The sequence below is a fragment of the Sphingobacterium sp. genome (genome assembly GCF_039596235.1).
In the GTDB taxonomy this organism is placed as follows: domain Bacteria; phylum Bacteroidota; class Bacteroidia; order Sphingobacteriales; family Sphingobacteriaceae; genus Sphingobacterium.
Map to the genome: position 1 here is coordinate 57672 of NZ_JBCNKE010000002.1, position 56704 is coordinate 114375.

Below are 56704 nucleotides of genomic sequence, written 5' to 3' on the forward strand. Positions count from 1 at the left end.
GACCGTTACCTGAAGACGAAGGAAAAAACAACGACAACTTCCGTGCACGTCGTTATGTCGCAAAATATACGATCAACCCAGCGATTGCACATGGTATCTCAAAATACGTAGGTTCTATCGAACCGGGTAAAATCGCGGATATGGTTATCTGGCGTCCAGCCTTGTTTGGTGCTAAACCGGAAATGATTATTAAAGGTGGCATGATCATCGCGTCCAAAATGGGAGATGCAAATGCATCCATTCCTACACCACAGCCTATTATCTTACGTACAATGTTCGGTGGCTTGGGAAAAGCTGTGCATAATACCTGTTTCAACTTTGTTTCCAAAATTTCGTTCGAAAACGGTATCAAAGAGGAATACGGCTTAGCAAAAGGCTTGCTTCCTGTAGAAAACTGTAGAAATATCTCCAAAAAAGATATGATCCACAACGATGCTACACCCGAAATTATCGTTAATCCGGAGAACTATGAAGTAAGTCTGGATGGAGAAATTTTGCGGTCACAGCCGATTGATACCGTTTCTTTAGGACAGTTGTATTTCTTGTTTTAAGCTGAATGACTACCACGGGCTTGATCTTGTGTCGGGCCATTATAAATGAAAAACACATGATTAAAACGGTCATGAGCCAAAAGTAGCGCTGATGGTCAATGGGCAAAGTAAGGCTCATGATCGTTTTATTGCCCTTAAAAACAATGATATAGCAATGAAAAATTTAAAAACATTTTTGGGATGTTGTCTAGCAATAGCATGCTTTTCGATACAATCGGCTTCTGCTCAAAAAGGCGGAATCATGCTATATGGTTCGCTCAATTACCATGAAACCACCGCTGGACACCAATTTAGTGCAGCACCGGTAGGCGTAGGCTATTTTTTTAATGACAATATGAATGTGGGGATAAATTATGGGTTCAACAATGCCTATACGAAGGCGCTTGACTTTACAGATCATTCTCATGAAGTTGGTCCATTCTACAGCAACACCTGGCCTTTAGGTGAACATTTTATGTTGATCGGGCAGGTAGACGCGCATTACATCTGGGGCGACCAGCATGTTGTTAATGCATCCGGGGGCATGGCGGATGGAAGCTACAACGGTTTCCTGTTCAGAGTGTACCCGTTGGTGGGGATTAACCTGGGAAAAGGCTGGGCTTTGAAAGCAAAAGTCGCGGAGCTCTCCTACAAGAAGAAGCATGGCAAGGATGCTGTTATTGCAGATGATCATGAAGTGATTACAGGAATCAATGGCTCAACTGTAGGATTGGGATTGTCGAAAAATCTATTTTTTTAAGAAGTAAAATGATTATCACAGAAATCACAAGGAATGTCAAGCGCGAGCAGACCAATAAGCGTCATGATCTGCTCTCGATTGAATGGTATGAATCCACCAAACGTATACAACGTCTTCGTACAGCGGAGGGAATGGATATCGCTGTAAAATTATTGGGCAATACTTCCTGCTTGCAGGACGGTGATATCTTGTATGAAGATGAAGAAAAAATAGTGGTCGTTACCATCAGGCCTTGTGAAGTGATTAAAGTGATGGCAATTGATTTCCTTCAGATTGCTTTTGTCAGCAGTGAAATCGGGAACAAGCATTTGCCTCTATTCGTAGAGGCAAATGAATTGCTGATGCCCTACGAACGCTCCATGTACGAGTGGTTGACCAAAAATGGATTTGACCCAATATGTTGTAAACATCAACTGCTGAATCCACTCCATGCAAACGTAGACCCTAAGCATCACCAAAAGTTGAAATTTTCAACAAAAAATATTCCGCTGTTCATTCAAGAGCAAGAGGATACTGATACAGCGCCAGCCGTTGAATCAACAAATAATGAATAAATAATATATGTCAATGAAAAATACTTTTCTGGGCAAGTTGCTCCATCTCGCAGATCCGACGCTGCCGATCGGTGGATTTACCCATTCAAATGGGCTGGAAACCTATGTGCAGCAAGGCTTGGTCTGTGATAAAGCAACTACTGACAACTATGTCCGCCATAATTTATGGTACAATCTAAAGTATAACGATGCTGCCCTGATGAAATTGGCCTACGAAGCCACCACATCCCAGGATTTAAATGCATTGATCGCTTTGGACCAGGAGTGTACAGCATTGAAGAGTCCAAAAGAGATCCGGGAAGCCAGTAAAAAACTGGGCGTACGCATTTACAAAATATTTAGCCGTTATCAACAACAGGATTTTGTTATTGCCTGGGGCAAATTGATTCAGAAAAAGGAAGTAGATAGCCACTATTGTTTGATGTATGGTATGCTGGCTTCGCTATTGGAAATTCCTTTGGAAGAAGCATTACATGGCTTTTATTACAATGCAGCCATCACCATGGTAACGAATGCCGTGAAACTCGTGCCGCTCGGACAGCTCGATGGTCAGGATGTTCTTTTTGGCCTGCACGATGATATAATTGAGCTCTGTCACGAGACTTTAGCCGTTGAACGAAATTTAGTGGGGCTGTGCAATATCGGATTTGATATCCGCTGCATGCAACACGAACGATTATATTCTCGAGTTTATATCTCTTAAAATCAAATACAATGGAAAATAGAAAATATGTTAAGATCGGTGTCGGTGGTCCTGTGGGCTCCGGCAAAACAGCCTTATTGGAAAGATTGAGCAGACGTCTGATGAATGAATTGGATCTGGCGGTTATTACAAATGATATCTACACCAAAGAAGATGCGGAATATATGGCAAAAAATAGCTTATTACCCCGCGAACGTATTATCGGTGTTGAAACAGGTGGTTGTCCACATACCGCCATACGTGAAGACGCGAGTATGAATCTGGAAGCGGTAGACGAACTGGCTAGCCGTTTTCCCGATTTGGAACTTATTTTGATCGAAAGCGGGGGCGATAACCTGACTTCAACCTATAGCCCGGATCTGGCAGATATCACCATTTTCGTCATTGATGTCGCTGAAGGCGAAAAAATGCCGCGCAAAGGTGGTCCGGCGATTACACGTTCGGATCTGTTATTGATCAACAAGAAAGATTTGGCGCCTTATGTGGGGGCGAGCTTGGAGGTCATGGAACATGATGCCCGTATGATGCGCAAAGGTGCGCCATTTTTGTTCTCCAATTTGAAAACGGGCGACGGTCTGGAAGAGATTGTAGGCTGGATCAAGAAATATGCATTGCTTCAAGATATTGAAGAACCTAATTTACTTCGTTAATGATGATTTGTTCTTTAGCCGTCAAAATAGCACATCGTGAAGGGAAGTCCTTTATGAAGGATGCTTATGTCACTCAACCTTTTCGCATTGTCCCTGTCGGTCAATATCAAAAAGATAATGCGGCTTATTTGATGATCATGAGTTCCTCACCGGGATTATTGGATGGTGATGATCATCAGATCAAAATCGAAGTTGCGCCAGGGGCGAAGTTGCAGTTGCAGACGCAGGCTTATCAGCGTCTGTTTCACATGAAGGGGCATTCCTCCCAAACGATGCAGGTGACTTTGGGTGAAGGTTCCGTGTTTTCCTATGTCCCGCATCCAGTGGTGCCACAGCATTCCTCTCATTTTTTGAGCCACAACATTATCCACCTTGCTTCCAATTGTCATCTACTACTGAGTGAAATCGTGACCTGTGGGAGGAAAATGTCGGGGGAAGAATTTCAGTACAATCATTTTCAGAACCTGACGGAATGTTATGTGAATAGTCGACTGGTTGTAAAAGATAATGTGCTATTACAACCGGACCGTATGCCCATTCAGGGACTGGGCATTCTGGAAGGTTATACCCATCAAGGGACGCTGATTTACCTGAATAGTGCCGGGGTCAGTCCGGAAGAATGGATCGAAGCATTCTATGCGAAATATGGGGAAACCAAGGATGTTGCCTTTGGTATCAGTGCTTTGCAACATGACGGTTTTATCGTGCGTGTGCTGGGTTATGGTGCTGAGCAACTTTATCTTCTTTTTAAAGAGATGCAGCATGCTTTATGGGAAAAATTATTCCTGAATTAAATAACGGGGCTGAATACAATTTTTAAATAACAAATTATTCTAATGAAAAATAACATCCTGGCTTTTGTTAAAGCTGTTTTTAAGGGATTTGGACAGATTATGTTACAGGGTAACATCTGGACTGGAGTCTTGTTTATTGGGGCTATTATTTATGATTCCGCGCTCATGGGGTTTGCCGGGATACTGGCGAACATTGTCGGGGTAATCACAGCGAAATTGATGAAGTTTGACGAGGACCATATCAATGATGGGCTCTTTGGATTTAATGCCACATTATATGGGATTGCACTGGTCTTTTATTTTCAGGCTAATATCTGGGTATGGGCCTCCTTGATTATCGGTTCTGCATTGACCACGATTTTAATGGGCTTTGCACTGAAGAAAAATATTCCTGTATTCACCTTTCCTTTTATCATGATCACCTGGATTGCCTTATATGTATTGAGTATTCCAGAATTGGCTTTACGGACCGTTCCAGAGCACTTTGTGGATATTGAGGAAATGGACGACTTCCTAATCGAGGGGCATGCCTTCGGTCAGGTTATTTTTCAGGGTAGCTTAATTGCGGGATTGATCTTTTTCATTGGCGTTTTTATCAGTAAGCCAATCGCTGCGTTATATGCTTCTGCCGCTGTAATTATTAGCGTTTATATATCGCATCACGGACATGAATCAACCGATATGACCAACAACGGCATCTTTAGTTTCAATGCGGTTTTATGTGGAATTGCTTTGAGTGGGCAACGCGTCAGAGATGGTATCTATGTACTCATTGCAGTTATTATCGCAACCTATTTTGACCATTTCCTGATCCACAATGGTTGGACGACGCTGACATTTCCTTTTGTGGTCGCGATGTGGGCAATGGAGCCTGTCAAACGATTGGACAATTGGTTGGTAGCTAAATTTTCCGCGGCAGCGGAGACTTCTTAGTCTTTTTTTTACTAAAATTTTATCTGATGTTGAAATTTCGTTTTATAAATCTATTCCCAATAATGCTCTTATTGGGAATTCATATAAGCACCGTATATGGGCAGGTAAGTCCGCCAGGGCTTGGTAAAGCCAAAACGGCCTCCTGGTCGGTGTTGGGCCTGCGACGCAAGTTGGACAGTGCCGGAACAAAGGAGGCACTGACCTATATCGGCCTGGGAACCAAAAGCACACCCGAGGACTCCAATCCTTTTCATAAGCAGGCCATCTGGGTATTGAATCATGAAGTCTATCACAAATTTGCACCGAATCAGCAATATAGCTATGCGCTTAGCTACAGGCGCCAAAATGTATATGATGAAAAAGCACCCTTCCACAATGAAGGAGTGGAACAGGAATTCCGATTGTATGGACGTTATGCGTATACGCTTAAGCTGGCTGAATGCTGGAAATGGAAAAATACACTGCGGCAGGAGTTCCGGAAATTTTTTACGGCAGACTTTCACAAAGCAGAAGAGAATTTTCAGTTTCGAACCCGGTTGAAATCACAGTTGAATTTTAAAATATCCGATAAGAATAAGCAGGAACTGGCACTGAGCGCTGAAGGGCTTTTTGCGATCAGTAAACTGAATGAACCGGATGCCTGGTCCAGCTTTGGTTACAAGGAAACGCGTTTGGGCTTTTACTACATGACAGATATTCCAAAGACAGCATTACGATTGGATGTTGGCTATATGAATGATCTGATCAAGGGCTACGATCAGGTGGATTTTGGTGTGCATTATCTGGCTGTCGACCTCATCTGGAACCTGCCTTACCATAAACATTAGTCTGCCATAAACTTATGTTTTCGATAATCACTGGGTGAATACCCGGTGATTTTTTTAAATAGTCTCGTGAAATAGGAGGGTGACTGGAACTTCAATTCGAAGGCTATCCCCGCAATATCCCTCGTGGCATCCTGCAGAAGGATCTGGCTATGCAAGATGCTGATTTCAGTAATCCATTGCTTAGGTGGCTTATTGGTTGCTTCCTTCACACATTTGTTGAGGTAGTTTTCGGAGATATGCAATAGATTGGCGTAAAACAAGACATTTTTATGGTCAATATGGAACTTTTGGACATATTCCCGAAAGCGAAATGCGATATCCAGTTGTCTGCTCATCGGTGCCTTGGTTTCAATATCCGATTTGATAACCTTCAATAAGATGCACTGCATCATCGAGATGCATACCTCCATGACACGACCTTCGGTAAAAAGCTCTTCCTCCAAAAGAATCAGCATTTGCTGAATCCAATTGGCAACATGCGGTTTTAACGTCGTGAAGGGATGGGAATTGAAAAATTTGATGTCATTGATGCCAAGTTCGATATCAGTGACAATTTCATTTTCATAAACGACAAAAAAACCTTCAACATCCTCCGATATTGCTAATGTTGCGGTGATATTACCTTGCTTGATATTGATGACCTGATTTTCAGTCAGCGTATAGGAGGCTGATTCCAGGTGTTGTGTCAGGGAACCTTTCGTGACGAAAATTAGAAAATTGAATGTAGTACGATAAGGAATGACCGGCATTAAAATGCTCCGGAGATAATTTTCAATTCGATAGACCTGAATTTTATTTTCGTTAAATAGATTATGTTCAGAAACATCAGGTAAGAATAACTTTTTATACTCGTAATTGTTGATGATCTTAATCGAATTTTTCATCTTTAAATAATTATAAATTACCTGTCTACGCTCAAGTGGATCAATGAACTCCCTGCACTTGCCATTTGTTTTACAATCCTAAACAAGCTAATTCCCATGGGCTTGGATCGTAAAAGAATTAGTAACGGTAGATCATACAAATATAATCAATTCTTTGCTAAACAACACTTAAAACAGTATCCTCCATGAAACGTTTTAATCGGATTTGTAGTATCCGATCGCGATTGAAAATTTAGCAGAAAACGCTGCCCAATTATCGGTTGGACAGCAATCGTCGATCGTTATAAGTTATACTTTTTTGCTTTGATCAAATTTTTCCCGGTTAAAATCTGCAGATTTTCCTTTTGGAATGGACAGCGAAGTCCATTGCTCATCCTGGCACATTTTTCCGATGTAAACAATCTGGCCAACGTGATAGGGGTAGTGGGCAAGTTGGCGGTGGATGGCTGCCAATACGGTATGTCCTTCTCCGCGGATAAAGACTGTTTTCGTCAGGTCTTGCTCATTTAAAGACTCAAGTGCTTGAAATAAACAGTCCCAGCCTTCGTTCCACAGTCTGAGCAACTGTGCCCTGCTCATCTCGGTAGGCTCGAATTCCATATCGCGGTTTCTTCCCTCTTTTTCACCGTCAGAATGTAGAAAGTTCGTCCAACGCGAAAGCATATTCCCATGGAGGTGTTTCACAATGAGCGCAATACTGTTGCTCGAGGGATTGAATTGCAAGGACAATTGCTCATCCGTCAATTGAGCGAAAGTCTTGTCTCCCAAAGATTTGAATTCCCGAAATTGCTTGAGGCTACTTGCTAAAAAATTATCCATTGGATTGTGTGTTATGTGTGCTTGTGTTTCTTAATACAAGATACAAAAATATCAGCTAATTTCTGCTGAACAGGTTGTTGAAGAGGGGGAGCCAATCCAGTTTCTGGTTGATGAGGAGAAAAAGGAGAAAAAAGGTGGCACAGGGGAAGGTGCCACCTTTAGCTAACTAAACATTAAACATATAAACAGTCTTTTTTAAAGACCTAAACTAAAATTAGATAACAATTCGGCCACTTGTCGATTTGTCAACTTGGACATTTCGTGGCTTATTTTTTAAGGATATCTTTGCCGAGGTAGAAACTTTACCGCGCAGATTATCCTTAACACTTAGGGTTACACCTGAGGATGTGCTGGCATTCACCTCCGCATTGTTTGTTGTAAAGGAAGCCATGTCCACTGATGCGGAGGAATTGATACTTAAGTCCAAATTCGTCGCACTTCCAGCAATTTCTTGTTTTGAAGAACTTGTTGAATTCACCGTCAGATTCTTTGCACTTACGTCGGTCGTTAATTTGCTTGAGGAACTTGTCGACAGCGCAATATCGTCGGCAATTAATTTTTTAAGCGAAATGCGGGCAGACGAAGAGACACTTACAGCTATTTTGCTGGCTTTTATCGTTTCGTTGCTGTAGATAGATCCACTCGAAGAAGCAGAAAAACTTGTCGGAATTTTACTCGAATATACCGTTACACGGTTGTTCCTCGCATTTCTGATCTGTGAGTTTCGTTTATATTGTACATGTAATACGCCATTTTTTACATTGGTTTCGATCAGTGACAGATGCTCCGCATTATCCGCTTCAACAACAACTTCATTACGGTTGGAGTGAACATAGTCAACACGTAACGAAGTAGCTGCCGAAATGCCATCCGGAGCGGAAATCTTACGGGTTTCACGTTCTTGTGCCTGAGCCACATATAAAAATGAAATAAAGGCGATGGTTAAAATTCTTTTCATGATTTTTGTTTATTAGTAGTTTTTAATTTTATGCGATTATAATTTTAATTTTAATGTCGAAAAGCAGCCTCATTTCCTTCCTTACGTATATAATAGTGGTGCCAAAATTCAAAAACTATTTAAATTATTGATAAACAGCTATTTTAGTTTTTAGGCGTTTTTTCCTATTGCCCATTTTTGAACAACTGCTGTTCGTTATCGAACAATTTAACTGTTGTTTCTATGCTTACCACATTCTTTTCTCGTAAGCTGCCTGCCAGAAATGATATTCCAGTCGGGAAGCTGTTACAAATACTTGTCGCATTTTCTCCCGATTTGTTGCAGTAGTTTGTTCAGAAATTTGATCAACATAATTTTTAGCTTTGTTCACGCCCTCCGCGAAGTCCTCACCACTATAGGTATCGATCCATTTGGAATAGGGATTTCGGCTGCCATTGGCGATCGAAACGATGTTGTCACCAACTTCTTTATAAATCCAAAAACAGGGCAAAGTCGCGGCCATAGCGACTTCAATAGGTTCAAATGCGGCTACACTTTTTAAAAAATGCACGTAATGGTGGCAAACGGGTCCTATCTTGTTGTCGCCTTCCGGATCCAGACCAAATTCTTTAAAATAGTTTTCATGGAGCGCTTTTTCAACGATAAGCGCGTTACGTCCAAATTCAAAATAATCCAGAGCTTGTTGATTGTCTGTACTTTTTGCACCGATAAAGGCTAAAACGCGTCCAAATTCCTCCAGATAGAAAGCGTCCTGACGCATATAGAATTGAAATTTGTCTAACGGTAGACTGCCATTACTCAGTTCGGAAATAAAAGGCATGGTTAGGATATCAGCATAAATTGGTCTTATAGCATCCCAGGCTTTATCGCTCCATTTCATGAAAAATAAGTTTAGAAGGGTTGTGAAAATGATTAAGTGGGCCATTTCCTTTGCCAATCACGAGATCCTTACTTCCTTTGATTGCCTCATGGACATAATCTAAAGCCGTAGCGACAGCCGCCGCAAGCGGGAAATGCTGCGCTAACTGGCTCGCTATAGCCGAAGAAAGCGAGCAGCCGGATCCATGCGTATTTTTGCTGTCAATTTTTTGTGATTTAAATGCCATTGGCAATGCATTTTGCTGAAAGAGGAGGGAGGTCAGCTCGTTTGCCTGGAGATGTCCGCCTTTAATAAGAACTGATTGGCATCCTTTTTCAAGAAGTTCATCGCCCGCCTTTCCCATTTCTTCGACCTTAGCTATGGTCCTTCCGACAAGTACGCTGACTTCATCCAGGTTGGGCGTGATAATCGAGGCTTGTGGAAAAAGTAGGTCAACACAAGCTTGAATGGTATCATCATGAATTAACTTGTGACCACTTGTCGACACCATCACGGGATCAAAGACAATTGTTCCACGGTATTCCTTCAAATAGCTGCTGATCAATTCGACAAGTTCAACCGTGTGAACCATCCCGATTTTAATCGCATCCGGATAAATATCATCGAAGATCGCATCCAGTTGTTCACGCACAGCTTGGGTCGGTATCTCGTAAATATTCCGCACTCCTTGCGTGTTTTGCACGGGTAATGCCGTTAAGGCGTTCATGGCATAACATCCAAGGGCTGATATCGTTTTCGTATCAGCTTGGATACCGGCTCCGCCACTGCCATCAAACCCCGCAATGCTCAGTACAGTGGGCACTGTATATTTTTTCGTTATGTTCATATTAATAATGCCTTTAATTGAGCACTACGCGCTCTTGGATTTTTACTTTGGCAAATTGCCGAGACGACCGCAATGGAATCTGCGCCAGCCAGCCAGGCACTTGCACTGGTATCCAGGTTCATACCTCCGATGGCGATCAAGGGCTTTTCAGTTAGATTACGTAACTCAGCCAGTCCACTGATTCCCCAGGTTGTAATAGTGTCTGTTTTTGTTTTTGTTGGAAAAATTGGGCTGACTCCAAGATGGTCTACAGCGGCCATCTGTTTGCTATCAAGTTGTATCTGATCTTCAAGCGACCAGCCAATTTGAAGACGCTGTCCGTATTTTTCCCTTATGGCTAAAGGTTGACGATCGTTTTGTCCGACATGCACCCCCCATGCCTCGATTTCAATCGCAATATCCACGGCATCATTGATGATTAATGGGATTCCATAGCGATCGGTAAGCTGTTTTAGCTTCTTGGCTTTTTCTAGAAACCCTGTCGGCGTTTCGTTCTTTTCGCGTAACTGAATAATATCCACACCGCCGATTATGGCTTCTTCGGCAACATGGAGCCAAGGGTTTGGGTAGCAGTCCCGTTCGGAGATCACCAGGTACAAGGGGTAAGGAAATAGGGGATTAATTGCCATAATGCTTCAAGTTGAGATGCATCCGGATACGCTCTTCATTCAGCAGATAGAGCTCATCATAGAGGTTCATCTGTAAGGAACCAGGACCAGCGGATCGCGTTGTTGCCAGTTCACCAGCTAAGCTCAAAAGGGAGACACCGGCGGTCGCGGCTTCAAAAGGATGGTCTGAGACGGCTAAAAATGCACCGATGAGTGCCGTCGCGCTACAACCGAGTCCGGTAACCTGGGTCATCAAGGGGTGCCCATTGTGTACCTCAGCGGTATGCTGATCGGACAGGATATAGTCTACCTTTCCGGAAATGCAGATGATAGATCCCAATTGTTCTTGTAAAGCCTTACCAAAGCCGATAGCGGCCTTGCTGTCAGCAGTGCTGTCTACACCTTTGGTATTGACCTGGTTGAAATTGTACAGGCTCATGATCTCCGATGCATTTCCCCGTATCACAGTTGGCTTTAACTCCAGGAGATTTGCCAATAAGTCATTGCGAAAAGCAGATATTCCCGCTCCCACCGGATCCAAGACCCAAGGGCGACCAATGTTATTGGCATGTTCTGCTGCTACAAGCATGGACTCGGCGGTAAGTTCACTCAATGTACCGATGTTAAGGACCAATGACTGGGCAAGGTCAACAACCTCGCGTACTTCGGATGGACTGTGAACCATGACTGGGGAAGCCCCAAGAGCAAGGAGCGCATTGGCGGTGCTATTCATCACCACCAAATTTGTAATATTATGTACAAGTGGTTTTTGTCGTCTGACCTGTGCTAACAGATCGATAATTAATTCTTCCATTCCTTTTTGTTCACTATGTTTGTAAGTGGCTTTGTCAGGAAGAAATGAGACAGATGGGCTGTCCGGTATACCGTAGTATACGTAAGCGGTTGCTTTTCCCTACGCCGGTATAAACCGGATCAGGTTCGAAGGGACTATCTCAATTCTATACAGAATACCCCCAAAGCCATATCAAATTTAGACAAAAAAAAGGACTTTTTATAACCCCTGTTTTATTCGGTCCCCGAACAGTAAAAATGACTGTGAGCGATTGGACTGAGATTTTCAATATGAGCAGGGAAATAGCCCGAGCCGATAATTGGTACAGGATAATGTCAAAATGATCTCGTGCAACGAAGCTGCTTGTTAAGAATTCATATTGTCTTGAGCAGGCAATTCCGTGTAGTCGGGTGGGGTATAAGTGACGCGGGCAAAATTTTTCGTCAGGAGTTCCGTATCAACAACCTTTCCACCCTGAAATTTCAGGAATTTTTCCCGCCAGATCTCATTTTTTCGATAGAATTGATCTCCTATTTTAAGAAATTGATGTTCTTTTTCAATGACGTGATAGGCAAAATCGAGCTCCTGATCGATCCGGAGCTCACCTTCAAGGCATTTTTCAGTAAACCAGAGATTGATCTGAAATGTATAGGGCGTATTGTTGGTAAACTGATAGTCCCGATAATTGTAAAATACTGTTGCACCGCTTCCAAAAGGCAATACACGGCCATCATCGGGAAAAGGATCAAAAGAATGATGATAACGCTCTGTGACTGTCAATGGGCTATGGATAACCAGCCAATGGATCAGATTGGAGATCTGACAAATTCCACCACCGATACCTGCGCGTGCTTCACCGAAAGACAATTCCATCCCGGGAAGATAGCCTTTCTTTTGTGTGGGTTGACCCACCAGTTTACAGAATGAAAAGGTTTCACCAGGGCGAATCAATACACCGTTAATTTGCTTTGCCGCAATCTTTAGATTGGCCACTTTATTGATCTGCAGCTGCATATTGTTTTCTCCCAGCTTTTTTAATAAAACAGACTGGTGTTTTTTGATGCGGTACTGCAGTGTTGTTGTAGACTTGGTTTTTGTGTACTTTTTATTATCCAATAACCAAATGGCTTTTCTTTGTGTCCTTCTTGCCCAGACAGCAAGAAAATATAGCAAAGGGTGACGTTGACTTATTAATTTCCGTTTTTTCACTAATGACGAATAATTGTTTATTGCTTCTTCCTATTTCAGTTTGCACATTTTAGTTGTGGAGAATGGAGGAACCTTTCTTTGTTTGTATGGTTTTTGAGGTGATTTTATGCTGTTTATCAAATACAGTACTCTCGTATTGATAATCGCCCATGTCTTTTGATACTATTTTCAATTCCAATGTATTATCGCGATAAAATAAATAGGTCGTTTCATTGCCTTGCAAAGCTATTTTGGATTCAGCAGTGAGCTTTCCGGTTGTGTCAAAGACCTGCCACGAAGAGAAATTCTCTGCTGTTGGGTCATCATACGCATACAATCTACGGGTTTCGATCGTGTCATTTAATCCCGAAACTTCCTCAATAAGCTGCCCATTTTCGTTGTAACGGTAGTCGATCCAATGCATCCGTTGGTAAACGAAATGAATAGATTCCTCCCGGATCAATTGATATCGATTATTTAAATGCTGGATGGAGGCGGACCGCCGCTCAGGATCTGTAATGAGAATAGCATGTGGTAAGTATTGATAAATTGTACTCGAGGACCATTTGCTGTTTCAAGATGCTGTATTGAGTCAACTAATCCCCATTTGTTGTAATAATATTTGGTGTAAAAATTGATCCCATTCGACAAATTGTTTGTGGAGAGCTCTCTGCCTTGCTGATAGACCTTCGTAATCATGCTACTGGGTTTTTCGAGGTTCTCCCCTGTAAAGGTCTGCGAAATATAAGTGCCGTCATATTTTCCTTTTTTCTGCGTGGAGTAGATCGGAAGATTGGACCGGGAAATGATGGCGGCAGCATATTGCTTGGACAGTTTAAACGTAATAGCAGCTATGGAATCGAAGAATAGTTTCGCATCGTATTTAAATGATTTTTGAGCTGTACTTATTTGCTTATTGTTTGTCAATATTGGTTTTGCAGCCTGGAGATAGCTTTGACTGTCATAGATCACTTTCGGTCGGCTCTGGCCATCAAACAGGATCATGGCATTACGTTGTTTGAGAGTCGGTACATCAACTGTCCACTTACGCTTGTTGACAACAAAAGTTAATTTTTGGGCATCTGTTTTTGAGACCAGGAGTTTGGTGGTACTATAGGGAACCTGTCTAATAATTTCATTTGCCTTTTGATCATGGAGACGCATCGCGAAATCCGTTGATTTGTCAGACTCGTTAGTAACGAACAGGATGGCTTGGGTAGGCGCTCCTATTTCCATTGACTTTACCGTTTGGGATCGTGCCATAGTCGTACAAAACAGGAGCGCCAATAACTGGAAAATAATCGGGTGGGCCGCTATTGATCTGGAATGGCAGTTCATTTGGATAGGGAAGCTTGGGTTTTATATATTCTAATTTAGTACTTCTTTTAGGAATAATAAAGTATGCTCCCAGGCACGTTTGGCCATGACAGGGTTATATTCTGGGGATTCCGGATTGGTAAAGGTATGGCCGGAATTGGCATAGGTAATGATCTGCCAGTCCGCCTTTCCTTCGTTAAGTTCCTTGACCAATCCGTCATAATCTTCTTTTGATACACTTTTATCAGCGGCAGGATGTTCAACCAGTACTTTTACATTGATCGCTGCATTAGGTCTGTCCGCCGATTTGGAGAGCCCACCATGAATACTGACCACAGCGGCGACAGGAAAACCAGCGCGTGCTGTTTCCAGCGCTCCGGTTCCGCCAAAGCAATAACCGATTACAGCAATTTTTTCGGGATCAGCTCCCGCTTCCTTCAATTGTTTCAGCGCAGCCGCAATGCGCTGTTGATAGGCCTTGTAGTCTGCTTTATAATGGCCAGCAATTTTCGAAGCTGCCGTGTTATCTGCGGGGATATTTCCTTCACCATAGATATCGGCGATGAAAGCAATATAACCTTCTTTTTCAAGTTGCAAGGCCGCTTGTTTCGCCTCGTTATCTATGCCTTTCCAAGCGGGTAAAATAAGGACCGCAGGCCCTTTTTTATTTGCATTGGACGTGATAAGCCCATTCAGTTGCTGTGTTCCGTCTTTGTAAGATACCTGTTTTAACTCCTGTGCTTTCATGCTCATGGTAACCATAGTTAATAGAAAAAATGTCAAAGCTGTTTTCATCTGTTCTTAATTTTATTAGCCATTAGATGGGCTGTGTGATTAAAGATAATACTGTTATGTCCTGTGAATTCCTCATTATGCTTGCTAGGCAAAATCGTGTCTGATAAACAAATTTAGACTCCGGATGGTTTTATTGACTCAATAATTCCGATCACATCTAATTCTCCCAACCCCTTGTCATGTGCCTTTTGATAGGTGTCGAGCAAGGTGTCAAGTAGGGGATAGGTAGCTCCCGCCTGCTGTGCCAACCGGATGTCTTTTAACATGAGATCAAGCGCAAATGCTGCGTTATAATTTCCTTCAACGAGCAAAGGTGTTTTTACTTTTGTTGCTCCGCTACCACTGGCACTTTCGTTGATAATCGCGAGCATCTCACGACGTTCAATCCCTAACTGATCGGAGAATAAGATGGTTTCCGCCAGACCCTGATAAAGGATTGATAGAAAGTAATTGATGGCTAGTTTTGCGGCAATACCTTTGCCATTTTCACCAAGATGTTTAATGGATTTTCCCATCTTTTCAAGGTAAGGCCTGGCACGTTCGAGGTCAGTTTGCGCACCACCGACCATAATGACCAATGTACCTTCAGCAGCAGGTGTGGTACTTCCGGCAACCGGAGCATCCAGAAAAGCTGCGCCTTTTGCTTTTAGTTTATTGGCAAGATTGATACTCACATCTTGAGCGATGGTACTCATATCTACAAATAATTTTCCGCTGATAGGCTGTCCAAGAATTTTACCATAAACTTCTTCGACAGCTTCGTCGTTTGTCAGCATGGTGAAAACAACATCACTGGCCTCGATCAGATCCGAGACTTCACTATAAACAGTTGATTGTGCTGCAAAGTCTGCCGTTTTGGCGATGTTCCTGTTGTAAACGGCAAGGGAAAAACCTGCTTTTTCAAGGTTTTTTGCCATGGGATTCCCCATGTTTCCTAATCCGATAAATCCTATATTTTCTGTCTTCATATTAAATTCTGTCAGGTGAATTGAACATTCTGCTCCCGATAAAGGTACAAATGTTTTTGGATCTACAGCATACAACGCTAGGACATCAGCATAAGGTATTGAAATCTGTATCTGCAGGCTTTATATCCGTTGGATACGAATTTATTTTTGTTACTAAATCAATACCCTGATTTCATTCCTGAGCAACACAATTTTGTCTTCGTTCTCCAGTTTTTTTAAGATCCGGGAAACGACAACACGGGAAGTGTTCAGATCGGATGCAATATCCTGATGAGTAAGGGTAAGAATTCGGTCGTTGGTCAGATTTACTTTAGCTTTTAGGTAATTGAAGATACGTTCTTCCATATTGGAGAATGCAAGATTATCTACGGCCTGAAGCATTTCGTTCATCCGGCTGGAATAGCTTGATATAATGAAATTCCGCCAGGAGGGGTATTTTCCCATCCAGTCATTGACCTGTTCATTGGGGATCATGGCTACGGTTGTATCTTTTTCGGCCCGGGCACGAATTTCACTTTTTTTATTTCCCAGACAGCAGGCAATAGACATGGTACAGGTCTGCCCCTGTTCAAGATAATAGAGTAAGAGCTCACCTCCGGTTTCGTCCTCACGGACGACTTTGATCGCTCCTGCTAGCAAGAGGGGCATTGCCCTGATGTATTGATCAGTATCGATGATGAGATCGCCTTCACGGAAAGTTTTGATGTGTGCGGTCTGTATAATTTCTTCAATCAATGCAGATTCAAGAATACCTGCGTAAGCTTGCTCAATGGACAACATAGTTTTTATTCATACTTAAATATAGGCATTTTGATCTGAAGGGTGGGGCGTATTTGCCTAAAAAACGCTACGGCCTTATACGATGCTGTAGTAATAAAGACTGCCTCAGCTAGATATCCGCATAAAAAACGGAAATAAAAGAATGTGTTGACTTATTCAAACAAGACAAAATTTTATTCTGACTACTTTTAATATATTTCTATTAAAAGGATGTTTTTGTTATATTCTTAGTAACGGGAATCTTTTTGATTTGCTGTTTTGATTTTAAAATCCAGCTTATTCTATGGAAGATTAAAATCTGAAGTAAATATTAATGTACGGTTTACAGTTACGCTAGTGTTAAAATTAGTTAAAAAGACAATCAATTCCTAATTTTGCGGCACAAAAAACAAAACAATCACATCTAAGATGAAAAAGTCTTTACTTTTTTTTGCACTTGTTTTTGCTAGCTATGGTTCGGTTCATGCACAAACGGCAAATACAAGTTCGGTTTCAGGAGTTGTAAAAGAGGCTACTGGACAAACAGTTAAAGGAGCAACCATTAAAATCACCCACATCCCAAGTGGACAAGTTGTAAGCAGCTCAGCTGATGCTCAAGGAAAATTTCAAATTTCAAATCTTCAAGAGGGCGGTCCCTACAAAGTGGAAGTGACCTATATTGGTGAAAAACCAGTTGTCATTGAAAACATCCTACTGAAATCGGGCGAATCGTTGACTATAAACCCAACATTTTCGGAGGGTTCTTCAACGGATTTAGATGAGGTTGTTGTTGTTGGTCATGGTGTCATTGATATTGCTGTGGGTAGAAAAACACCTATTGCGGTTTCAACAATTCACAGAACTGAAATTGAAGAAAAAGTAGGTGCGCAAGATATCACGTCAACTTTGGCGAATACGCCATCTGTTTACATTACGGGACAGGCAAAAGGTTTTGGTGAATCTTCAATGACTACACGTGGTTTTGACCAATCCAATACCGCATTTTTATTGAATGGTCAGCCCGTAAATGGAATGGATAACGGCCGTGTATATTGGTCAAACTGGTCTGGTCTTACCGACATTGCATCGTTGGTACAGATCCAACGTGGTTTGGGATCTTCCAAACTAGCAATTTCATCTGTGGGGGGAACGATCAACTTTGTAACCAAGTCCACTGATATGAAAGAAGGCGGTTTTGTTCGGACGACAGTCGGTAATGACATGCTGATGAAAGGAACTGTTGGTTATAATACTGGAATGATGAAAAATGGTTTTGCTGTTTCAGCAATGTTTACACATTGGTCCGGTGATGGATATGTGAATGGTACGCAAGGACAGGGACAAAACTATTTCTTGTCTGTGGGGTATAAAGCGAGCGAGAAGCATAACTTTAACTTAATGGTTACCGGTGCTCCACAATGGCATAATCAAGGTTTCACTTCGACATTGGATAACTACTTGAAAAATGGACGAAGATTCAATAGTAATGTGGAGACCGTTGATGGTACTGAAGTTAACTACCGTAAAAATTACTACCATAAACCAGTAGCCAATTTCAACTGGGATTGGACCATCGATGATAAATCTTCATTATCCACTGTTGTTTATGCTTCGTTGGCAAGTGGTGGTGGTCAAACCAAAAGAACTGATAAGTTCAATAAAGGACCTTACTTAGCTGCTGATGTTAACAATCACCAATGGTATGGAATCGTTTCCAACTATAACCGTAAATTAAATGAGCATTTAAATTTCAACGTTGGATTTGACTTACGCGATTATAAAGGTGAGCACTATCGTCAGGTAACCGATATGTTGGGTCAGTCATCAATTGCCAACGTAGGTAATGTAAACCTGGGCAATAATGTCTTTATTACAGAGACTTATTCAACTAATCCATGGAAGGCATTTTCAAGCCAGCCAAAATCTACAGAAAATAGATTAGCATGGGATTATGAACAAATGATCCGTTACGGTGGCTTATTTGGTCAATTGGAATATGCTAAAAATGGTTTTACAGCTTTTTTCCAAGGGTCAGTTTCACAACAGCAAAATAGCCGTAGAGAATATTATCTAGAGAAACCCGAGAACGCAAAATCGGAAAATGTTAATAATTTTGGATATAACACCAAAGGCGGTGTAAGCTATACCTTAGGCAAACATAGTCTTTTTGCTAATGCTGGTTACTATTCACGTCAGCCCTATCAGAACAATATCTTCATGAACTATAGAAATGACGTAAACCCGTTTGCAGAAAACGAGAAAATTCTAGGTCTTGAATTAGGCTATAAATTTATGTCAAGATACATTGATGTGAATGTGAATGCTTATAAGACAACATGGGAAAATAGAGTGACTGGTAGCTCACGAAATGCTTCAAAAGCAGATGTTACCAAGTATAATCCAACCAATGATCCAAACATCTTAGTAGAGGGAGATTATCTTTATTTCTCGAATTACGGCGTAAAACAAAACCACAAAGGGGTGGAGTTGGATTTTGCTGCCCGTCCATTCAGCGGATTTACCCTTAAAGGTTTTGCCTCTATTGGTGACTGGAAATATGATGGTGAATCAGTGTCAATTGTCCGTAACGAAAATAGGGTCGAATTGGCAACCGAAAAGGTAGATTTAACTGGCGGCCAAGTTGGTGATGCAGCGCAAACAACCTATGGTTTAGGTGCAAAGTACTTTATTACGAAAGGTTTATCCGTTGATGGAGACTGGAGATCTTACGATCGTTTGTATTCTTCAAGACAAGCTGGTCAGGGCAAAGTATTGGAACTACCTTCATATCAACTTGTTGATGCTGGTGTTTCTTATAAAATAGATATCAGTGAGAAGAATGCAATAAGTTTTAGATTTAACATCAATAACTTATTCAACAAATTCTATATTTCTGAGGCCACTACAAATATTTTTGAAAATACCAAGGCTGGGGAAAAGAATGAATATTGGAACGGAATCAATACCGCTAACACAGTGTTGATCGGTTTAGGCAGAACCTGGAATGCTTCAGTGAAATTCACATTCTAATAAAATCTTATTCGTTTTAAAAAGACTCACATTATTGTGGGTCTTTTTTTTGTTTTTTAATAAAAACTTAATACTTTTAGGTGATCTAACTGCCAACCTGATGTTGCATAAATTAATTTGTCTGGAAAATTTACAGATAGGTACCGTTTATTTTTCCGCTTTTGTGGTAAACCTGGATGGTGGAAGTACCGGTTTTGCTTTATTTATTAACCAAGAAAATGATCCCATTTTTATTTTTCGAAAAGAGAAGAAAAATGAAGTGTCTTTCCATGTGAATGAAGAACAATTTTTTTGGATTGTAAAAAATAGTCAATTTACAGCTGGTGAACGCCAAAACTTTTTCGCAGAATTTGTTGAGTTCTTACGTTTAATGGAAGACAAGGTTTCCAATTATGTCTTTAAACGGGAGAAGCTAGTAAGATTTACGAATTCGAGGGATATCGTTCGATACAAATATCTCTATTTAACCGGCGAACTGAATTAGATCGCTTCTATACAAGCAGGAATGGCAGACGGTTAAATTTCTTTTGTATCGAAATTTAGCTTAGTTTTGGGTATGAAGCTAATGATATCAAATCTATCTCTCACCCTTCGGGGCAATGCGGTTACAGCAGCGGATTTTAATCTTCCCTCAGCTGTATTGCTTGCTAAATTTTCTTTTTTGCCAATTTCTTCTTTTTTTCCAACGGATATCATTCCCTTTTCCCCGGATGAGTTTGATCACATCCAACAAGAAGACATCCAACTCCTGTTAAAGGGCTTTTCAATTGGGATTATTGCTGATAACGATCCTGTAGAAGTACTCGAAGAAGTCATTGCACTGTCAAACAATGCGCTAGCATACAGTTACCTTGGTCTCTATTATTTTAAAATAAAAGCCTACGAAAATGCAATTACTGTCTACAGTAGGGCAATTGAACATTTTAAAGAGGAACCTTATTTTTATGCAAGCCGATGCTTAATCTATCGCCTGATTGGAGAAGATGAGGGCGCATTTTATGATTACCAGATTGCCAAAAGATTGGATTTTAATTATCACAGTGTATTGGAATGGCAGGAAAACCAGGCCGAAGTAAGTTATTATGAAGCAGAAAATCTGGTCATTCAGGAGCTGGAATCTAGAGCCAAAGAACTCAGTATGGACGAACTGAATTCATTGGGACTTGAATATGTCCACTGTTATGATTACCTGAAGGCGATCGAATTGTATACCTTGGCCATCAATAAAAATACAGCAGGAGATAGTAACCTCTTTGTTTTCAGAGGAAGTCTCTATCTTAAACTGACCTGCTTTGAACTGGCTTTAAACGATTTTAATCGGGCGATCGAGCTGGATGAAAATCAAACGGCTGCTTATGTATTCCGTGCAAAGGTTTTTGAATCGTATGGTTATTCAGAAAAAGCGCTTGAAGATTATGCAAAAGCTGAAGAAAATGATAGCAATTCATCTATCGTTTATGAAGAACGGGCTTCCTTATTTGAGCGTCTGGGCTGTCTACCTGAAGCATTGTCCGATTTCGACCGTTTGGTCGAATTGAATCCTGAGGACTTTTATGTGTATTCTTTACGAGCCGATCTCAAGGAAAAACTGGAGGATATACATGGCGCATTGGTAGATTATTCAACAGCTATCGAATTGAATCCTTATTATTCGGACCTGTATTCTTATCGTGCTGCGATCAAAGAAAAGCTCGGTGATGCGGTGGGAGCGAAGCTTGATTTGGATAAGTTTAATGAATTGGAAGATGAGTAAAGAGAAGAAAGCCCTCCAAAAGAAGAAACTTCCGTGGGCGAATTGAATAGTTGGATAGGAACTGGAAGAAATGAATAAGATTAAATATCAACGGGATGCCACGATTTTTTGGATATCGCCGTTGATATTTTAGTAGATCTCCCGCTGCAGCTGCAATTTTTCTACCTTAAATTCGCTCAAAACCTATTTAATGATACGTTTAATCTTATTTGAACGTTTGATGAGTTTATGCAACTTATCATAATCTTCACTAGCGATTGAATCATGTAAGGATTGCAATTGTTTGATATGCTCTTCCAATACTTCAAGCACATTTTCGCGATTCTGTTTGAAGATAGGCGTCCACATATCGGGTGAGCTTTTAGCCAGGCGGACAGTAGATTCAAAACCTGATCCCGCCAACTCAAATATACGTCCCTGAGATTTCTCCTTTTCCAATACGGTCAATGCCAGTGCGAATGAAGTCAGGTGGGAGATATGTGAAACATAGGCTGTATGCACATCGTGTTCGTCCGCATTCATAAAGCAGGTACGCATCTCCAGTTGATCCGTGATCGCGTCAGTAAGTTCGAATGCGTCTTCATCCGTTCTAAAAGCTTCGACATACACCATCATTTTCCCCTTGAATAAACCCGCTACGGCAGCTTCGGGCCCAGAATATTCTGTACCGGCCATGGGATGCGCTGCAATATAGCGTCCTCTATTGGGGTGATCTTTGATTTTGTTCAGTATGTTTGTCTTGGTAGAACCCATATCGATAACGACCTGCTCTGTTACCTGATCAAGGATCTGAGGAACAACCTGCAAAATCGCATCTACGGGAATAGTCAATATAAGCACCTTACAGGTTTTTATTGCCTCTTCCAAAGCCATTGCTTCGTCGATAAAGCCCAATTGCTTGGCTTTATCAAGATTTTTTTCACTTTTATCTACACCAATAATCTTACTGCAGAATTTTGTTTCTTTTAAGCGGATCGCAACTGAGCCGCCAATTAAGCCTACGCCTACGATGGCAATATTCATATGTGAATAATTATTTATTCCTGTTTGTCTTTCAAAGCCCATATGAATTATCCCGATTATATTTATTTGTCTGCTGTAATCGTGGATATTTCATCGGATTGAAATGTTAATTTTGAAAAATCTGTCTAGAAGTTATCCTTAATACGTTGGATGGATTCTTCAAGAACTTCTACTGTGGCACAGAGACTGATCCGGATATACTGATTTCCTCCGTCCCCAAAAATCCCGCCCGGTGTGATAAACACACGTGCTTTTTCCAGGACAGCATCACTAAGCGCATAACCATCCGCATAGGAATTCGGGATCTGAGCCCATACAAATAAACCAACCTGATCTTTTTGATATGAACAGCCCAATAAGTTCATGATTTCATAGACTTTATGACGTCTATCAGCATAAATTTTATTAAGCTCCTGATACCATGAAGCCTCCAGTTGTAAGGCCTTTGCTGCCGCTAATTGAACAGGCAAAAACATTCCGGAATCCATATTGCTTTTAAAGCGTAACACCTGATTGATACGCTCTTCGCTACCAACCAATGCTCCGACTCTCCAGCCAGCCATATTGGATGATTTGCTTAATGAATTTAATTCTATTGCGACCTCTTTTGCACCTTCCACGCTCATGATACTACGTGGTTTGTCCGTCAGGATGAAGCTATAGGGATTGTCATGACAGATAAGAATATTGAATTCCTTTGCAAATGCAATCAGTTCTTTATAAAACGCATCCGATGCTGAGGCACCCGTAGGCATATGCGGATAGTTGATCCACATCAACTTGACGTTTGATAGATCCTGTTTCCGAAGTTCGTCAAAATCAATCAGCCAATTTTTTTCCTGCCTTAGCTTATAGGTGATCGATTCAGCTCCACTCAATCTAACGGCAGCAGCATAGGCTGGGTAGCCGGGATTGGGGATTAAAGCCTTGTCTCCCTCCTGTAGGTAAGTCATGCAAATATGAACGATACCTTCTTTTGATCCAATCAGCGGTAAGATTTCCGTGTTGGGGTTAAAAGTAGCCTGATAATAGCGTTGATACCAATCGGCGACAGCCTGTCTTAAAGCTGGAGCTCCTTTGTAATTTTGATAGCCATGTACATTTGGAAGTTGGGCATTTGTATTTAATGTCGCTATTACCTCCGGGTGAGGGGGTAAGTCAGGACTTCCAATTCCTAGGTTGATTACACGTGCACCCTGTTTGTTAAGCTCATCTATTTCTCTCAGTTTTTTTGAGAAGTAGTATTCTTCAGTTTGCTGCAATCTTTTGGCAACGTCTATTTGCATTTTATTTTTAATAATTTTGGTATTTGAATGAAGCTAAATTAGGGAATTATCTATAAAAAGCAGCTATTTTTGTCTTTTTTTCAAATGAACAGCAAGCTCGTCGTTTTATACCACCGCTTAAGAATTTTATTGAATAGAACAGTATGAGTGCTTTTCTTGATTAATTTGTTATTTTTGTTCAATTTCCTCGCTCAAAAGAACTTTAATGGAAGAGGAGAGATCGACAAATTATTTTTGGTATCAAGTTAATTTGTCTTAGTTCAAAATAAATGAAAACATATTTTAGGCTCTTATCATTTGCTAAACCCATTGAGAAATTTGCGATTCCATATGTAATCTGCACCTTGGTTACGGTTGTTTTTAGCACCTTAAATTTAGCATTACTCGCTCCATTACTCCATACACTTTTTAATACGGGTGAATCTGCCGCTGAAGTTGTAAAGCCCGAGACTTATACGGATATATTAGCTTGGTTTAACTACTATGCGAATGTAGCAAATACCCAGTTCGGTGCTTATGGCGCTTTAAAGTACGTTTGTATTGTTATCGTCATCTCCGTATTTATCAGTAATCTTTTCCGTTATTTCTGCCAGCGGATTATGGAAAACTTTCGTATTCACACCTTGTTGAAACTACGTAGGGCAGTATTTGATAATGTGATGGATCTGCATGTCGGTTATTTTACGGGACAGCGGAAAGGGGATATCGTTTCCAAGGTCGCCTCCGATGTACAGGTGGTACAATATTCGGTTACGGGTACTTTGCAGGTCGTATTCAAAGAGCCTTTGCAGCTGATCGCCTATATTGTGATGTTATTTAATATCTCGGCGAAGCTGACCTTCTTTTCGTTGTTAGTCATTCCAATTTCAGCATTTTTTATCGCGCGAATTGTGAAAAATTTAAAAAGCCAGGCCCGCTCCGCACAGGAATCCTATGGAAATATGATTTCCTATCTCGACGAGGCATTATCTGGTATCAAAATCATTAAAGCCTTTAATGCGGTCTCGTTTATAAAGAATAGATTTCATAATGAAAATGAACGATATGCCAATATTGGTCGGGCAATGGCGAAAAGACAACAATTGAGTTCGCCTGTTTCGGAGCTGCTGGGAGTGATCATGGTTGCTATTATTTTGTTGTACGGCGGGCATTTGGTGCTATCCGGAGACAAAAGTTTGACAGCACCTGCATTTATCGCTTATATCGCTATTTTCTCACAGGTGATGCGCCCCGCGAAAGCTTTGACAGATGCCTTTAGTGGTATTCACAATGGTCTTGCCGCCGGAGAACGGGTATTGGAATTAGTTGATGAACGCAGTGAAGTGACCGACAAACCGGACGCGAAAAAGGTTGAAAGCTTTGAACAACATATTGTTTTTAAAGGTGTAAATTTTGCCTATACGAAAGATAAGAAAATTCTCCAGGGAATAGACTTAAGTATCGAAAAAGGAAAAGTAGTGGCCTTGGTTGGACCTTCGGGTGGAGGAAAATCAACATTAGTGGACCTCATTCCACGATTTATGGATGTCACTGACGGACAGATCTTATTCGACGGCGTAGATTTAAGGGATCTGGATCAGGATTCTTTGCGTAGCATGATTGGGGTCGTTAATCAGGAGTCTATTTTATTTAACGATACTATTTTCAATAATATCGCATTTGCCAACCTATCTGCCAGCCAGGAAGAAATCGAAGCGGCGGCAAAAATAGCCAATGCGCATGAGTTTATCCTAAAGACAGACCATGGATACCAAACCAATATTGGTGACCGTGGCGGTAAATTATCAGGTGGGCAGCGTCAGCGGATCTGTATTGCACGTGCAGTATTGAAAAATCCACCGATTATGTTGCTCGATGAAGCTACTTCGGCCTTGGATACGGAATCTGAAAAACTTGTACAAGATTCCCTTTATAAGTTGATGGATAATCGCACAACAGTCGTGATTGCACATCGTTTAAGCACCATTCAGAATGCCGATAAGATTGTGGTGATCGAAGCGGGAAAAATTGTTGAAACAGGTAGCCATAGTGAATTGCTACAGCATAACGGCTTATATAAGAAGTTGATTGAGATGCAGCAATTTACCGACTAAGCATGCCGTCTTAGGATTTTTTTTGTCTTTCCAGAACTAAACATGACGCAATCCTGAATGAGTGTTATCACATTTTATTATAACTTTTGTCGCCTTTTAGGTACATTTGTTTAAGATAGGAGATACATTAATGAACGCAGTAGATAAATTAAATTTCTTGATCAATGATACACATTTAGACGTTGAATTAAGAAATATAGCCGAGAAAGTTTTGCGAGAGGAGCGTATCACTTTTGATGAAGGAGTTCTTTTATACGAAAAAGGTGAATTAGGCTATCTTGGTGTTCTTGCCAATTACATCCGTGAGAAACGTCATGGAGACCATACCTTCTTTAATCGCAATTTTCACATTGAGCCCACGAATGTATGTGTATATGACTGCAAATTCTGTTCCTATTCCAGATTGATCAAAGAGCGCGCGGAAGGATGGGAAATGGAGGTCGATGGCATGATGGATATTGTGAAGAAATATGACAATGAAGCTGTTACCGAAGTGCATATTACCGGTGGAGTTGTGCCAAAGCAAAATCTCGAATTTTATGCCGATTTCTTTAGAAGATGTAAAGCACACCGACCAGAATTACATATCAAGGGACTCACTCCAGTAGAATATTATTACATCTTCAAGAAAGCAAAGATGAGCCACTACGAGGGACTAAAATACTTGCAGTCCTGTGGTCTGGATTCGATGCCCGGCGGTGGGGCTGAAATCTTCCATCCGGAAATCCGGGAGCAGATTGCGCATGACAAATGTACGGCTGAGCAGTGGTTAGATATTCACGAGCAAGCACACCGTTTGGGGATGCATACGAATGCCACCATGTTATACGGTCATATTGAGCAATTTTGGCATCGGGTAGACCATATGGAACGTTTGCGGCAGCTTCAGGATAAGACCGGTGGCTTCCAGACTTTTATTCCATTGAAGTTTAGGAACAAGGAAAACCAGATGTCACACATTCCTGAGGTGTCTGTAATCGAAGATTTAAGAAATTATGCGATCGCTCGGATCTACATGGATAATTTTGATCATATCAAAGCCTATTGGGCCATGATATCAAGAGATACAGCGCAATTGTCCCTGGCTTTTGGTGTGGACGATATTGATGGTACTTTGGACGATACGACCAAAATTTATAGTATGGCCGGTGCGGAAGAGCAAAAACCCGGAATGACGACACAAGAGGTCGTAGAATTGATTAAAAAGGTTGGCCGCCATCCTATTGAACGGGATACGTTGTATAATGTGGTGACCGACTACAATGACGTCGTCTTTGAAAAGGATACCAAAAAGAAAAGTTATTACGCACTGCCTGTTGTGAACCCCTAAACTAGATCATATTTATTTTGAAAAAGACATTTTATTTTATACGACACGGACAGACTGATCTAAATTTAAAAGGCATCGTGCAGGGGAGAGGGGTTAATTCCCCATTAAATGAAACCGGAATCGCCCAGGCTCAGGCTTTCTTTGAACGGTACAATACAGTGCCTTTTGACAAAATTTACACCTCAACCTTATTGCGGACACATCAGACCGTAAAAGGCTTTATTGACCAGAATTTACCCTGGGAACAGCTCGTAGGCTTGGATGAAATCAGCTGGGGAATCTACGAAGGGAAGGAGCAGACACCTGAGTTATTGTCTGGCTTTGAACAATTGGTAGCTGCATGGCGCAACGGAGAATTGGATGTCAGTATTGAAAATGGAGAGTCTCCAAACGCATTAATGGAACGCCAGCAGGTCGCATTGGATCATATGTTGGCCCAAGCAAATGAAAAAAATATTCTAGTTTGCATGCATGGTCGTGCCTTACGTATCATGCTTTGCCTGATGACTGGTATTGATGCCCGGTATATGGATGATTTTCCACACACAAATACTGCTTTATATAAATTGCTGTATGATAATGGTCAATTTGAAATTATAGACCATTACAATACAGATCACCTAGAAGCATTGATGAATGAATAAAATTAGAGTTTCAGCCGTATCCTATACAAATACTTATCCGTTTTTGAACGGAATACGCAAATCAAAGGTAATGGATCAGATTGATCTTAGCGTCGATTATCCAAGTGCCTGTGCACAAAAAGTAATCGATGACGAGGCAGATATGGGAATTATTCCGACTGCCGCACTGCTCAGTCTTCCAGAATATTATATCAATACCGATTTTTGTATCGGAACTGAAGGCGCCGTTGATTCGGTGTTTATTTTTTCCAATAAGCCTATTTCGGAAGTCGAGACGCTTAGACTCGATAAGCAATCGCGGACTTCTAATGGTCTGGCGCGTGTGCTGCTAAAGAATTACTGGAAAAGAGAGGTTCAGCTGATTACAGACGATAGCGTGGAACCAGATGCCTACGTTCTGATCGGTGACCGTACCTTCGGTAAAAAGAATACTGTACCCTATGTCTATGACCTGGGGAAAGAATGGTTTGATTTTACAGGATTGCCTTTTGCGTTTGCCCTTTGGGTAAGCAACAAAAAGCTGCCTGAATCGTTTGTGAAAGATTTCAATGATGCACTTGCTTATGGCGTGGCTCATGCGACGGATGTCATTGCCGGACTCCCCGAATTTGAGGGGTTTGACTATACAAAATATTTAACTTCACATCTTGATTTTCATCTGACAGACCAAAAACGGGAGGCTGTACAACGCTATCTGGGCTATTTAAAAGAACTGGACTGATCAAATAAAACTTAACCCTTTGGCATACGAAAAGCGGTTGGTTATAATAGAATGCCCCAAAAAGTTAAACACTATTTGGGGCATTTTTATGGGCTTATACAAAAGATATGTGTTGTGTACTTGCTATGTTCTTCCGACTTTCACTTTTCTGCCTTTGACTTTCTGTCCGTTAGCGGCATTGATGATGGCTAAAGCCAATTTACGTTTGACAGCAACATAAGCAATTTTGTCTTTGACTTCGATAATTCCGATATCCTCTTTCTCGATGCCATCTAGATTCAACAGAAAGCCGACGATGTCAATCTTGTTGACTTTGTCTTTCCTTCCGGCGCTGATATACAGTGTGGCAAAAGGCGAGTTTTCGGGGAGATCATAAAAGTCGGGAAATTCCTCCGCTGCGGTATCCGTCGATATGTAAGGATAATTCTCTTCAGGTTTTAAGATCACATACACATCACCTTTTGCCTGCATGCGCGCTGTGCGCCCATTGCGGTGGGTAAAATCATCCTCTTTATGAGGAAGCTGATAGTGAATAATTGCATCCACTTCAGGAATATCCAATCCCCGGGCAGCAAGGTCTGTCGTAATCAGGACATTGTTGGAGTGATTTCTGAATTTTAGCAGTGCCAACTCTCTGTCTTGTTGCTCCAGCCCACCATGAAAGATGTCATGAATAATATTACGATTGTCCAATAGCGCACTGATATGGTCGACAGCATCCCGGTGGTTGCAAAAAATAATCATTTTTTTTGTTCCGATCTTGCAGATAAGTTTTAAAAGCGCTTCCAGTTTCTTTTGACTGGAGGCAACTACTTTTTTTATTGTGATCCGCGGGATATTGTTTGCATCTTTTAGGAAATCGATCTTAATCGGATCCTGAATCTGCGTAAAGGCCGGAATGGTTTCCATCGTTGTCGCCGAGGTTAATATACGCGACTTAATATTTGGCATGTGCCGAATGATAAAATCCATTTGCTGTTGAAAGCCAAGTTCCAGGGACTTGTCAAATTCATCCAATATTAGGGTATGGATTTGTGTCGGATCGAAATTCCCCTCTTCAAGATGCTGTTTTATTCGACCCGGGGTACCAATAAGAATAGATGGTGCATCTTTAAAAGCATTTTTTTCGATACGTGTGCTATGGCCCCCATAGGCACAGGTCACTTTGTATCCTGTTGTCAGTTTCCGGATGACTTGCTCGATCTGTAAGGCAAGTTCACGGGTAGGGACTAAAACCAGCACCTGTACTTCACGGGCGATATCTTTTAGCTGTTGTAATATTAATAAAGAAAAGGCTAAGGTTTTTCCTGATCCTGTAGGGGAGAGCAAGATGAGATCGTTGTCTTGCTGGTAGGTATCCAATACCTGTTGTTGCATTTCATTCAGGGAAGAAATACCGAATTTGTTTAAAATAGCTTCTAGCTGCATAGCACAAAAGTACTAATTAAAACGAAAAGGTAACCCACCTCATTCAGATGGATTACCTTGTCAGACTTTTATATCGGACTCTATCGCAAAGGATGCTTAAATGGTCCAATCTATTATACCTTTATGGTATTGTTTTAGAGTATATCAATACCTTCTTCTCGTAAGGTTTGTTTTTTATCTTCTTCCCAAATGCTGACCTGTACTTCGCCGATATGCTTCTTCTTAAGCATAAACATACAGACACGTGACTGGCCGATACCACCGCCCATAGATTCGGGCAATTCATCGTTAAGAAGCATGCTGTGAAAGGTTAGCTTGGACTTTTCGCTGCAATTTCTGATTTCCATCTGATGAGCTAATGCTTTTTTATCGACACGGATACCCATGGATGAAAGCTCAAATGCCGAATTCAGGATGGGGTTCCAAACAAGGATATCGCCATTTAAACCATTGTAGCCTGCCTCGTTTGCTGTGCTCCAATCGTCGTAATCTGCCGCCCGGCCATCATGTGCTACTCCATTGCTCAATGCTCCCCCAATGCCGTACAGAAATACCGCACCATATTCTTTTGTGATGGCATTTTCCCGTTCTTTGGCACTTAAGTCGGGGTACTTTTGCAATAGCTCCTCCGAAGAGATAAATGTAATCGTTTCCGGAAGGATTGCTTTGATCTGTGGGTATTTTTGCTCCACCTGCAATTCTGTAAATCGAAGTGATTCGTATATTTTGAGTACAGTCTCTTTGAGCAGAGCCAAATTACGCTGCTCTTTTCCGATGACTTTTTCCCAGTCCCATTGATCCACGTAAATGGAATGTATAGGGGTATAATCCTCGTCCGGGCGAAGAGCCTTCATGTCGGTGACAATACCTTCGCCCGGTAACATTTCAAGTTCTTTTAAGCGTACTCTTTTCCATTTTGCCAATGAATGAACCACGACTGCCCGCTTTTCATTTAAAGATTTGATCGGAAACGAAACAGGGCGCTCGATGCCGTTCAAATCATCGTTTAATCCTGTGCCATCCAAAACCACCAGCGGTGAGGAAATTGGAATTAAATTTAACTTGTTTTTTAATTCTTGGACAAATGTATCTTTAACGAAGCTGATAGCAACTTCGGTATTTAAAAGTTTTCTTCCCTCCATATGAGTCAATTGAAAAGCCATGTACGGATCGTTGTACATCGCATCATTTTTCTTATTCAGTTATTTGATACAAAAATATGAAAATATCATTTGCTAATATGTTTTGTTGTTATTTTTGATATTTATCTATTAAAATGTTGAAAAAATATAAATATTACAAGAAAAAGTGAATAGGTCAATAGGTAATTATAAAAGTATTAATTTGTTTCTGCAACTAAACCCGCCCGACCCCATAAAAAAAGCCCTGAAAATTATTCCAGGGCTTTTTTTATGCTATTGAATGGGATGTGTTTATACCGAGAAGCTCTCCCCGCAGGCGCAGGTACGGCTTGCATTTGGATTATGAAATTCAAATCCTTTTCCGTTCAGCCCATCGGAATAATCAAGTTCTGTTCCTGCTAAATAGAGGAATGATTTGATATCCAAACAGATTTTCACCCCTTTATCTTCAAAAAACTGATCTCCCTTTTTTTCCTCATTATCGAAATTCAATTTATAGCTTAAGCCAGAGCAACCACCACTTTCTACAGCAACACGCACAAAGTAATTGCTGTCATATTGCTCATCCTTCATGATTTCCTCGATACGAGTTTTTGCTTTATCAGTAACTGTAATCATAGTTGTATCTTTGTCTACAACAAAGATACATACAATCTCGCTATATTTCGCCTGCGCTTAAGTTTTTAGAATGTCATAAATTAACTGATCAAACCAGCCTTAAAAAGTTGCCATATCGGCGATTGATCTCTTATTTTTTGTACCGCCTCTTTGATCAATTCTGCGCAATGTAGAATTTCTTCACGCGTAGTCAATATGCTTAGGCTAAATCTGATCGCAGCAAGTGCATCTTCCTTGGTTATGCCCATGGCAAGCAGTACATGTGACGGTTCCCTTGATCCAGTGACACAGGCCGAGCCGGAGGATAGGGCCAGGGTAGGACAGGCGGTCATAATCTCACTAGCGAGCACATGTTTGAAACTGACATAACTTGTCGTCGGTAGACGGGGAGTATTTTGTCCATGTATACTAATTTCAGGAATATCAGCCAGCTCAGCTTCCAATAGATCCCGATAGGCTTGAACGCTTGTATAGGCTTGCGGGCTTAGCATGGAGATTGCCTTTCCAAAACCGACGATGGCAGGGACATTATAGGTGCCGCCCCGAAAACCATTCTCTTGACCACCACCTAAAATTAGCGGAGTAAGCTGAATGGGCTTTGATTTGCGCCGGATATAAAGTGCACCAACTCCCTTTGGGCCATGAATTTTATGTGCACTCAGGCATAAAAGATCGATAGGAAGCGCTTGCAGGTCGATCGCAACTTTTCCGATAGCTTGAGTGGCGTCGCAAAAAAATAAAATGTCTTCTTCTTGACAGATCGATGCCACCTCTTCAATTTCAGTCAATACGCCAGTCTCATTGTTCGCTGCCATCAGGCAGATCAATATGGTTTTGGTGGTAATGGCATTTTTAAGATCATCCAAGGCGATATGCCCCTGGCTGTCAACAGGAAGATAAGTAATTTGTGCGCCCTGTTTGGTCAGCTGTTCACAGCAGCTTAATACTGCTTTATGTTCTGTAACAGCCGTAATGATATGATTCCCTTGAGATCGGTATCTGTCAAATACACCCTGCAGTACAGTATTGATGCTTTCTGTGGCTCCGGAATTGAAAAAAATTTCCTTTGCTGTGCAATTTAAAGCCTCGGCAACCTGTGTTCTACTCAGTTGAACTGCTGCATTAGCAGCTCTACCCATCTGGTGGTAAACACTGGACGCATTAGCATAATTTTGGATGAAATAAGGGGTCATCTCCTGCCATACCTCATCCAAAATTCGGGTGGTTGCATTGTTGTCCAAATATATGGTATCCTTCATCAGGATAAAGATAAGGATAATGGCGTTTATGCCGAAGCTTTCACATCAACTTCCTTCTTTTTGACATTGGGATCATAGCGTAGCCCCGGGGTGAGCCAGTACATCAAAATGATGCGTGAATATCGGTAATTAAAGGGGGACATCAACACAACACTTAATATAGCGACAGTCGCATAAAGGATAAAGGAGGAGTCATTGCCGGTAAGGATGTACGTTGCCATACAGGCTGTGACCATCTCCGCGATGGCAAATGCATAGGTGACATACATGGCACCATAGAAATACCCCGGTTCACGCTCGTAACGCAAGCCACAGTATTCACAATGACTGTTCATCTTTTGAACCTTGAGACCATAGGCAGGACCTTGATAGACATGACCGACTCTACATCTTGGACATTTTGCCTGCCATGCAGCCTTGAATTCGGATAATTCGTATTTAACTTCTTCCATAGTTATAGTTGTTTTCTGAACTCCTCAGGTGTGAGATCAGTGGATTTTTTAAAAAATTTAGTGAAATAAGAGTTGTCCTTAAACTGCAATTCATTTGCAATTTCAGTAATATTTAAATTTCGATTGATTAATAACCGCTTTGCTTCCAGGACAATCCGGTTGCGAATGATCTCACCCGCAGACTGCCCGATATAGGATTTACAGATTGCATTCAAATGGTTCGGCGTGATAAATAGCTGATCCGCATATACACTTGGTAATTTGGTGGATTTAAACTGTTGTTCCACCAATTGCTGAAAGCTATTGAATATTTTATGATTATAGGGGTTGCTGCCGTCTTTTTGTTCTTTTTCAGAACAAATGGAGACATATAGTAGAAATTGAAGCAGCAGTGTACGGATATAATCTTCGGACAGGCCGCTGGACTTCGCCGACAAGATTTCGTCCAGAATTTTCGTAGCCCGGGCGCGGCAATTTTCTTCTAGTTCAAAAATCAAGTGCTCAATTTTGCCCTGAAGAAAACTAAAGCGCTCCAGATAATCTGTGCGTAATAAAAAGGATTGGAAATAGTCCACCGAAAAATTGACCACATAACCTTCCTCATCGCCAGCAAAATTCCAGGTATGCACCTGACCTGGGGCCATGAAGTAAATTTGAAAGGGTTTAATTTTATAATGATTGAAATCGATGATATGCGCACCCGAACCTTTCGTAAATAATACAAAATGAAAAAAATTGTGCTTGTGAGGAAATACCATGTCCGCATGTTTGATGACGTAATCGCTTAAGTCATCAATGTGGATAGTTGTTTTATTGTTGAGGTCAATGCTACAACTATCTATGATGGGAATGGTGTTTTTTCTATTCATATTACAAAGTTAGTGTATAAATTCTTTCTACAGTGGTGTTAATTTTATGTTTTGTGGTATTTTTCAACGATTTTCAAGTTTTGCATCTCAAGTATGGATGTTGGAACAATCCTTGTTTCAAAAGCATGGAAATATATTTAATAAACATGGAAAGTAATTTAAATAGTCTAGGGACTAGATTTGGACGGTTGACCGATATCGTCATTGATTCAATACCAGGTATTATAGGTGGTATTATTTTATTGATTGTTGGTAAATACGTCATCGATTTGGTTAACCGATTATTGCACAGGCGTTTCGAAAGAAGAAATGTCGATCCTTCGATCCGTGCATTTATCTCCAGTATCGTCAAGATTGTGATGTGGGTCATGCTGCTATTGACTGTTGCCAGTCAGGTTGGCATACAGACCACCTCTTTCATTGCCGCACTGTCTGCATTTGGTTTGGCTGTAGGTATGGCACTGCAAGGAAGTCTAAGTAACTTTGCCGGCGGTGTGCTCATACTGATGTTTAGGCCATTCGAAGTGGGGGATTACATCTCGAGTGCCAATGGTACGGCTGGTACGGTAGAACGAATAGATATCTTATACTCTACATTAATCGGTGACGATGGTGTCCGGATTTTTAGTCCAAATGGTCCATTGGCCAATTCGGTAATCAAGAACTATACGAAAATCGTTCAACGGATGTTTGAATATACGGTGAGTATATCCTATGACAAGAATATAAAAGACGCAAAAGATATCATTCTCAGGGTACTTCGTTCCAATGAAAATGTGCTGACAACACCCGAACCGACAGTGTTTGTCAAAGAGTTGGGAAACAGTTCCATTGTATTGACGGTACGCGCATGGACCAAGCGGGAGCATTACTGGCCGGCACGCAATTCAATGCAGGAAAAAATTATGCTTGAACTGGAAAGAAATGATATGAGTGTGGCCCCTAATCCGACACAGATTAGCATTATTTCCAATGCAAATGATCAGGGCAAACAAGTTAAACTAGATAGTTAATCATCTGCAAGGGCACGGATCAGAATAAAGTACCGGTAGGCAATTATGGCCTGCTGGTACTTTTTTAGTTTAAGCGGATCCTGCTTCCCATATTTGGGAAGAATTGCTTTATTTAGCTTATTCAGGAACTGAAAGAAATGTCGTTTCATGTATAGACTTCTGGATTGATCGTTTGTGGCATCTTTTCACCTTTGATTGCTGCCAATAAATTGCTTGCTGCCATGAGCGCCATATTGTCTCTGGTTTCCATGGTTGCGGATCCGATATGCGGTAGAATGCAGACATTTTCAAGATTCAGCAGTGGGTCGTCCGCTGCCATGGGTTCAGGGTTTGTCACATCGAGCCCGGCTCCCCATAATTCTCCCGCTCGTAAAGCATTGGCAAGGTCTTCCTGTTGGACTAATCCGCCACGGGCCGTGTTGATTAGAATCGCGGAGTTTTTCATACGCTTGAATGTATCCCGATTAAATCTATTTGCTGTTTCTGAGGTGAGTGCCGCGTGAATGGAGAGTACATCACTTTGGGTTAACAGCTCATCAAAGTTGACATATCTTGCCCCTAGGATTCGCTCGGCTTCCGAGTTACGGCCACGGTTATAATAGATGATTTCCATGTTATACGCAGCTCTGGCTTTTCGGGCAAACTCAAAACCAATCCTTCCAAGGCCATAAATACCTAATGTCTTGTTGTTGAGTTCTATACCCAGATGTGCTGTGGGGTCGAAACCCTTCCATTTCCCCTGTAAAATCTGCTTGTGATTGAAGAAAGCTTTTCTGGATACAGCTAGCATCAGCAGGAAGGCAACATCAGCCGTGGCACCGGAAAGTACACCCGGCGTATTGCTCACAGGGATTCCATATTTCGTCGCCGCGCTGATATCGACATTATCATAACCAACGCTCATCAACGATAGCGCTTTAAGGTTGGGACAATTTTGGAAAAATTCTTCGTCAAACTTTTGCATGCCACCGTTCAGGATATAATCGGCCTGTTGTCCAGCTTGGATAAGATCGCTCGGAGATAGGGGGGCAGTAGCGTCATGTATTGCTACCTCATGTCCGGCAGCCGTTAATACATCAATTCCTTTTTGTGGGATTCGTTTCGTGATAAATATCTTCATGTAAATGTTATGCTATCGTGGAGCCTGTTGTAAATAAATGATGAGCATCCAGTTTATTCGGGCTGTTCATCAAAGTTAATGCTTTAAAAGTTTGTGTAACAATAAAAAATTAACTGTTTTTGTTATAACAAAAAAAGCTATATCGTTGTTTCGATATAGCCCTGCTAATCATATTTCGTTTTTTTTCTTAACCGATGCTGTTTGGATTGACTTGCCTTTTTTACAGTATCAATATGCTTGTTAGTTCTGGTTTATTGGCCAGAACCAGTCCTCAGTGAGTTCTCATCGCGGTAGGTTCCTGTGAAGGCATGAGGGGCTTAATTGGTGTGAAGCAGATTGTCTAAAATGCTTTTCCCGATGTCATCGACGGTACGCGCATTATTGGACAAGACGACGACGCCACTTTTTTTATCCGGAGACAAGGCGAGGTAGGAACTGCTTCCCGCTGTTCCGCCATTGTGCCAATAAAAAGTAAGATCGTCAAGCAGGTTCATGTGCCAGGCCAGACCCAAGTCCGTATCCGGCGGGAGAAAGAAGGTAAAGGACCTGGTATTGGCCATTGCATTTTCCAGTGGGCTTTGTGGCATCTTAAACTGTGCGTTTACGAATTTAAGCAGATCTTCCACGGTTGACTTTAAACCACCAGCAGCACTAAAAGCATCAAAAGACCAAGGGGTTACTTCTTGACCGTCTTTATTGTATACCTTAAAGGTATCTTTTCTTTTTGGGTCTAATACCTGAAAGGTATTATTCATGTCGAGCGGTTTGCAGATAATTTCACGGACAATCTGGTCATATGGCTTTTTATAGATACTACAGATGATATCGCCCAAAAGTGCATAACCCAAATTGCTGTACTCGTATTCCTCCCCGGGTGTTTTTTTGTTTTTGAAACTGGACAAATAGCTATAAAGTGCTTTTTTGTCGTATCCTTTGTAAGGATCGTTTTCATTGTATCCCTTTACTTTTTCAAAATTGTCGGGAAGCCGCGGGAGCCCGGAAGTATGGTTGGCTAACATCTGAAAAGTTATCTTCGCCAGATCCTCATTTTTTTTCAGTGTATCTGCAAGAAATAATGATACAGGTTGATCCAGGGTAATTGTTCCTTCTTCAACAAGATTCGATAATAGGATCGCCGTAAAGACTTTGCTCAGGGAGCCAATTTCGTAGGGCGAGGTCTTCGTCGGTAACGTTTGGTTACCTTTTGCGGTCTCACCGTAAAAATAGGTTTTCGACTGCCCATTTTTGATAACACCTATGGCAAGTGAGCCCGTGTTTTGTTGTTTTAGGTAAGAGTTTGCAATCGAATCAATGAAAAAATCCTCTTTATCGACGGCTTTTGAGGTGGTCATTGTCTCAAGCGGTTTCTCGATGTTATTTTTGTCTGCTGTGGGTTCGTTCAGCTGACTAAAGTGCAGGCTGTTAAACTTGAGTGTCGAATCTGTTGCAAACAATACTTCATAAGTCTGACCGTCAAAATCCAGCCGATAGGTTGCTGTACCTTTTTCGAAAGTGGTCATAGCCGAACTTTTGATCCTTCCCAAAGGGTAGATCTGTTGCAGCATCTGTGTGAACTTTGGAAGGCTATATTGTTGTTTATAAGAATCGCTCGCTAGATTATAGGCAGAGTCTGTCAGCTGGGAATTGATGAAGAATTCCAATCTATTGTAAACTCCTTTGTTGACTTGTTCCGCTTGATTTGTCTGAGCAAAGGAGTAAGATGTGATGCCCAACAAGATTGCTGTATAAAAATGTTTCATAACCATTGTTAGGTACAAATCTACGGAATGTTTAAATTCCAATCAATTGTTTTAATCGGGCGTAGCCTGATTTACTGATATTGAGCTTCTCACCGGTGATCAATGCCGCGATATAGGAATCCTTTTCGTAAGGCTCCAATTTAGCCAACTGGTCGACCTTGATGATAAACGAACGATGGATGCGTACAAACTGATTTGGATCGAGGGATTTTTCAAAAAATGCCATGGTCTTATTCTTAAGGTACATGCCATCCTTGGTATGGATCTTTACGTAGTCATCATAAGACTCCAGGTATTTGACCGTATCGATCGGGATTATTTTGATCTGGGGACCTGTTTTAACAACGATACGGTCGATCTTGGTTTCGTCTTGCGCTGCAAGTACCTCATAGTTGGGTTGAACCTTCTTCTCGGGAGCAGAATAGCTGGATCTAAACTTTTCCAATGCTTTTTTGAAACGCATCGGGGAAACCGGTTTTAATAGATAATCCAGTGCGTTTTTTTCAAAGGCTTTTAACGCATATTCATCAAATGCGGTGGTGAAAATAATGGCGGGTGGATCGTCTACGAGTTCGAGCATTTCAAAACCTGTTAATTTAGGCATCTGAACATCCAAAAAGACCAGGTCAGGTTCATGTGTTTGGATCGCTTTAACGCCTTCAAAACCATCTCCGCATTCCGCCATAATGGTTATATCGGCTTCATTTTTTAAATAGCCCGCAATAATGGAGCGCGCTAAGGGTTCATCATCAATGATAACGACTTTAATCATATTGAGGTATTTTTAGGGTGCTAGTAAATATATTATCCTGTATCTGTGTCTCCAGAAGATCATTTCGACCATAAAGGAGGTATAATCTACGTTGAATACTGGAAAGTCCGAAGCCGGTACCTTTTTTTGGGCTGGATTGCTCCTCGACATCAAATGGATTGGTGATTTGGATCAGAAGCTGTCCCTCCTGTGAAGTGCATTTAATTTGTATTTCGACCTGATCGGTTATATTGTACAGTCCATGCTTAATGGCATTTTCGACCAATGGCTGGATGATCATTGCTGGCAATTTATTACTAAATATTTCCTCAGAGGAGGAGATGGAAGTGTTTAGACGATGGCCAAAGCGTACTTTTTCAATATCAAGATAAAGTTGTAGATGGTCCAGTTCTTCTTCCAGTGTGATAATCTGATTGTTTTCCTTTCTCATCGTGCCCCGTAAAAAATCAGATAACTGAAATGTCATATTACGCGCTTCATCCGGATTAGCGCCAATAAGGGCGATGATCGAATTTAAGCTGTTGAATAGAAAGTGAGGCTGCAATTGCTGCCGTAAATTATAGAGTTCTGCCTCGCGAAGCAGATTTTCGGATTCCTGTTTCCGTTTGATGTTATTAATATTATCTTCCTGTATATTCCAGACGATGTTGATAATAGCGACAGAGGTCAGGATAAGAAAGTTGACAATACCACGAAATGGCAATGTTAAATCCAGTAGTGCGATAAAGTTGGACTGAATAAAGTAGCTCATTATAAAACGGCTCAGCCCGGTACTGATGGCTGCCATAATCAAGCCTATAATCAATACCTTCCATATCTCCCGAGGCTGTGGTGTATAGAAATTCAATGCCGAGGACATCCCATAACAGCAGAACATCATCACTGCACTATTGATCAATGAATCTTTAAATGCCAGTTGCGCATCAAATCCCGAACGTAGCATCAGTAAATATTGTAATGCAAGATATCCGATAAATACGGATATACAAATAATGCCTATTAATCGACTTTTAACACTGAGAGACAGTTTGTTTTTCATCTATTAAGCATTTTTTATCGTTAAATTGCCCAATATACATGTTCCAGTGATATAGATCTTTTTATCGGTGTCAGGGTTGTAAATCGTCTGGAATCTTCGGTCATCGACAGATCCTAAAATCGAGGCTACATTGCTGAATACCGTCCAATGTGGCGGCACAATAATACGTGCGCTGCCAAATAACTGAAATGTGTCAATGACAATGGGCTGTTGGATATCTGCCTTTGTTAGGTCCAGTTCAATGCTACCGAAGACATTGGTCAAATTACCGCCTCTAAATTGTTTGGAATAGATGACTTTCTTTTGACCCGCAAAAATCGAATTTAGATTAAGGCTGTCTTCAAAAGACTGCTGAAATGAACTATGCTCTTTGTTGCCAAAAGCCTGCGCGTTAGGCGAGGCTTGTTGGCTTGATCCGTATTGTTCGTTAAATGGTTTTGCTTCAGCATCCGGGGCTGTTGTGTCTGTGGGATTATCCGTTGCTATATTCACCCGTTTGTCCCAGTCGTAAGGATCCTGAGGCGGATTAGGGTAAGTAGGAGGGACCATTGGTGGCTTGCGTTTACTCATGATGAAATAAATCCCCAGCGAAATAATGATAATAGGGACGGTTACAGAACCAAAGTCCGTACGCATCATGCGGGAGATCAGGCTGGCACCGCCAATAATCAAAAGGATGATCGCTGATTTCTTCTGAAATTGGGAGTTTATCCCAATGACTAGTCCGATAATGATTAAAATCATTTGCCATCCAAATAACCAGCCCGGAAACCAGTCTCCTAAATTTAGATTATGTAATAATAGGAATATACCTATAATGATCACAATCGCTCCAACGATATTGCGGCTGTTATTGCTGTTTGGTATGATGGGTTCTTTTTCCATAATGTTTTACTATTTATGACTCAAAGATAGAAGCATAAATAAACTAGACATATTCGCTTTAGGTAATACAACTTATATTTTCGGTAAATGTACTGATTTCGTCGGTAAAAAATCTTGTTGATTAATTTTTATCCATGGCCTATGGAATGAATATGCCATTTTTACGGTTTATTGTCTTTTTTTTTAATATTATTTGGTGGATTAAAATGAATTATTATATATTTATCAAAGATTAAGATTACTTTAAACTTAAATAACAACCAATGGGAGATTTTGAAAACAAAGAGCGTGAAGAGGTTTTTTCAAAAAAGGTGAGAGCAGGTAAGCGAACTTATTTTTTTGATGTAAAAGCAACTCGATCGAACGATTACTACATTACTATCACAGAAAGCAAGAAGCGCTTTGAGGATGGCCAGTTTATTAAGCATAAAATTTTCTTATACAAAGAAGATTTTGAAAAGTTTGCTGAAGGTTTGACAGATGTTGTCAATTACATTAAGTCTAATCAGGAAGTAATCGAAAAACGTTATGAGCCTAACTTTGACGATGCCTACGCTGAAGAAGCCGATGGTCGTTCAAAAGACGATTTTTCGTTCTAACGTACCTTAGGATGAAATCTCTATGAAAAAAGAAATAAAGCCACTCAAGTGGCTTTTTTTATGTCCGAACTATTTTTAATCTATAGCGCTACCCTGAGTATATAGCGCTATCCTGGGAGTATATCGTTAGGTACTGGCCAAAAATTCATTCAGTACCCTGTTGAATTTTTCGGGCTCTTCGAGATTCGGTAAATGCCCAGATTCTTCGAATTCCATGAATCTAACATCGGGAATGTTTTCAATAAGAATATTTGTCTGCTCCTCGCTCATCAACTTATCGTGCTTCCCTTTGACCACCAGGGTCGGGATAATAATTGTTCTTAGGGAATGTGTCGTGTCGGTACGGGAAGCGAGCGCAAGTTGTGTCGCACAGATGCTGGAAAGCTCATTCCGGCGAATACAACTTTTGATTAGTTCAACAGCCTCCGGATTTTCCTGGATCGTTTTCTCGTAAAATACATTTTCCGTAAAACCGATTGCAAATGGTCTCCGCCCATATTTAAGTAATGCCTGTATGGAATCAAACCGTTTTTGTTTGGCTTTATTGTCATCCGCAAGGGAGTTGGTATCACATAAAACCAATCCTGCTAACTGTTGGCCGATCAGCTCATAGGTGCGCAGGGCGATATAGCCACCCATGGAGATGCCGCAGAGCACAACATGATTGAGATCCAATTTCCGGATAAATTCAACAAGATCTTTTGCAAACACATCGACCGAAAAGAAGCCATGCCCATTAGTGCTAAGGCCGTGTCCCCTGACATCGATGGCGATCCCAGTATATTCTTCGTCAAGGCCCAGCAATTGTTGTTTCCAGGTGTTCTTGTTGAAAGGGAACCCATGAATAAATAGGACGGTTTTGGGGGCGGGGTATGATTTGCTGGGGCGGATATAATACGAGATGCTGATGTCTCCAATGCGGATTTTACTGAGTTTTAATTCTCTTTTGCTCATGAATAATAACATTTGTCAGTGTCTGAAAAAAAAAGTTGATATTTTAAATATAATATTATCAACGAGATAAACGAAATGTTGTTTCATAAAGTTAAAAAAAGAGAAAAAATGTTTGTTAAATCCATAAATATATCGATATTTGCATCACCAAAACGGAAAAGGATACGGATTTGTTTTGGTAGCTCAGCGCTCCTAGCTCAATTGGATAGAGCATCTGACTACGGATCAGAAGGTTAGGGGTTCGACTCCCTTGGCGCGCACAATATACAGTCTCTGTATACTTAAAAAGAGGCATTCCTAGCTCAATTGGATAGAGCGTCTGACTACGGATCAGAAGGTTAGGGGTTCGACTCCCTTGGAGTGCACAAAAAGCCAATCTTAAAGGTTGGCTTTTTTTATGAAAGAAGCCGAAGTAAGCGTAGGATAATTGGACAGGTGGGAACTTCTTTTTGAAAAAAAATTTGTAAAAAAATGAATTCTGACTATATTTGCGTCACCAAAACAAATGGGACAGAGTTCTAAACGTAATGGTTTACTGCGCTCCTAGCTCAATTGGATAGAGCATCTGACTACGGATCAGAAGGTTAGGGGTTCGACTCCCTTGGAGCGCACGACTGAAAAGCCTAGTCATCATCTGTGATTAGGCTTTTATTTTTTAACTCGTTTTAATTTCTTAAATAAAACTATGCTAAACCTTGTAATATTTGGCCCTCCGGGTGCAGGTAAGGGAACTCAATCTGCAAAGCTTATTGAAAAATATCAATTGATTCATATTTCAACTGGTGATATTTTTAGAGCACATATTAAAGGTCAAACGCCACTTGGTCAACAAGTAAGCCAGATTATTGCTGAGGGAAATTTAGTGCCAGATTCGATTACAATAGCAATGCTGGAAGAGGAAGTGAAAAAGAATCCTGATGCAAAAGGATTTATTTTTGACGGTTTTCCACGTACTGTTGCTCAAGCTGAGGCATTGGATGCTTTTTTGGAGGGTATCAACACGTCAATCTCGGTTGTGATCGCACTGGATGTAAATGAAGACGAATTGAAAGCGCGTATCGCTAAACGTAGAGAGATCTCTGGCCGTTCAGACGATGATGCTGATAAATTGGTGAAACGCATTGATGAGTATTTTACAAAAACAATTCATGTGTTGCCATATTACGAAACACAAGGTAAATTATCCAAGGTGGACGGTATCGGCGATATCGATACAATCTTCAAAAATTTAACGGATATTATCGATAATTATTAATTGAAATACATACTTTTTTAGACTGTAATATTGTAATGGCGCAAGGATCGAATTTTGTTGATTATGTGAAAGTGTGTTGTCGTTCGGGACATGGCGGGGCAGGTTCGGCTCATTTGCATCGGGACAAACACACAGCTAAGGGAGGACCCGATGGCGGAGACGGTGGCCGCGGTGGTCATATCATCCTCAAAGGAACAACGAATATTTGGACTTTACTCCATTTGAAGTACCGTAAACATATCATTGCTTCCAATGGTGAATCAGGTGGCAGTTCGTTACGGACTGGTGCTACGGGGCATGATGAAATATTAGAAGTGCCTCTTGGGACTATTGCTAAAGATGCGGAAACTGGAGAGGTATTATTTGATATTACTGAGGACGGCGAAACCAAGATCTTGGTTCCGGGAGGGAAAGGTGGTCTTGGTAATTGGCATTTTAAGTCAGCAACCCAACAGACTCCTCGATTTGCACAGTCAGGAATGCCGGGTAAGGAGCAATGGATTATTCTCGAACTCAAGGTGCTGGCGGATGTCGGTTTAGTCGGTTTCCCAAATGCGGGTAAATCAACCTTGTTGTCCGTAGTGTCGGCAGCAAAACCCGAGATTGCCAACTATCCATTTACCACCTTGGTACCTAATCTCGGTATGGTGAGTTATCGCGATAACCGCTCTTTTGTGATGGCTGATATTCCGGGTATTATTGAAGGTGCCTCGGAAGGGAAGGGGCTCGGCTATCGCTTCTTACGACACATCGAAAGGAATTCTGTCCTGCTATTTATGGTACCTGCCGATACAGACCGCACGATAGCGGAAGAGTATGGCATTTTGCTGAATGAATTAACAGCATATAATCCAGAGCTAGCAGATAAACCCAAGTTATTGGCGATCACAAAGTCCGATATGCTCGATGATGAACTAGAGCGGGAAATGGAACAGCAGCTTCCTGCGGGGCTTCCACATATTTTCATCTCATCCGTCACTGGTAAAAATATTCTACCCTTGAAAGATATGATCTGGAAAGCAATAAATTCCTAATCGCAGGTCAAAAATAAAAATATAAAAACGCTTCATAAATGAAGCGTTTTTTTTGTCCGCAATTTTTGTAGGACCTCTTCTATAGGAAGCTGCTTGATTGCACTTTTCGCTCAATCCTAGGTCTCCCCCACGAATGCGGATGCAAAGAATTGAGATTGAACAGAAATACTGGAAAGTGGAGTATGGATCGTGTAATTGCGGGCCATGATGGAATAGTTGTGATAAGCTGATGTTGTGAAAAAAATATATTTTTTAAGAGATTTTTACTAATTTCATTGACAAATTAATCTAAAATGAAATCTGAAGACGAAAAATATTGTGTGGAATGTGGTCAGAAAATCAATGTTAAGGCCGAAGTTTGTCCTTTTTGTGGGGTGAGACAACCTATATTCTATGCGAACCAACCTTTCCAGCAACAGAATCGTAGTATGCAAGACGATCGCTGGTTGCCCGCTTTGTTATTCTGTTTTTTTCTAGGCCCCTTTGGAGCACATCGTTTCTATTTGGGACAGATTGGAACAGCGGTAATCCAATTGGTCACATTAGGGGGCTGTGGAATTTGGTGTCTGATTGATTTAATCATGATCATTGTTGGAAAATACAAGGATAATGATGGACAATATATCAAAAGTCCGCTGAATAACAACTAATGGCTTATCTTGTATTAAAATACCTGCAAATACACTGGATTTATACCATTGTAATAGGGTATTTTGGTACCGCTATCGCATTATACATGCTGTCGGATATTCATATCCTTATTCCTTGTCTCTGGAAGACAATTACCGGATATGAATGTCCGGGTTGCGGCATGACAACTGCATTCATTGCGCTTTTGCACATGCAATGGGCGGATGCCTGGTCTGCAAATCCGATGATTTATGCGATCGTTCCTGTATTTATGTGTTTGATTTTAAGAGACTTTTGGCGATTTAGGAATAGACAGATTGATTCGCTGCAAAATAATTGAAAAATGTTTTTCACTTTTAATTGATATGTCGTAACTTTGTCTCCCGTGAAAATTAAAGTAGAGTCTTTATTGGTAGGTGCCTTAGGAAACGGTTTGTCAATCGTGGTAATGCATTGTTAATTCATATTTTAGCCCATTTGAGGGCTTTTTTTATATCCAATAGGGAAGGCTTTAGGATTCAGAACAGAAGAGATACAAATTTTATAATATTACATCGATAATGACCAACTACAGCAAATTGCCTGCAATTTTAGTTTTAGAAGATGGTACAGTTTATCACGGTAAAGCCGCTGGTAAAATTGGTACGACTACTGGGGAAATCTGTTTCAACACAGGAACAACCGGTTATCAGGAGATTTTTACAGATCCATCTTATTTTGGACAAATCATGGTAACAACCAATGCCCATATTGGTAACTATGGTATTGATGCGGACGATACCGAATCAAATCAAATTCAGATTGCGGGACTAGTTTGTAAAAACTACAACATCAACTATAGCCGTAAAATGGCTGATGAGTCTATCCAAAGCTACTTTGAAGAGGGAAATTTGGTTGGTATTTCTGATGTGGATACCCGTTCATTGGTAAGACATATCCGTGATAAAGGTGCGATGAATGCAATTATTTCTTCGGAAACATTGGATGTGGAAGAACTAAAGCGCCAATTGGCGGAAGTTCCTTCGATGGACGGTCTTGAATTATCGTCGAAAGTAACGACTTCGGAGCCTTATTTCTTTGGAAATGAAAATGCGTCGTTGCGTGTAGCTGTCCTGGATTTGGGGATCAAGAAAAATATCCTGCGCAATTTTGAGGCACGTGACGTTTATACAAAAGTTTTCCCGGCGAAGACAAGCTTTGAGGAAATGGAAAAATGGAATCCTGACGGTTACTTTATCTCAAATGGCCCCGGCGATCCTGCACCAATGGATTATGCGATCGAAACCGTAAAATCTATTCTGAATGCAAACAAGCCTATGTTTGGAATTTGTTTAGGTCATCAGATCTTGGCTTTGGCAAATGGTATCCGAACAAGCAAATTACATAATGGACACCGTGGTATCAATCACCCGGTTAAAAATATTATCGCTAACCGTTGTGAAATTACTTCGCAAAACCATGGTTTTGGTGTTGTCGCTGAAGATATACAGAATTCGGAAAATGTGGAGATCACGCACGTTAATTTGAACGACCAATCTATCGAAGGGATCCGTATCAAAGGGCAAAAAGCATTCTCGGTTCAATATCACCCAGAATCATCTCCAGGTCCACACGATTCACGTTACCTGTTTGATGATTTCGTCGCAATGATCAAAAACTAAGCAAACATAACAACGCATAAAAACCCTCCCTATCGTGGAGGGTTTTTTGTGGTATTTGCGGAAGCAATTATTCAGATTGCTCATATTTTATTCACAATAAATGACGGATTAAATACATTTTTTGTTATATTTGGTTGTGAAAAATGTCTGTAGATAAGAGTGTGTCTTATTTACACTAAGTAATGAAAATAAATTATAGTCTAATAAAGAGATGAGTTTAATTATCGATGTTCATGCGCGTCAAATTTTGGATTCGCGCGGTAACCCTACAATTGAAGTAGATGTTACTACACAAAATGGTTTTGTTGGTCGTGCAGCTGTTCCTTCAGGTGCTTCAACAGGTGTTCACGAAGCAGTAGAATTGCGCGATGGCGACAAATCAAAATACTTGGGTAAAGGTGTTTTGAAAGCTGTTGAAAATGTAAATACCAAAATAGCGAAAGCTTTGGAAGGCGTAGATGTTTTCGAGCAAAATGCCATCGATAAAATCATGATTGATTTAGACGGTAGTGAAAATAAAGGTAATTTAGGTGCAAATGCTATCTTAGGTGTTTCTTTGGCAGTAGCAAAAGCAGCTGCACAAGAGTCACGTCAACCTTTATACCGTTATATTGGCGGTGTGAATGCCAATACCTTGCCTATCCCAATGATGAACATCATCAACGGTGGATCTCACTCCGATGCGCCTATCGCATTCCAGGAATTTATGATCATGCCAGTAGGTGCTCCTTCATTTTCTGAAGCATTACGTTGGGGAACTGAGGTATTCCATACATTGAAAAAAATCTTACACGATAGAGGTCTTTCTACTGCAGTCGGCGACGAAGGTGGTTTTGCGCCAACTTTTGAAGGTACTGAGGATGCAATCGAAACCGTTTTGAAAGCGATTGAAATTGCTGGCTACAAACCAGGTCAAGATGTTTGTTTAGCATTGGATTGTGCTTCTTCTGAGTTCTACAAAGATGGCAAATACGATTATACCAAGTTTGAAGGCGATAAAGGAGCGGTACGTTCTAGCGAAGAACAAGCAAGCTACTTAGCAGAATTAACAGCAAAATACCCAATTATCTCTATTGAAGACGGTATGGCTGAAGATGACTGGGCCGGTTGGAAAACATTAACCGACAAAATTGGTGATCACGTTCAATTGGTAGGTGATGATCTTTTCGTAACAAATACAAAACGTCTTCAACAAGGTATTGATACCCATACAGCAAACTCTATTTTGGTTAAAGTAAACCAAATCGGTTCATTGACTGAAACAATCAATGCCGTGACTTTAGCGCAAAATTCTGGTTATACTTCAGTAATGTCTCACCGTTCAGGGGAAACCGAAGATGCGACGATCGCTGACTTGGCGGTTGCATTGAACTGTGGTCAAATCAAAACTGGTTCAGCTTCCCGTTCTGACCGTATGGCGAAATACAATCAGTTGTTGCGTATTGAAGAAGAATTGGGCGGTAATGCCCGCTTCATCGGCAAAAACTTTAAATATGCGAAAAAATAGGTTTATCCTATCATGCTAAAAAATAAGGCCTAATCTGTAGATTAGGCCTTATTTTTTGGGAATGGTTTTATGCTAAAAAGGAGAATACCCGTTAAAATAGAGTGTTACTGCTTGCTTTATTTGGGTACTTCAGGTTCAAGTCAAATGTTTCATTCATTTGCTTAATAAAGTGGGTGGCCAGCAGGGGTGATTCAATTTCAACATTTTGATGGATAAAGAAATACAGTTTCTGCAATCCATTATCCCGCCATTGTTTTATTACTTCTATCCAATTGTCCAGACGCGCATAATCCGAAGCATGGTTGGCACCGACATAACGGATAAAGGCGATAGGCGTAGTCAGGCGCATATGCAACATATCTCTTCTTCCAGCCGTATCCACCAATACATTGGTCACACCGGTCTCCTCCAATAAGGTATAAAGTTCATTCGTTACTTCAGCCTTTGAAAACCAGTCCTTATTTCGGACTTCCAATGCTAAGGGGACATCTTTTGGCCAGTCGTGCAGGAATAATTTTAACCGCGCCATGTCTTTTGGACTATAGTTGTCATGCATTTGCAGAAAGACCATACCTAATTTTTCGTCAAATCGAACCACAGCATCCGTAAACAACTTAACTTTATCCGTTGCGTTAAGCAATCGGCTAAAATGACTGATCGACTGGGGAACTTTGGGAAAGAATTTGAAATCTGCCGGAGTTTTCTTCTTCCAGGTTTCTACCTGCTCCAGGCTGGGAGAATTATAGAACGTGGCATTCAGTTCAATGCTGTTAAACTGATTGGCATAGTAAACAAGCTCGTCCTTTGTGCCTCTTGGATAAAAACCCTTTAGATCCTGTTTGTTCCACTTTGCACAGCCTACATATACTTCAAACGGTTCTTTATTTTTGAAATGCTGTAAAAGGGCTAAGGTCTCTTTTGGAGTAGCTGGTAGGGTGAAGTCTACCTCTTCGGGATGCTCTACTTGGCCAAATTTCATATTAGTTTTTTCTTAGTTTATGATCAAATAATAAGTGTGCGGACAATGCCAATAGGGTGTATGTTGTGCCAACTGCAATAACCCCCGGCCATTGGAAATGCTGCCATGCTTGTGCAGCAAAAAAGGTGCCTGTTGAACCACCGATAAAATAACTGACCATATAAACGGTGTTCAGGCGATTATTGGCGCCAAGATTGAGCGCGTAGAAATCACTCTGATTTAGAATGTGCATCGACTGTAATCCAAGGTCAATGAGGATTACCCCAACGATCAGGCCCCAGTAATAATGGCCAAATAACGCAAAAAACAGCCAGCTAAGGATCATCAATACGATCGCGTAACTGATAATTTTCGCAGTACCCATGTATACGGTCATCCGATTGACAAAAGCAGCTGCAAGGGCACCACAGGCACCCACAAGGCCAAATGCACCAGCGGTAGCTGGACCGTCAAAAAATGGTGGTCCTTGGAGATGGAATACCAGGGTTGTAAAGAAGGCTGAAAAGGCGCCGAATCCCATCGCACCACGAAATGCAGCCAATTGCAGCACCGGTTGTTTTTTGGCAAAGTTCCATACTGAAAGCATCAATTCCTTATAAGTGCCCTTAAAATTAGGGTTAACTTCGGGTAATTTGATCGCGATGGCCATTGCAGTAATGATCATGATCACCGTAGCAATCCAATACATTTCGCGCCAGCCAAAGTAGGAGCCGACAAATCCGCTGACCACGCGCGATAATAGGATACCGATCAATAACCCTGACATGACCATGCCTATAGCAGCTGCCTGTTTCCCCTTCGAGGCGAGCTCTGCCGCCATAGGAACAAAAACCTGTGGTATTACGGACGTAAATCCGATCAAAAAACTAAAGCTGAGGATAGCTGCAATAGACTGGGAAAGTGCCATTCCGGCCAATGAGAGAATAATGAATATAAAATCAATTAAGATCATTTTCTTTCTCTTAAACATATCGCCCAGGGGAACAATCAATAAAAGGCCACAGGCGTAACCAATTTGTGTTAACATGGCCGAATTGCTCACTGTAGCTTCGCTAATATTGAGGTCCTTGGCAATCAGTCCCAATAGTGGCTGATTATAGTAGTTGTTGGCGACAACCAGACCCGTAGCGATGGTCATTAGCCATAAAGTAGCCTGGGATAATCCTGCTTTGGAATCAGTTGTATTCGTCATCGATTAATGTAGTTCGTCCCATAATTCCTGAAACTTCCGTTTTAATTCAGCGACTTCCTGTTCAAGTTGTCCTATACGCTCCAAAAGCGCAGGATCTGCAGCCCCACTTGATGCACTGTTGCTACTTTCAAAAGTTTCCATATTGACATCACCCAGCAGGTGGATATAACGTACCTCTTTGTGTCCGGCTTGTTTGGGAAGAGCTTTCAAATAGCCCTCTTGAGCAAGCTTCTCCAATTGTTCATTAATTTCACCCAAGGAGTCAAACTCGTATAACCTTCCAGCATTTGAATTGATTTCACCGGCTGTCATTGGCCCACGGAGAAGTAATAGGCAAATAATAGTCAGTTCGGATGGTACAAGGGGAAACTGTATGGCAAAATTGTGCTTATATTTGGTGACCCGGGATCCACCACCGATAACTGTTGAAATCAATCCTCTCTTTTTCAGGATATCCAGCGTATTGACAATGTCTTCTTCGCTGTATTGTACGACAGGTTTGCGTGAAGTTTTTTGGTTACATGCGGCCTGTAAGCTGTTGATTGTCATTGGGTAATATTCGGGGGTTACCTTTGATTTTTCAATCAGGGAGCCTAGGACACGTTGTTCCATTGCAGACAATTGAGGCAAATTAGTCGTTTCCATGTTATTTTTAATGTATCTATTTATGATCGAATATGAGTTTAACGTCAAACGAAGGCTGACATTAAACTGAGGATTGTTCTTACCCAAAGATGCCCTTTTTCCGATACAACTCCAAAATATCTGATTGATATTGTTGGATAAAATGGGATTGCTTTAGTTTTTCTTATCTTCGCATGAATAAAATAAGATTTAAAGTGCTTAAGATAGCTTTTCATCCCGAATTTATCCATCCGGTCAAAGAAGGGCATCGTTTTCCGATGCTAAAGTACGAGTTGATCCCGTTGCAGTTGAGACATGAAGGATTGGCCAACGAAGCTAATTTTTTCAGGCCCGAGCTGGCCAGTTTTGAAACCTGTTGTCTGGTCCATGATCCAGCTTATGTGACGAAACTGTTTGATTTGACTTTGGATGCAAAAATGGTACGGAGAATCGGATTCCCTTTGAGTAAAAGCTTGGTAGACCGAGAACGCTATATTTTGGATGGAACAGTTCAGGCTGCGGGTTATGCCTTGAAATATGGGGTAGCTTTCACGATTGCAGGTGGAACCCACCACGCTGGCTATGACTTTGGTGAAGGCTTTTGCCTGATGAACGATCAAGCCACCGCCGCAGGTTATTTACTAAAACATAAGCTGGCAAATCGAATCCTCATCATTGATCTGGATGTGCACCAGGGAAATGGAACAGCGCATATCTTTGAGGGGCATCAACAGGTTTTTACCTTTTCGATGCATGGGGAAAAGAATTATCCCTTTATCAAACAGCGTTCACACTTGGATGTCGGACTCACTGAAAATATAACAGATAAAGAATATTTGGAGATACTGAATGCGCATCTGCGGGATTTATTTGAGCGTATACGGCCTGATTTTGTTTTTTATCAGGCAGGCGTAGATATCTTGGGAACCGATAAGCTAGGGAAATTGAATTTAAGTCCAGCGACCTGCGCGCGAAGGGATGAACTTGTATTGGAGCTGTGCCATCGGCGGCAGATTCCTGTTCAGGTCAGTATGGGCGGCGGCTATTCTCCGCAGATCAAAGATATTGTCAATGCACATTGCCAAACATTTAAAATAGCAATAGATTTATATAATTTATAAAATAAGAATATGTTTTTTCACCAAGACGCAACTTTTGAAGCATTATCTATACACCGTGTAGGAAACAAAGCACAGGACGAATTTTATATCCTGTCAGACGCTCCCGTATCCCTTGAAGGCGATGAAGTATTGCCCGGACTTCTGATGCAGTATTTTATGAGCCCCTTTGCAAAAGTGAACGAAGTATATCGTCTATATCATCCCAATGAAGAACTGGATCTGAACGAGGTGTTCTATTTTGTTCGCCAGTACTTTAAGGGACAGTTGCCCTTTCACGATTTTTCCCAACAGATTTCGAAGCATCTGTATGAGGTGTCCAACCACCCCAAGATTAAAGCAGGTGAGGTGTATGTGGTGGCGCTAAAAAATGTACAGATTGAAGGTGAGGAACACGATGCGATTGGTATATTTAAATCGGAGAACAAAGAGACTTACCTAAAGGTGTATCCTGAACAAGGGGCATTTACCTTAGAGTATGAGCAGGAGGCAATCAACATCAATAAGTTGGACAAAGGTTGCATTATCATCAATGTTGAAGAAGAGGAAGGGTATAAAGTTCTTGTATTGGATCAGACCAATAGACAACAGGAAGCGGTGTATTGGAAAGATGAGTTCCTAAAATTGCGCGTACGTAATGACAATTTCAATCAGACAGGTAACTACCTAAAAGTCTATAAGAATTTTGTTCAGGAGAAACTCGATGAAACCTTTGAACTGGAGAAGGCCGATAAGATTGATCTGATGAATAAATCCATGAACTACTTTAAAGAAAAGGAAACTTTCGTTCAGGAGGAATTTGAAGAAGAAGTATTGGGAAATCCTCAGGCGATAGCCCTATTCCAGGATTATAAAGCTGGCTTTGAAAATGAATTTGATTCACCCTTCCAGTCAAGTTTTGAAATCGCGGATAAAGCCGTCAAAAAGATGGAATCATCCTACAAGTCTGTCCTAAAATTGGATAAGAACTTTCATATCTATGTGCATGGAAAACGGGAATACCTCGAGAAGGGATTTGATGAGGATAAAGGGATGAACTATTATAAAGTCTATTTCGAAAACGAAAGCTAATACCCCATGATGAAGCGTGATAAAATTGCTGTTTTTATTTTTGGATCATTCATCGGTCTGCTATGCGTTTTATCGTTGATCGAAAGGAATAGTGCATGGATCGAGGAATTTTACGCACAGGGATTTTATCGGTTTTATGGTTATATTCCAAAGTTTATTTTTGGTTATATTCCCTTTAGCATAGGGGACATTTTTTACGCTTTCACGATTATTTTTCTGCTCTATTGGCTGATTAATCTTATACGCAAGCTATGGGGTAGAAGATGGTCGGATGCCTGTCGAACCTTTTTATTTATCGTAAACCTATTGCTTGGGCTATATATTTTCTTCTATGTCTCCTGGGGGTTGAATTATTATCGGAAGCCGATCAGTGTGAATGCCAACCTGCAAGTTGACAGCCTGAAGCTTGCGGACTATCTCATGGTACTCGATGAATACCTGGATAGTACAAATGCGTTGCGGGAACAGGTCAATCCTGCACAATGGGCGGATCGGAAAGGTTATATCCGGGCGGATCTGGCAAATTGGGTGAAAAATGATACTACATTTTCATCTTTTTTATCAAGTAGCCAGGTGCAGGCCAAATCGCCTCTAAATAGCGTAGTTGTTTCGTATTTTGGAGTTTCAGGTTATTTCAATCCATTTACACACGAAGCGCAGGTAAATTATGCCATGCCAGCCCTATCTTTTCCGTTTACTTATGTACATGAGCTCGCCCACCAACAGGGGGTAGGGTTTGAGGATGAAGCCAATTTTATTGCTTTCGTGCGATTGCAGCATCATCCGCAATCCTTTTATCGCTATTCCGCTTATTTGCAGACAACATTGTATATGCTGGGAGAATTGCGGGGCATGTATCCAGACCTTTCGAAGGATTATCAAAAAAGATTAAGCAAGCTCGCCTTGGCGGATATTGCCGAAGAACGCTTATTTTGGAGCAATTACACGGGTTGGGTCAATGATGTAATGGGGGTATTTTACAATGGTTACCTAACACATAACAATCAGAAGGAGGGAATGGCGAGATACGACCGGATGACAAGATTGGTTCTGGCCTATGAATTAAAAAAGCGGGGCTGTCATTAAATTTGTATAAAAAAACTGACGCTAAAAAAGCATCAATGTGCGTATTGATGCTTTTTTAGCGTTATGTTGTCCCGTTCTCCCTATTGGGTAGAAATCAGCTCAAACGAACCTTCCGTCCCTGCGCTACCGGAGTAAATCTGCCCTTGTGGCAAACCTCTAAGACCCGTAGGAGCGGTTTTGATCCGATCATAGATATTTCTCAGATCTGTGTTTGCATTGACGGCTCTGCCACCTGCTACGACATCAGCATAGATATAATTCGGCGACTTCTTATCTGTTGCCTGCGGTTTTATACTTCCTGTTGCCAGGGTAACTTTCACTTTGCCACCATTTCCATTGGGGAATGTTTTTGTTCCATTAAATGCATCATCGCCTTTTGCAATAATATACAGTGAACCCAATTTTTGAAAATTGGCATTGATATCAAAATTGGCGCCGTTATTCTTACCATCTGTCCCATAGAAAGTTGCCTTGTTTCCGATCTCCGCATAACCAATGGTGATTTTGACATTTTTCTTTCCGTAAAAAGAAAGGGTGGAATTATCTTTCATGATTAAGGTGTCAATATGGATAACTGCCGTCGAGTCTTTACTGTCAATATTCTTCTTGGCTTTTTTCCCAATTTCAAGCTTGGAGAAATGCTGTGTTTCCTGCGCTTTACCCACAAAGGTAAATGCCACACAAAAGAGAAAGCCTAAAATAAGTTTCGATTTCATAAAGCTTTAATTATATGTAACTAATTAGTAGTTTGACAATTGAAAGCCTAAAGAGTTTAATTTTTACTAAGATATTTTACAATTAATTTAGCTGTTTTTTCTGAGGCGCCAGGTGTACCCAATTTTTCGGCGAGGATATCGTAATTTTCTAACACACTTGCCCGATGTGCCTTGTTGTTGATCAGTTCGCCCACCTCATAGGATATATCATAGGCCGTACAATCTTCTTGAATTAGCTCTCTTACTGATAGGAAATTGTTGATTAGGTTTACCAGTGAAATAAACTTTACTTTAACCACTAATTTGGCAATCCAAACCGATATTGCATTTGCCTTGTATACGACAACTTGCGGAACTTTCAAAATACCTGTTTCCAAGGTTGCGGTACCACTGGTAACTACTGCAGCCTCCGCATTGTTTAGGATATCGTAGGTTTGATTGAAAATAACCGGAATATCGATACCCCTCATGAACTGTTTGTAATAGGATTCGGCAAAATTAGGTGCGCCGGCGATGACAAACTGATGCACAGGGAAGAAGTAGGGGAGTTCGGCCATAATGGGAAGAAGTTTGGAAATCTCCATTTCTCGGCTGCCCGGCAGTAACGCGATGATTGGTTTGTCTGTAAAACCGTTTTCATCCCTGAATTTCGGATTAAAAGAATAGGCTGAAATAGCATCGAGCAGGGGATTGCCCACATAATCGACTGGCATCCGCCATTTTTTATAGAAATCAACCTCAAAAGGTAGAATGCAGAACATATGATCGACAATTTTTTTGATTTTTTTCACACGCCCCTGATTCCATGCCCATACTTTTGGTGAAATATAATAACATGTTTTGATACCATGTTTTTTGGCAAATTCGGCAATTTTTAAATTGAAGCCGGGAAAGTCGATGAGTATAACAGCATCGGGTCTTTCTTTCAACAGATCATTTTTTACTGCTTTCAAATTTTTAGCTATTTTGCCCAGGTTTTTCAAAACTTCCACAAAACCCATAAAAGCCATCGCTGAAGTATGTATCAATGCATTTTCTCCAGCGGCTTCCTGCATTAAATCACCGCCAACTATTTTGAATGTAGCTGTGGGATCCTCTATTTTAAGTGCTTTGATGAGATTGGCTCCATGTAGGTCACCTGATGTTTCGCCAGCAATGAGATAGTATTTCATATGTAAATGATTTATTCTTTTAATGGCCATATGAAACATCCATTCTATTTTTCACGCTATTTATGCTTTTCAAATACGGATATTTCATCGGAATATTAATGTTGTTTCGAATTGTTAAAGATAAGATTATTCTAAGGATATGATGAATTTGAGTACATTATTCCATATCTTTATTAAAGATGTTTAACTTTGGGAGAAATTATCAGGAGTATAAAAGCTAAATAGTATTTTTGTCCTATGCAACGATTATGGTCTTTAATAAGAAATAAGTATTTATTAGCCACTTTGGCTTTTTTGGTGTGGATGTTGTTTTTTGATCGAAA

General features: G+C 41.0%; 60 protein-coding genes, 3 tRNA genes and 1 riboswitch (2 of these 64 only partly in view). Of the genes, 30 read left to right on the top strand and 33 right to left on the bottom strand.

The window, feature by feature from the left end; all coding sequences use genetic code 11:
• From ureC to ABDW32_RS04330, 8 genes are all read left to right on the top strand, one after another.
• Positions 1-551, top strand: the 3' portion of a protein-coding gene (gene ureC, locus ABDW32_RS04295) for an urease subunit alpha (protein WP_343559789.1). 1171 nt of this gene lie to the left of the window's left edge; 551 of the gene's 1722 nt are visible here — the last part of the coding sequence; its start codon lies beyond the left edge, outside the window; it ends in the stop codon at positions 549-551.
• 154 nt (positions 552-705) lie between these two features.
• Complete coding sequence (locus ABDW32_RS04300) at positions 706-1290, top strand: hypothetical protein (RefSeq protein ID WP_343559791.1); 585 nt, start codon at positions 706-708, stop codon at positions 1288-1290.
• 8 nt (positions 1291-1298) lie between these two features.
• Positions 1299-1844 (top strand): urease accessory protein UreE, encoded by a 546-nt coding sequence (locus ABDW32_RS04305; RefSeq protein WP_343559793.1) that lies wholly within the window; start codon positions 1299-1301, stop codon positions 1842-1844.
• A gap of 13 nt (positions 1845-1857) precedes the next feature.
• Positions 1858-2547 carry an urease accessory protein UreF gene (locus tag ABDW32_RS04310; protein ID WP_343559795.1) on the top strand — a complete coding sequence of 230 codons (690 nt, stop codon included), beginning with the start codon at positions 1858-1860 and terminating at the stop codon, positions 2545-2547.
• A gap of 11 nt (positions 2548-2558) precedes the next feature.
• Complete coding sequence (gene ureG, locus ABDW32_RS04315; RefSeq protein ID WP_172394679.1) at positions 2559-3197, top strand: urease accessory protein UreG; 639 nt, start codon at positions 2559-2561, stop codon at positions 3195-3197.
• Positions 3197-3991, top strand: coding sequence for an urease accessory protein UreD (locus tag ABDW32_RS04320; RefSeq protein ID WP_343559799.1), 795 nt, complete (start codon positions 3197-3199; stop codon positions 3989-3991). Before ureG ends, ABDW32_RS04320 begins: the two co-directional genes overlap by 1 nt.
• A 42-nt stretch (positions 3992-4033) precedes the next feature.
• The gene (locus ABDW32_RS04325; RefSeq protein WP_343559801.1) at positions 4034-4924 is read left to right on the top strand and encodes an urea transporter; all 891 of its coding nucleotides are present in this window, start codon (positions 4034-4036) and stop codon (positions 4922-4924) included.
• Between the two features lie 26 nt (positions 4925-4950).
• Positions 4951-5751: a DUF2490 domain-containing protein gene (locus ABDW32_RS04330; protein WP_343559803.1), complete on the top strand. Its 801-nt coding sequence runs from the start codon at positions 4951-4953 to the stop codon at positions 5749-5751.
• On the opposite strand, the gene ABDW32_RS04335 is transcribed toward ABDW32_RS04330, so the two are convergent.
• From ABDW32_RS04335 to ABDW32_RS04395, 13 genes are all read right to left on the bottom strand, one after another.
• Positions 5748-6635, bottom strand: a complete 888-nt coding sequence (locus tag ABDW32_RS04335; RefSeq protein ID WP_077435592.1) for a helix-turn-helix domain-containing protein — start codon at positions 6633-6635, stop codon at positions 5748-5750. The genes ABDW32_RS04330 and ABDW32_RS04335 overlap by 4 nt on opposite strands.
• Positions 6636-6923: 288 nt before the next feature.
• Positions 6924-7454, bottom strand: coding sequence for a DUF1572 family protein (locus ABDW32_RS04340; protein ID WP_343559809.1), 531 nt, complete (start codon positions 7452-7454; stop codon positions 6924-6926).
• A gap of 214 nt (positions 7455-7668) precedes the next feature.
• Positions 7669-8412 (bottom strand): DUF2807 domain-containing protein, encoded by a 744-nt coding sequence (locus tag ABDW32_RS04345; protein WP_343559811.1) that lies wholly within the window; start codon positions 8410-8412, stop codon positions 7669-7671.
• 226 nt (positions 8413-8638) lie between these two features.
• Positions 8639-9292 carry a thiaminase II gene (tenA, locus tag ABDW32_RS04350; RefSeq protein ID WP_343559813.1) on the bottom strand — a complete coding sequence of 218 codons (654 nt, stop codon included), beginning with the start codon at positions 9290-9292 and terminating at the stop codon, positions 8639-8641.
• The gene (thiD, locus tag ABDW32_RS04355) at positions 9276-10118 is read right to left on the bottom strand and encodes a bifunctional hydroxymethylpyrimidine kinase/phosphomethylpyrimidine kinase (protein ID WP_343559815.1); all 843 of its coding nucleotides are present in this window, start codon (positions 10116-10118) and stop codon (positions 9276-9278) included. The genes tenA and thiD overlap by 17 nt, the downstream gene beginning before the upstream one ends.
• On the bottom strand, positions 10115-10747 hold the full coding sequence (gene thiE / locus ABDW32_RS04360) for a thiamine phosphate synthase (protein ID WP_343559818.1): 633 nt from the start codon (positions 10745-10747) through the stop codon (positions 10115-10117). Before thiE ends, thiD begins: the two co-directional genes overlap by 4 nt.
• On the bottom strand, positions 10737-11540 hold the full coding sequence (gene thiM / locus ABDW32_RS04365; protein WP_343559821.1) for a hydroxyethylthiazole kinase: 804 nt from the start codon (positions 11538-11540) through the stop codon (positions 10737-10739). Before thiM ends, thiE begins: the two co-directional genes overlap by 11 nt.
• Before the next feature lie 79 nt (positions 11541-11619).
• A riboswitch (TPP riboswitch) is annotated at positions 11620-11712 on the bottom strand.
• A 173-nt stretch (positions 11713-11885) separates the two neighbouring features.
• Positions 11886-12728: a VanW family protein gene (locus ABDW32_RS04370; RefSeq protein ID WP_343559823.1), complete on the bottom strand. Its 843-nt coding sequence runs from the start codon at positions 12726-12728 to the stop codon at positions 11886-11888.
• A gap of 49 nt (positions 12729-12777) precedes the next feature.
• Positions 12778-13170, bottom strand: a complete 393-nt coding sequence (locus ABDW32_RS04375) for a hypothetical protein (protein ID WP_343559825.1) — start codon at positions 13168-13170, stop codon at positions 12778-12780.
• Positions 13171-13184: 14 nt separating this feature from the next.
• Positions 13185-13943 carry a hypothetical protein gene (locus tag ABDW32_RS04380; protein WP_343559827.1) on the bottom strand — a complete coding sequence of 253 codons (759 nt, stop codon included), beginning with the start codon at positions 13941-13943 and terminating at the stop codon, positions 13185-13187.
• A 132-nt stretch (positions 13944-14075) separates the two neighbouring features.
• A complete protein-coding gene (locus tag ABDW32_RS04385; RefSeq protein WP_343559829.1) occupies positions 14076-14819 on the bottom strand; it encodes a dienelactone hydrolase family protein in 744 nt (247 codons plus the stop codon).
• Positions 14820-14932: 113 nt separating this feature from the next.
• Positions 14933-15787, bottom strand: a complete 855-nt coding sequence (locus ABDW32_RS04390) for an NAD(P)-dependent oxidoreductase (protein WP_343559831.1) — start codon at positions 15785-15787, stop codon at positions 14933-14935.
• Positions 15788-15940: 153 nt separating this feature from the next.
• Positions 15941-16567, bottom strand: a complete 627-nt coding sequence (locus ABDW32_RS04395; protein ID WP_343559833.1) for a Crp/Fnr family transcriptional regulator — start codon at positions 16565-16567, stop codon at positions 15941-15943.
• A gap of 408 nt (positions 16568-16975) precedes the next feature.
• Between ABDW32_RS04395 and ABDW32_RS04400 the strand changes: the two genes are divergently transcribed.
• From ABDW32_RS04400 to ABDW32_RS04410, 3 genes are all read left to right on the top strand, one after another.
• Positions 16976-19576 carry a TonB-dependent receptor gene (locus ABDW32_RS04400; RefSeq protein ID WP_343559835.1) on the top strand — a complete coding sequence of 867 codons (2601 nt, stop codon included), beginning with the start codon at positions 16976-16978 and terminating at the stop codon, positions 19574-19576.
• A gap of 100 nt (positions 19577-19676) precedes the next feature.
• Positions 19677-20060, top strand: a complete 384-nt coding sequence (locus tag ABDW32_RS04405) for a hypothetical protein (protein WP_343559837.1) — start codon at positions 19677-19679, stop codon at positions 20058-20060.
• Positions 20061-20132: 72 nt separating this feature from the next.
• On the top strand, positions 20133-21329 hold the full coding sequence (locus ABDW32_RS04410) for a hypothetical protein (RefSeq protein ID WP_343559839.1): 1197 nt from the start codon (positions 20133-20135) through the stop codon (positions 21327-21329).
• A 183-nt stretch (positions 21330-21512) separates the two neighbouring features.
• Here the strand turns inward: ABDW32_RS04410 and ABDW32_RS04415 are convergent, their stop codons facing one another.
• Entirely contained in the window at positions 21513-22394 is an 882-nt protein-coding gene (locus tag ABDW32_RS04415) for a prephenate dehydrogenase (protein ID WP_343559841.1), read from the bottom strand.
• 83 nt (positions 22395-22477) lie between these two features.
• Positions 22478-23638 (bottom strand): aminotransferase class I/II-fold pyridoxal phosphate-dependent enzyme, encoded by a 1161-nt coding sequence (locus ABDW32_RS04420; RefSeq protein WP_343559843.1) that lies wholly within the window; start codon positions 23636-23638, stop codon positions 22478-22480.
• Positions 23639-23907: 269 nt separating this feature from the next.
• On the opposite strand from ABDW32_RS04420, the gene ABDW32_RS04425 reads away from it, so the two are divergent.
• The 4 genes from ABDW32_RS04425 (at position 23908) to ABDW32_RS04440 (ending at position 28426) form a co-directional block, all read left to right on the top strand.
• Positions 23908-25731 carry an ABC transporter ATP-binding protein gene (locus ABDW32_RS04425; protein ID WP_343559845.1) on the top strand — a complete coding sequence of 608 codons (1824 nt, stop codon included), beginning with the start codon at positions 23908-23910 and terminating at the stop codon, positions 25729-25731.
• A gap of 130 nt (positions 25732-25861) precedes the next feature.
• Positions 25862-27061: an aminofutalosine synthase MqnE gene (gene mqnE, locus ABDW32_RS04430; protein ID WP_343559847.1), complete on the top strand. Its 1200-nt coding sequence runs from the start codon at positions 25862-25864 to the stop codon at positions 27059-27061.
• Positions 27062-27078: 17 nt separating this feature from the next.
• Positions 27079-27705 carry a histidine phosphatase family protein gene (locus tag ABDW32_RS04435; RefSeq protein ID WP_343559849.1) on the top strand — a complete coding sequence of 209 codons (627 nt, stop codon included), beginning with the start codon at positions 27079-27081 and terminating at the stop codon, positions 27703-27705.
• Entirely contained in the window at positions 27698-28426 is a 729-nt protein-coding gene (locus ABDW32_RS04440; RefSeq protein ID WP_343559851.1) for a menaquinone biosynthesis protein, read from the top strand. Before ABDW32_RS04435 ends, ABDW32_RS04440 begins: the two co-directional genes overlap by 8 nt.
• Before the next feature lie 123 nt (positions 28427-28549).
• Here ABDW32_RS04440 and ABDW32_RS04445 read toward each other — a convergent pair whose 3' ends face one another.
• The 6 genes from ABDW32_RS04445 to ABDW32_RS04470 form a co-directional block, all read right to left on the bottom strand.
• Complete coding sequence (locus ABDW32_RS04445; RefSeq protein ID WP_343559853.1) at positions 28550-29854, bottom strand: DEAD/DEAH box helicase; 1305 nt, start codon at positions 29852-29854, stop codon at positions 28550-28552.
• 134 nt (positions 29855-29988) lie between these two features.
• Positions 29989-30996 (bottom strand): aspartate--ammonia ligase, encoded by a 1008-nt coding sequence (gene asnA / locus ABDW32_RS04450; RefSeq protein ID WP_343559855.1) that lies wholly within the window; start codon positions 30994-30996, stop codon positions 29989-29991.
• 291 nt (positions 30997-31287) lie between these two features.
• Positions 31288-31614 carry an iron-sulfur cluster assembly accessory protein gene (locus tag ABDW32_RS04455; protein ID WP_077435550.1) on the bottom strand — a complete coding sequence of 109 codons (327 nt, stop codon included), beginning with the start codon at positions 31612-31614 and terminating at the stop codon, positions 31288-31290.
• Positions 31615-31694: 80 nt separating this feature from the next.
• Complete coding sequence (locus ABDW32_RS04460; RefSeq protein ID WP_343559858.1) at positions 31695-32873, bottom strand: cysteine desulfurase family protein; 1179 nt, start codon at positions 32871-32873, stop codon at positions 31695-31697.
• 26 nt (positions 32874-32899) lie between these two features.
• A complete protein-coding gene (locus ABDW32_RS04465; protein WP_077435546.1) occupies positions 32900-33325 on the bottom strand; it encodes a DUF983 domain-containing protein in 426 nt (141 codons plus the stop codon).
• A 2-nt stretch (positions 33326-33327) separates the two neighbouring features.
• Positions 33328-34194: a helix-turn-helix transcriptional regulator gene (locus tag ABDW32_RS04470; RefSeq protein WP_343559862.1), complete on the bottom strand. Its 867-nt coding sequence runs from the start codon at positions 34192-34194 to the stop codon at positions 33328-33330.
• A 146-nt stretch (positions 34195-34340) separates the two neighbouring features.
• Between ABDW32_RS04470 and ABDW32_RS04475 the strand changes: the two genes are divergently transcribed.
• Positions 34341-35207: a mechanosensitive ion channel family protein gene (locus ABDW32_RS04475; protein ID WP_343559864.1), complete on the top strand. Its 867-nt coding sequence runs from the start codon at positions 34341-34343 to the stop codon at positions 35205-35207.
• On the opposite strand, the gene ABDW32_RS04480 is transcribed toward ABDW32_RS04475, so the two are convergent.
• The 6 genes from ABDW32_RS04480 to ABDW32_RS04505 form a co-directional block, all read right to left on the bottom strand.
• On the bottom strand, positions 35204-35356 hold the full coding sequence (locus tag ABDW32_RS04480) for a hypothetical protein (RefSeq protein ID WP_175992009.1): 153 nt from the start codon (positions 35354-35356) through the stop codon (positions 35204-35206). The genes ABDW32_RS04475 and ABDW32_RS04480 overlap by 4 nt on opposite strands.
• Positions 35353-36327: a D-glycerate dehydrogenase gene (locus ABDW32_RS04485; RefSeq protein WP_343559869.1), complete on the bottom strand. Its 975-nt coding sequence runs from the start codon at positions 36325-36327 to the stop codon at positions 35353-35355. Before ABDW32_RS04485 ends, ABDW32_RS04480 begins: the two co-directional genes overlap by 4 nt.
• A gap of 317 nt (positions 36328-36644) precedes the next feature.
• On the bottom strand, positions 36645-38087 hold the full coding sequence (locus ABDW32_RS04490; RefSeq protein ID WP_343559871.1) for a serine hydrolase domain-containing protein: 1443 nt from the start codon (positions 38085-38087) through the stop codon (positions 36645-36647).
• A gap of 31 nt (positions 38088-38118) precedes the next feature.
• Complete coding sequence (locus ABDW32_RS04495; protein WP_343559873.1) at positions 38119-38859, bottom strand: LytTR family transcriptional regulator DNA-binding domain-containing protein; 741 nt, start codon at positions 38857-38859, stop codon at positions 38119-38121.
• Entirely contained in the window at positions 38852-39898 is a 1047-nt protein-coding gene (locus ABDW32_RS04500; RefSeq protein ID WP_343559875.1) for a histidine kinase, read from the bottom strand. Before ABDW32_RS04500 ends, ABDW32_RS04495 begins: the two co-directional genes overlap by 8 nt.
• A gap of 3 nt (positions 39899-39901) precedes the next feature.
• A complete protein-coding gene (locus ABDW32_RS04505) occupies positions 39902-40783 on the bottom strand; it encodes a LiaF domain-containing protein (protein WP_343559877.1) in 882 nt (293 codons plus the stop codon).
• 263 nt (positions 40784-41046) lie between these two features.
• Here ABDW32_RS04505 and ABDW32_RS04510 point away from each other — a divergent pair, with 263 nt between their 5' ends.
• Positions 41047-41382, top strand: a complete 336-nt coding sequence (locus ABDW32_RS04510; RefSeq protein ID WP_077435530.1) for a DUF3276 family protein — start codon at positions 41047-41049, stop codon at positions 41380-41382.
• A 126-nt stretch (positions 41383-41508) separates the two neighbouring features.
• Here the strand turns inward: ABDW32_RS04510 and ABDW32_RS04515 are convergent, their stop codons facing one another.
• Positions 41509-42336, bottom strand: coding sequence for an alpha/beta hydrolase (locus tag ABDW32_RS04515; protein WP_343559882.1), 828 nt, complete (start codon positions 42334-42336; stop codon positions 41509-41511).
• Between the two features lie 186 nt (positions 42337-42522).
• Between ABDW32_RS04515 and ABDW32_RS04520 the strand changes: the two genes are divergently transcribed.
• The 9 genes from ABDW32_RS04520 to eno all read left to right on the top strand — a co-directional run bounded on the left by ABDW32_RS04520 (position 42523) and on the right by eno (position 48423).
• Positions 42523-42596, top strand: a tRNA-Arg gene (locus ABDW32_RS04520).
• Positions 42597-42627: 31 nt separating this feature from the next.
• Positions 42628-42701, top strand: a tRNA-Arg gene (locus ABDW32_RS04525).
• 172 nt (positions 42702-42873) lie between these two features.
• A tRNA-Arg gene (locus tag ABDW32_RS04530) sits at positions 42874-42947 on the top strand.
• Positions 42948-43021: 74 nt separating this feature from the next.
• Positions 43022-43591 (top strand): adenylate kinase, encoded by a 570-nt coding sequence (locus tag ABDW32_RS04535; RefSeq protein ID WP_343559884.1) that lies wholly within the window; start codon positions 43022-43024, stop codon positions 43589-43591.
• A 35-nt stretch (positions 43592-43626) separates the two neighbouring features.
• On the top strand, positions 43627-44625 hold the full coding sequence (gene obgE / locus ABDW32_RS04540; RefSeq protein ID WP_343559886.1) for a GTPase ObgE: 999 nt from the start codon (positions 43627-43629) through the stop codon (positions 44623-44625).
• Between the two features lie 293 nt (positions 44626-44918).
• Positions 44919-45275 (top strand): TM2 domain-containing protein, encoded by a 357-nt coding sequence (locus ABDW32_RS04545; protein ID WP_343559888.1) that lies wholly within the window; start codon positions 44919-44921, stop codon positions 45273-45275.
• Positions 45275-45595 (top strand): DUF2752 domain-containing protein, encoded by a 321-nt coding sequence (locus tag ABDW32_RS04550; RefSeq protein WP_343559890.1) that lies wholly within the window; start codon positions 45275-45277, stop codon positions 45593-45595. Before ABDW32_RS04545 ends, ABDW32_RS04550 begins: the two co-directional genes overlap by 1 nt.
• A 220-nt stretch (positions 45596-45815) precedes the next feature.
• Positions 45816-46916 carry a glutamine-hydrolyzing carbamoyl-phosphate synthase small subunit gene (carA, locus tag ABDW32_RS04555; protein WP_343559892.1) on the top strand — a complete coding sequence of 367 codons (1101 nt, stop codon included), beginning with the start codon at positions 45816-45818 and terminating at the stop codon, positions 46914-46916.
• A 211-nt stretch (positions 46917-47127) separates the two neighbouring features.
• Positions 47128-48423, top strand: coding sequence for a phosphopyruvate hydratase (gene eno, locus ABDW32_RS04560; RefSeq protein WP_343559894.1), 1296 nt, complete (start codon positions 47128-47130; stop codon positions 48421-48423).
• A 91-nt stretch (positions 48424-48514) separates the two neighbouring features.
• On the opposite strand, the gene ABDW32_RS04565 is transcribed toward eno, so the two are convergent.
• From ABDW32_RS04565 to ABDW32_RS04575, 3 genes are read right to left on the bottom strand one after another with little or no spacing between them, the layout of a single operon-like run.
• A complete protein-coding gene (locus ABDW32_RS04565; RefSeq protein WP_343559896.1) occupies positions 48515-49402 on the bottom strand; it encodes a DUF72 domain-containing protein in 888 nt (295 codons plus the stop codon).
• Between the two features lies 1 nt (position 49403).
• Positions 49404-50594 (bottom strand): MFS transporter, encoded by a 1191-nt coding sequence (locus ABDW32_RS04570; RefSeq protein WP_343559897.1) that lies wholly within the window; start codon positions 50592-50594, stop codon positions 49404-49406.
• 3 nt (positions 50595-50597) lie between these two features.
• Complete coding sequence (locus tag ABDW32_RS04575; RefSeq protein ID WP_343559898.1) at positions 50598-51239, bottom strand: YceH family protein; 642 nt, start codon at positions 51237-51239, stop codon at positions 50598-50600.
• 173 nt (positions 51240-51412) lie between these two features.
• On the opposite strand from ABDW32_RS04575, the gene ABDW32_RS04580 reads away from it, so the two are divergent.
• From ABDW32_RS04580 to ABDW32_RS04590, 3 genes are read left to right on the top strand one after another with little or no spacing between them, the layout of a single operon-like run.
• Positions 51413-52339 carry a histone deacetylase gene (locus ABDW32_RS04580; RefSeq protein WP_343559899.1) on the top strand — a complete coding sequence of 309 codons (927 nt, stop codon included), beginning with the start codon at positions 51413-51415 and terminating at the stop codon, positions 52337-52339.
• Between the two features lie 9 nt (positions 52340-52348).
• Complete coding sequence (locus ABDW32_RS04585) at positions 52349-53407, top strand: nucleoid-associated protein (RefSeq protein ID WP_343559900.1); 1059 nt, start codon at positions 52349-52351, stop codon at positions 53405-53407.
• Positions 53408-53413: 6 nt separating this feature from the next.
• Entirely contained in the window at positions 53414-54493 is a 1080-nt protein-coding gene (locus ABDW32_RS04590) for a DUF3810 domain-containing protein (protein WP_343559901.1), read from the top strand.
• 80 nt (positions 54494-54573) lie between these two features.
• On the opposite strand, the gene ABDW32_RS04595 is transcribed toward ABDW32_RS04590, so the two are convergent.
• Both ABDW32_RS04595 and lpxB read right to left on the bottom strand, forming a co-directional pair.
• Positions 54574-55209 (bottom strand): hypothetical protein, encoded by a 636-nt coding sequence (locus ABDW32_RS04595; protein WP_223578627.1) that lies wholly within the window; start codon positions 55207-55209, stop codon positions 54574-54576.
• 56 nt (positions 55210-55265) lie between these two features.
• Complete coding sequence (lpxB, locus tag ABDW32_RS04600) at positions 55266-56381, bottom strand: lipid-A-disaccharide synthase (protein ID WP_343559904.1); 1116 nt, start codon at positions 56379-56381, stop codon at positions 55266-55268.
• Between the two features lie 237 nt (positions 56382-56618).
• On the opposite strand from lpxB, the gene ABDW32_RS04605 reads away from it, so the two are divergent.
• A protein-coding gene (locus ABDW32_RS04605) for a septum formation initiator family protein (protein ID WP_343559906.1) crosses the window boundary here: on the top strand, positions 56619-56704 show its 5' end (the start). It continues 220 nt past the right edge of the window; the window shows 86 of its 306 coding nt (coding positions 1-86); it begins with the start codon at positions 56619-56621; its stop codon lies beyond the right edge, outside the window.

Bases quoted from the DNA above. Each gene is read 5' to 3' on its own strand.
- ABDW32_RS04585 (WP_343559900.1), top strand. From the start codon at position 52,349: ATGTTTTTTCACCAAGACGCAACTTTTGAAGCATTATCTATACACCGT.
- tenA (WP_343559813.1), bottom strand. From the start codon at position 9,292: ATGAAATGGAGCGATAAAGCCTGGGATGCTATAAGACCAATTTATGCT.
- ABDW32_RS04330 (WP_343559803.1), top strand. From the start codon at position 4,951: ATGTTGAAATTTCGTTTTATAAATCTATTCCCAATAATGCTCTTATTG.
- ABDW32_RS04415 (WP_343559841.1), bottom strand. From the start codon at position 22,394: ATGGGCTTTGAAAGACAAACAGGAATAAATAATTATTCACATATGAAT.
- ABDW32_RS04380 (WP_343559827.1), bottom strand. From the start codon at position 13,943: ATGGAAATAGGAGCGCCTACCCAAGCCATCCTGTTCGTTACTAACGAG.
- ABDW32_RS04550 (WP_343559890.1), top strand. From the start codon at position 45,275: ATGGCTTATCTTGTATTAAAATACCTGCAAATACACTGGATTTATACC.
- thiM (WP_343559821.1), bottom strand. From the start codon at position 11,540: ATGGAAGAATTAATTATCGATCTGTTAGCACAGGTCAGACGACAAAAA.
- ABDW32_RS04545 (WP_343559888.1), top strand. From the start codon at position 44,919: ATGAAATCTGAAGACGAAAAATATTGTGTGGAATGTGGTCAGAAAATC.
- eno (WP_343559894.1), top strand. From the start codon at position 47,128: ATGAGTTTAATTATCGATGTTCATGCGCGTCAAATTTTGGATTCGCGC.
- ABDW32_RS04405 (WP_343559837.1), top strand. From the start codon at position 19,677: ATGTTGCATAAATTAATTTGTCTGGAAAATTTACAGATAGGTACCGTT.
- ABDW32_RS04395 (WP_343559833.1), bottom strand. From the start codon at position 16,567: ATGTTGTCCATTGAGCAAGCTTACGCAGGTATTCTTGAATCTGCATTG.
- asnA (WP_343559855.1), bottom strand. From the start codon at position 30,996: ATGGAGGGAAGAAAACTTTTAAATACCGAAGTTGCTATCAGCTTCGTT.
- ABDW32_RS04445 (WP_343559853.1), bottom strand. From the start codon at position 29,854: ATGCAGCTAGAAGCTATTTTAAACAAATTCGGTATTTCTTCCCTGAAT.
- ABDW32_RS04465 (WP_077435546.1), bottom strand. From the start codon at position 33,325: ATGGAAGAAGTTAAATACGAATTATCCGAATTCAAGGCTGCATGGCAG.
- ABDW32_RS04385 (WP_343559829.1), bottom strand. From the start codon at position 14,819: ATGAAAACAGCTTTGACATTTTTTCTATTAACTATGGTTACCATGAGC.
- ABDW32_RS04590 (WP_343559901.1), top strand. From the start codon at position 53,414: ATGATGAAGCGTGATAAAATTGCTGTTTTTATTTTTGGATCATTCATC.
- ABDW32_RS04570 (WP_343559897.1), bottom strand. From the start codon at position 50,594: ATGACGAATACAACTGATTCCAAAGCAGGATTATCCCAGGCTACTTTA.
- ABDW32_RS04470 (WP_343559862.1), bottom strand. From the start codon at position 34,194: ATGAATAGAAAAAACACCATTCCCATCATAGATAGTTGTAGCATTGAC.
- mqnE (WP_343559847.1), top strand. From the start codon at position 25,862: ATGAACGCAGTAGATAAATTAAATTTCTTGATCAATGATACACATTTA.
- ABDW32_RS04485 (WP_343559869.1), bottom strand. From the start codon at position 36,327: ATGAAGATATTTATCACGAAACGAATCCCACAAAAAGGAATTGATGTA.
- ABDW32_RS04575 (WP_343559898.1), bottom strand. From the start codon at position 51,239: ATGGAAACGACTAATTTGCCTCAATTGTCTGCAATGGAACAACGTGTC.
- ABDW32_RS04490 (WP_343559871.1), bottom strand. From the start codon at position 38,087: ATGAAACATTTTTATACAGCAATCTTGTTGGGCATCACATCTTACTCC.
- ABDW32_RS04420 (WP_343559843.1), bottom strand. From the start codon at position 23,638: ATGCAAATAGACGTTGCCAAAAGATTGCAGCAAACTGAAGAATACTAC.
- ABDW32_RS04305 (WP_343559793.1), top strand. From the start codon at position 1,299: ATGATTATCACAGAAATCACAAGGAATGTCAAGCGCGAGCAGACCAAT.
- ABDW32_RS04440 (WP_343559851.1), top strand. From the start codon at position 27,698: ATGAATAAAATTAGAGTTTCAGCCGTATCCTATACAAATACTTATCCG.
- thiE (WP_343559818.1), bottom strand. From the start codon at position 10,747: ATGGCAATTAATCCCCTATTTCCTTACCCCTTGTACCTGGTGATCTCC.
- ABDW32_RS04505 (WP_343559877.1), bottom strand. From the start codon at position 40,783: ATGGAAAAAGAACCCATCATACCAAACAGCAATAACAGCCGCAATATC.
- ABDW32_RS04425 (WP_343559845.1), top strand. From the start codon at position 23,908: ATGAAAACATATTTTAGGCTCTTATCATTTGCTAAACCCATTGAGAAA.
- ABDW32_RS04580 (WP_343559899.1), top strand. From the start codon at position 51,413: ATGAATAAAATAAGATTTAAAGTGCTTAAGATAGCTTTTCATCCCGAA.
- ABDW32_RS04515 (WP_343559882.1), bottom strand. From the start codon at position 42,336: ATGAGCAAAAGAGAATTAAAACTCAGTAAAATCCGCATTGGAGACATC.
- ABDW32_RS04500 (WP_343559875.1), bottom strand. From the start codon at position 39,898: ATGAAAAACAAACTGTCTCTCAGTGTTAAAAGTCGATTAATAGGCATT.
- ABDW32_RS04300 (WP_343559791.1), top strand. From the start codon at position 706: ATGAAAAATTTAAAAACATTTTTGGGATGTTGTCTAGCAATAGCATGC.
- ABDW32_RS04400 (WP_343559835.1), top strand. From the start codon at position 16,976: ATGAAAAAGTCTTTACTTTTTTTTGCACTTGTTTTTGCTAGCTATGGT.
- obgE (WP_343559886.1), top strand. From the start codon at position 43,627: ATGGCGCAAGGATCGAATTTTGTTGATTATGTGAAAGTGTGTTGTCGT.
- ureG (WP_172394679.1), top strand. From the start codon at position 2,559: ATGGAAAATAGAAAATATGTTAAGATCGGTGTCGGTGGTCCTGTGGGC.
- carA (WP_343559892.1), top strand. From the start codon at position 45,816: ATGACCAACTACAGCAAATTGCCTGCAATTTTAGTTTTAGAAGATGGT.
- ABDW32_RS04335 (WP_077435592.1), bottom strand. From the start codon at position 6,635: ATGAAAAATTCGATTAAGATCATCAACAATTACGAGTATAAAAAGTTA.
- ABDW32_RS04410 (WP_343559839.1), top strand. From the start codon at position 20,133: ATGAAGCTAATGATATCAAATCTATCTCTCACCCTTCGGGGCAATGCG.
- ABDW32_RS04565 (WP_343559896.1), bottom strand. From the start codon at position 49,402: ATGAAATTTGGCCAAGTAGAGCATCCCGAAGAGGTAGACTTCACCCTA.
- ABDW32_RS04510 (WP_077435530.1), top strand. From the start codon at position 41,047: ATGGGAGATTTTGAAAACAAAGAGCGTGAAGAGGTTTTTTCAAAAAAG.
- ABDW32_RS04320 (WP_343559799.1), top strand. From the start codon at position 3,197: ATGATGATTTGTTCTTTAGCCGTCAAAATAGCACATCGTGAAGGGAAG.
- ABDW32_RS04535 (WP_343559884.1), top strand. From the start codon at position 43,022: ATGCTAAACCTTGTAATATTTGGCCCTCCGGGTGCAGGTAAGGGAACT.
- ABDW32_RS04460 (WP_343559858.1), bottom strand. From the start codon at position 32,873: ATGAAGGATACCATATATTTGGACAACAATGCAACCACCCGAATTTTG.
- ABDW32_RS04325 (WP_343559801.1), top strand. From the start codon at position 4,034: ATGAAAAATAACATCCTGGCTTTTGTTAAAGCTGTTTTTAAGGGATTT.
- ABDW32_RS04310 (WP_343559795.1), top strand. From the start codon at position 1,858: ATGAAAAATACTTTTCTGGGCAAGTTGCTCCATCTCGCAGATCCGACG.
- lpxB (WP_343559904.1), bottom strand. From the start codon at position 56,381: ATGAAATACTATCTCATTGCTGGCGAAACATCAGGTGACCTACATGGA.
- ABDW32_RS04475 (WP_343559864.1), top strand. From the start codon at position 34,341: ATGGAAAGTAATTTAAATAGTCTAGGGACTAGATTTGGACGGTTGACC.
- ABDW32_RS04345 (WP_343559811.1), bottom strand. From the start codon at position 8,412: ATGAAAAGAATTTTAACCATCGCCTTTATTTCATTTTTATATGTGGCT.
- ABDW32_RS04480 (WP_175992009.1), bottom strand. From the start codon at position 35,356: ATGAAACGACATTTCTTTCAGTTCCTGAATAAGCTAAATAAAGCAATT.
- ABDW32_RS04455 (WP_077435550.1), bottom strand. From the start codon at position 31,614: ATGATTACAGTTACTGATAAAGCAAAAACTCGTATCGAGGAAATCATG.
- thiD (WP_343559815.1), bottom strand. From the start codon at position 10,118: ATGAACATAACGAAAAAATATACAGTGCCCACTGTACTGAGCATTGCG.
- ABDW32_RS04495 (WP_343559873.1), bottom strand. From the start codon at position 38,859: ATGATTAAAGTCGTTATCATTGATGATGAACCCTTAGCGCGCTCCATT.
- ABDW32_RS04390 (WP_343559831.1), bottom strand. From the start codon at position 15,787: ATGAAGACAGAAAATATAGGATTTATCGGATTAGGAAACATGGGGAAT.
- ABDW32_RS04340 (WP_343559809.1), bottom strand. From the start codon at position 7,454: ATGGATAATTTTTTAGCAAGTAGCCTCAAGCAATTTCGGGAATTCAAA.
- ABDW32_RS04595 (WP_223578627.1), bottom strand. From the start codon at position 55,209: ATGAAATCGAAACTTATTTTAGGCTTTCTCTTTTGTGTGGCATTTACC.